Origin of the sequence: Allomuricauda sp. ANG21, assembly GCF_040705235.1 — a bacterium.
GTDB lineage: Bacteria > Bacteroidota > Bacteroidia > Flavobacteriales > Flavobacteriaceae > Flagellimonas > Flagellimonas marina.
In genome coordinates this window covers 115343-172054 of record NZ_JBFCVT010000013.1, presented here as the reverse complement: position 1 = coordinate 172054, position 56712 = coordinate 115343, and the positions used below count along the sequence as shown (strand labels likewise).

At 42.3% G+C, this 56712-nt stretch carries 64 protein-coding genes (2 of these 64 only partly in view); 50 read left to right on the top strand and 14 right to left on the bottom strand.

What is annotated here, in order from left to right:
- The 4 genes in view from AB1A65_RS15560 to AB1A65_RS15545 are tightly spaced (at most 56 nt apart) and all read left to right on the top strand, a layout consistent with a single transcriptional unit that may run on beyond the window.
- A protein-coding gene (locus tag AB1A65_RS15560; RefSeq protein ID WP_366590850.1) for a YjjG family noncanonical pyrimidine nucleotidase crosses the window boundary here: on the top strand, positions 1 to 385 show its 3' portion. 305 nt of this gene lie to the left of the window's left edge; the window shows 385 of its 690 coding nt (coding positions 306–690); its start codon lies beyond the left edge, outside the window; its stop codon occupies positions 383 to 385.
- Between the two features lie 56 nt (positions 386 to 441).
- Positions 442 to 990 carry a hypothetical protein gene (locus AB1A65_RS15555; protein WP_366590849.1) on the top strand — a complete coding sequence of 183 codons (549 nt, stop codon included), beginning with the start codon at positions 442 to 444 and terminating at the stop codon, positions 988 to 990.
- Entirely contained in the window at positions 987 to 2441 is a 1455-nt protein-coding gene (locus AB1A65_RS15550; RefSeq protein ID WP_366590848.1) for a DUF5723 family protein, read from the top strand. Before AB1A65_RS15555 ends, AB1A65_RS15550 begins: the two co-directional genes overlap by 4 nt.
- Before the next feature lie 13 nt (positions 2442 to 2454).
- Complete coding sequence (locus AB1A65_RS15545; protein WP_366590847.1) at positions 2455 to 3303, top strand: hypothetical protein; 849 nt, start codon at positions 2455 to 2457, stop codon at positions 3301 to 3303.
- Here AB1A65_RS15545 and AB1A65_RS15540 read toward each other — a convergent pair.
- Complete coding sequence (locus AB1A65_RS15540; protein WP_366590846.1) at positions 3300 to 4577, bottom strand: replication-associated recombination protein A; 1278 nt, start codon at positions 4575 to 4577, stop codon at positions 3300 to 3302. The two genes, AB1A65_RS15545 and AB1A65_RS15540, sit on opposite strands and share 4 nt — an antisense overlap.
- Positions 4578 to 4696: 119 nt before the next feature.
- Between AB1A65_RS15540 and AB1A65_RS15535 the strand changes: the two genes are divergently transcribed.
- Positions 4697 to 5428 (top strand): rhomboid family intramembrane serine protease, encoded by a 732-nt coding sequence (locus tag AB1A65_RS15535; RefSeq protein ID WP_366590917.1) that lies wholly within the window; start codon positions 4697 to 4699, stop codon positions 5426 to 5428.
- Here AB1A65_RS15535 and rlmB read toward each other — a convergent pair.
- The 5 genes from rlmB to AB1A65_RS15510 all read right to left on the bottom strand — a co-directional run bounded on the left by rlmB (position 5425) and on the right by AB1A65_RS15510 (position 15691).
- Entirely contained in the window at positions 5425 to 6156 is a 732-nt protein-coding gene (rlmB, locus tag AB1A65_RS15530) for a 23S rRNA (guanosine(2251)-2'-O)-methyltransferase RlmB (protein WP_366590845.1), read from the bottom strand. The two genes, AB1A65_RS15535 and rlmB, sit on opposite strands and share 4 nt — an antisense overlap.
- A gap of 36 nt (positions 6157 to 6192) precedes the next feature.
- Entirely contained in the window at positions 6193 to 9531 is a 3339-nt protein-coding gene (locus AB1A65_RS15525; protein ID WP_366590844.1) for a VCBS repeat-containing protein, read from the bottom strand.
- 202 nt (positions 9532 to 9733) lie between these two features.
- Positions 9734 to 10657: a hypothetical protein gene (locus AB1A65_RS15520; RefSeq protein WP_366590843.1), complete on the bottom strand. Its 924-nt coding sequence runs from the start codon at positions 10655 to 10657 to the stop codon at positions 9734 to 9736.
- A gap of 29 nt (positions 10658 to 10686) precedes the next feature.
- Positions 10687 to 12417: a SusD/RagB family nutrient-binding outer membrane lipoprotein gene (locus tag AB1A65_RS15515; RefSeq protein ID WP_366590842.1), complete on the bottom strand. Its 1731-nt coding sequence runs from the start codon at positions 12415 to 12417 to the stop codon at positions 10687 to 10689.
- A 22-nt stretch (positions 12418 to 12439) separates the two neighbouring features.
- Complete coding sequence (locus AB1A65_RS15510) at positions 12440 to 15691, bottom strand: SusC/RagA family TonB-linked outer membrane protein (RefSeq protein WP_366590841.1); 3252 nt, start codon at positions 15689 to 15691, stop codon at positions 12440 to 12442.
- A 515-nt stretch (positions 15692 to 16206) separates the two neighbouring features.
- Between AB1A65_RS15510 and AB1A65_RS15505 the strand changes: the two genes are divergently transcribed.
- The 40 genes from AB1A65_RS15505 to AB1A65_RS15310 all read left to right on the top strand — a co-directional run bounded on the left by AB1A65_RS15505 (position 16207) and on the right by AB1A65_RS15310 (position 42839).
- Positions 16207 to 17022 carry a hypothetical protein gene (locus AB1A65_RS15505; RefSeq protein WP_366590840.1) on the top strand — a complete coding sequence of 272 codons (816 nt, stop codon included), beginning with the start codon at positions 16207 to 16209 and terminating at the stop codon, positions 17020 to 17022.
- Positions 17023 to 17054: 32 nt separating this feature from the next.
- Positions 17055 to 17858: a hypothetical protein gene (locus tag AB1A65_RS15500; RefSeq protein WP_366590839.1), complete on the top strand. Its 804-nt coding sequence runs from the start codon at positions 17055 to 17057 to the stop codon at positions 17856 to 17858.
- A 36-nt stretch (positions 17859 to 17894) separates the two neighbouring features.
- Entirely contained in the window at positions 17895 to 18665 is a 771-nt protein-coding gene (locus tag AB1A65_RS15495) for a hypothetical protein (protein WP_366590838.1), read from the top strand.
- A 150-nt stretch (positions 18666 to 18815) separates the two neighbouring features.
- Positions 18816 to 19637, top strand: coding sequence for a hypothetical protein (locus tag AB1A65_RS15490; RefSeq protein ID WP_366590837.1), 822 nt, complete (start codon positions 18816 to 18818; stop codon positions 19635 to 19637).
- Between the two features lie 232 nt (positions 19638 to 19869).
- Complete coding sequence (gene rpsL / locus AB1A65_RS15485; protein ID WP_013305196.1) at positions 19870 to 20244, top strand: 30S ribosomal protein S12; 375 nt, start codon at positions 19870 to 19872, stop codon at positions 20242 to 20244.
- 19 nt (positions 20245 to 20263) lie between these two features.
- A complete protein-coding gene (gene rpsG, locus AB1A65_RS15480; RefSeq protein ID WP_036379861.1) occupies positions 20264 to 20740 on the top strand; it encodes a 30S ribosomal protein S7 in 477 nt (158 codons plus the stop codon).
- Positions 20741 to 20748: 8 nt separating this feature from the next.
- On the top strand, positions 20749 to 22875 hold the full coding sequence (gene fusA, locus AB1A65_RS15475) for an elongation factor G (RefSeq protein WP_366590836.1): 2127 nt from the start codon (positions 20749 to 20751) through the stop codon (positions 22873 to 22875).
- An 11-nt stretch (positions 22876 to 22886) separates the two neighbouring features.
- Positions 22887 to 23192 carry a 30S ribosomal protein S10 gene (gene rpsJ, locus AB1A65_RS15470; protein ID WP_007094989.1) on the top strand — a complete coding sequence of 102 codons (306 nt, stop codon included), beginning with the start codon at positions 22887 to 22889 and terminating at the stop codon, positions 23190 to 23192.
- Positions 23193 to 23492: 300 nt separating this feature from the next.
- Positions 23493 to 24116: a 50S ribosomal protein L3 gene (gene rplC, locus AB1A65_RS15465; RefSeq protein ID WP_366590835.1), complete on the top strand. Its 624-nt coding sequence runs from the start codon at positions 23493 to 23495 to the stop codon at positions 24114 to 24116.
- Positions 24116 to 24745, top strand: coding sequence for a 50S ribosomal protein L4 (rplD, locus tag AB1A65_RS15460; RefSeq protein WP_366590834.1), 630 nt, complete (start codon positions 24116 to 24118; stop codon positions 24743 to 24745). Before rplC ends, rplD begins: the two co-directional genes overlap by 1 nt.
- Positions 24746 to 24752: 7 nt before the next feature.
- Entirely contained in the window at positions 24753 to 25043 is a 291-nt protein-coding gene (gene rplW, locus AB1A65_RS15455) for a 50S ribosomal protein L23 (RefSeq protein ID WP_366590833.1), read from the top strand.
- Positions 25044 to 25052: 9 nt separating this feature from the next.
- Positions 25053 to 25877, top strand: a complete 825-nt coding sequence (rplB, locus tag AB1A65_RS15450) for a 50S ribosomal protein L2 (RefSeq protein ID WP_366590832.1) — start codon at positions 25053 to 25055, stop codon at positions 25875 to 25877.
- Between the two features lie 12 nt (positions 25878 to 25889).
- Complete coding sequence (rpsS, locus tag AB1A65_RS15445) at positions 25890 to 26168, top strand: 30S ribosomal protein S19 (RefSeq protein WP_036379848.1); 279 nt, start codon at positions 25890 to 25892, stop codon at positions 26166 to 26168.
- A 7-nt stretch (positions 26169 to 26175) separates the two neighbouring features.
- Positions 26176 to 26583, top strand: a complete 408-nt coding sequence (gene rplV, locus AB1A65_RS15440; protein WP_207096766.1) for a 50S ribosomal protein L22 — start codon at positions 26176 to 26178, stop codon at positions 26581 to 26583.
- Between the two features lie 10 nt (positions 26584 to 26593).
- The gene (gene rpsC, locus AB1A65_RS15435) at positions 26594 to 27313 is read left to right on the top strand and encodes a 30S ribosomal protein S3 (RefSeq protein ID WP_366590831.1); all 720 of its coding nucleotides are present in this window, start codon (positions 26594 to 26596) and stop codon (positions 27311 to 27313) included.
- 19 nt (positions 27314 to 27332) lie between these two features.
- Positions 27333 to 27752, top strand: coding sequence for a 50S ribosomal protein L16 (gene rplP / locus AB1A65_RS15430; RefSeq protein ID WP_275650722.1), 420 nt, complete (start codon positions 27333 to 27335; stop codon positions 27750 to 27752).
- A 19-nt stretch (positions 27753 to 27771) separates the two neighbouring features.
- Entirely contained in the window at positions 27772 to 27963 is a 192-nt protein-coding gene (gene rpmC / locus AB1A65_RS15425) for a 50S ribosomal protein L29 (RefSeq protein ID WP_014032004.1), read from the top strand.
- Positions 27964 to 27976: 13 nt separating this feature from the next.
- Positions 27977 to 28234 carry a 30S ribosomal protein S17 gene (gene rpsQ, locus AB1A65_RS15420; protein ID WP_014032003.1) on the top strand — a complete coding sequence of 86 codons (258 nt, stop codon included), beginning with the start codon at positions 27977 to 27979 and terminating at the stop codon, positions 28232 to 28234.
- Positions 28235 to 28236: 2 nt separating this feature from the next.
- Complete coding sequence (gene rplN / locus AB1A65_RS15415; protein WP_036379836.1) at positions 28237 to 28605, top strand: 50S ribosomal protein L14; 369 nt, start codon at positions 28237 to 28239, stop codon at positions 28603 to 28605.
- A gap of 16 nt (positions 28606 to 28621) precedes the next feature.
- Entirely contained in the window at positions 28622 to 28933 is a 312-nt protein-coding gene (rplX, locus tag AB1A65_RS15410; protein ID WP_366590830.1) for a 50S ribosomal protein L24, read from the top strand.
- A gap of 2 nt (positions 28934 to 28935) precedes the next feature.
- Positions 28936 to 29487, top strand: a complete 552-nt coding sequence (gene rplE / locus AB1A65_RS15405) for a 50S ribosomal protein L5 (RefSeq protein WP_366590829.1) — start codon at positions 28936 to 28938, stop codon at positions 29485 to 29487.
- A 1-nt stretch (position 29488) separates the two neighbouring features.
- The gene (gene rpsN, locus AB1A65_RS15400; protein ID WP_036379829.1) at positions 29489 to 29758 is read left to right on the top strand and encodes a 30S ribosomal protein S14; all 270 of its coding nucleotides are present in this window, start codon (positions 29489 to 29491) and stop codon (positions 29756 to 29758) included.
- 18 nt (positions 29759 to 29776) lie between these two features.
- A complete protein-coding gene (rpsH, locus tag AB1A65_RS15395) occupies positions 29777 to 30175 on the top strand; it encodes a 30S ribosomal protein S8 (RefSeq protein ID WP_366590828.1) in 399 nt (132 codons plus the stop codon).
- 19 nt (positions 30176 to 30194) lie between these two features.
- Positions 30195 to 30737, top strand: a complete 543-nt coding sequence (gene rplF, locus AB1A65_RS15390; protein WP_366590827.1) for a 50S ribosomal protein L6 — start codon at positions 30195 to 30197, stop codon at positions 30735 to 30737.
- An 11-nt stretch (positions 30738 to 30748) separates the two neighbouring features.
- On the top strand, positions 30749 to 31102 hold the full coding sequence (gene rplR, locus AB1A65_RS15385; RefSeq protein ID WP_366590826.1) for a 50S ribosomal protein L18: 354 nt from the start codon (positions 30749 to 30751) through the stop codon (positions 31100 to 31102).
- A 7-nt stretch (positions 31103 to 31109) separates the two neighbouring features.
- On the top strand, positions 31110 to 31634 hold the full coding sequence (gene rpsE, locus AB1A65_RS15380; protein WP_036379820.1) for a 30S ribosomal protein S5: 525 nt from the start codon (positions 31110 to 31112) through the stop codon (positions 31632 to 31634).
- A 12-nt stretch (positions 31635 to 31646) separates the two neighbouring features.
- Positions 31647 to 31826, top strand: a complete 180-nt coding sequence (rpmD, locus tag AB1A65_RS15375) for a 50S ribosomal protein L30 (RefSeq protein WP_067029297.1) — start codon at positions 31647 to 31649, stop codon at positions 31824 to 31826.
- A gap of 12 nt (positions 31827 to 31838) precedes the next feature.
- The gene (gene rplO, locus AB1A65_RS15370; protein ID WP_366590825.1) at positions 31839 to 32291 is read left to right on the top strand and encodes a 50S ribosomal protein L15; all 453 of its coding nucleotides are present in this window, start codon (positions 31839 to 31841) and stop codon (positions 32289 to 32291) included.
- Between the two features lie 15 nt (positions 32292 to 32306).
- On the top strand, positions 32307 to 33650 hold the full coding sequence (gene secY, locus AB1A65_RS15365) for a preprotein translocase subunit SecY (RefSeq protein WP_366590824.1): 1344 nt from the start codon (positions 32307 to 32309) through the stop codon (positions 33648 to 33650).
- A 3-nt stretch (positions 33651 to 33653) separates the two neighbouring features.
- Positions 33654 to 33869: a translation initiation factor IF-1 gene (infA, locus tag AB1A65_RS15360; RefSeq protein WP_014031991.1), complete on the top strand. Its 216-nt coding sequence runs from the start codon at positions 33654 to 33656 to the stop codon at positions 33867 to 33869.
- A gap of 4 nt (positions 33870 to 33873) precedes the next feature.
- Complete coding sequence (ykgO, locus tag AB1A65_RS15355) at positions 33874 to 33990, top strand: type B 50S ribosomal protein L36 (protein ID WP_010519235.1); 117 nt, start codon at positions 33874 to 33876, stop codon at positions 33988 to 33990.
- A gap of 2 nt (positions 33991 to 33992) precedes the next feature.
- Positions 33993 to 34367, top strand: coding sequence for a 30S ribosomal protein S13 (rpsM, locus tag AB1A65_RS15350; RefSeq protein WP_366590822.1), 375 nt, complete (start codon positions 33993 to 33995; stop codon positions 34365 to 34367).
- Positions 34368 to 34468: 101 nt separating this feature from the next.
- The gene (rpsK, locus tag AB1A65_RS15345) at positions 34469 to 34861 is read left to right on the top strand and encodes a 30S ribosomal protein S11 (RefSeq protein ID WP_366590821.1); all 393 of its coding nucleotides are present in this window, start codon (positions 34469 to 34471) and stop codon (positions 34859 to 34861) included.
- 106 nt (positions 34862 to 34967) lie between these two features.
- Entirely contained in the window at positions 34968 to 35573 is a 606-nt protein-coding gene (gene rpsD / locus AB1A65_RS15340; protein ID WP_366590819.1) for a 30S ribosomal protein S4, read from the top strand.
- Between the two features lie 20 nt (positions 35574 to 35593).
- Positions 35594 to 36586, top strand: coding sequence for a DNA-directed RNA polymerase subunit alpha (locus AB1A65_RS15335; protein ID WP_366590817.1), 993 nt, complete (start codon positions 35594 to 35596; stop codon positions 36584 to 36586).
- A gap of 60 nt (positions 36587 to 36646) precedes the next feature.
- Positions 36647 to 37147 carry a 50S ribosomal protein L17 gene (gene rplQ, locus AB1A65_RS15330; protein ID WP_366590815.1) on the top strand — a complete coding sequence of 167 codons (501 nt, stop codon included), beginning with the start codon at positions 36647 to 36649 and terminating at the stop codon, positions 37145 to 37147.
- Between the two features lie 97 nt (positions 37148 to 37244).
- Positions 37245 to 38357, top strand: a complete 1113-nt coding sequence (gene carA, locus AB1A65_RS15325; protein ID WP_366590814.1) for a glutamine-hydrolyzing carbamoyl-phosphate synthase small subunit — start codon at positions 37245 to 37247, stop codon at positions 38355 to 38357.
- 119 nt (positions 38358 to 38476) lie between these two features.
- Positions 38477 to 39769, top strand: coding sequence for a phosphopyruvate hydratase (eno, locus tag AB1A65_RS15320; protein ID WP_366590812.1), 1293 nt, complete (start codon positions 38477 to 38479; stop codon positions 39767 to 39769).
- 121 nt (positions 39770 to 39890) lie between these two features.
- Positions 39891 to 41429: a glycogen/starch synthase gene (locus AB1A65_RS15315; RefSeq protein WP_366590811.1), complete on the top strand. Its 1539-nt coding sequence runs from the start codon at positions 39891 to 39893 to the stop codon at positions 41427 to 41429.
- 126 nt (positions 41430 to 41555) lie between these two features.
- Positions 41556 to 42839, top strand: coding sequence for a citrate synthase (locus tag AB1A65_RS15310; RefSeq protein WP_366590810.1), 1284 nt, complete (start codon positions 41556 to 41558; stop codon positions 42837 to 42839).
- A 57-nt stretch (positions 42840 to 42896) separates the two neighbouring features.
- Here the strand turns inward: AB1A65_RS15310 and AB1A65_RS15305 are convergent, their stop codons facing one another.
- On the bottom strand, positions 42897 to 43367 hold the full coding sequence (locus AB1A65_RS15305; protein ID WP_366590809.1) for a hypothetical protein: 471 nt from the start codon (positions 43365 to 43367) through the stop codon (positions 42897 to 42899).
- A gap of 274 nt (positions 43368 to 43641) precedes the next feature.
- Here AB1A65_RS15305 and AB1A65_RS15300 point away from each other — a divergent pair, with 274 nt between their 5' ends.
- A complete protein-coding gene (locus AB1A65_RS15300; RefSeq protein ID WP_366590808.1) occupies positions 43642 to 44556 on the top strand; it encodes an arginine deiminase family protein in 915 nt (304 codons plus the stop codon).
- Positions 44557 to 44621: 65 nt separating this feature from the next.
- On the top strand, positions 44622 to 45527 hold the full coding sequence (gene ctlX, locus AB1A65_RS15295) for a citrulline utilization hydrolase CtlX (protein ID WP_366590807.1): 906 nt from the start codon (positions 44622 to 44624) through the stop codon (positions 45525 to 45527).
- Between the two features lie 683 nt (positions 45528 to 46210).
- On the opposite strand, the gene AB1A65_RS15290 is transcribed toward ctlX, so the two are convergent.
- Together AB1A65_RS15290 and AB1A65_RS15285 are read right to left on the bottom strand one after the other, a co-directional pair.
- Complete coding sequence (locus tag AB1A65_RS15290) at positions 46211 to 46867, bottom strand: DUF2306 domain-containing protein (RefSeq protein ID WP_366590806.1); 657 nt, start codon at positions 46865 to 46867, stop codon at positions 46211 to 46213.
- Between the two features lie 66 nt (positions 46868 to 46933).
- On the bottom strand, positions 46934 to 48544 hold the full coding sequence (locus tag AB1A65_RS15285; RefSeq protein WP_366590805.1) for a BCCT family transporter: 1611 nt from the start codon (positions 48542 to 48544) through the stop codon (positions 46934 to 46936).
- Between AB1A65_RS15285 and AB1A65_RS15280 the strand changes: the two genes are divergently transcribed.
- Both AB1A65_RS15280 and AB1A65_RS15275 read left to right on the top strand, forming a co-directional pair.
- Positions 48522 to 49418, top strand: coding sequence for a hypothetical protein (locus tag AB1A65_RS15280; protein ID WP_366590803.1), 897 nt, complete (start codon positions 48522 to 48524; stop codon positions 49416 to 49418). The genes AB1A65_RS15285 and AB1A65_RS15280 overlap by 23 nt on opposite strands.
- A gap of 702 nt (positions 49419 to 50120) precedes the next feature.
- On the top strand, positions 50121 to 50492 hold the full coding sequence (locus tag AB1A65_RS15275; RefSeq protein ID WP_366590802.1) for a hypothetical protein: 372 nt from the start codon (positions 50121 to 50123) through the stop codon (positions 50490 to 50492).
- An 8-nt stretch (positions 50493 to 50500) separates the two neighbouring features.
- Here AB1A65_RS15275 and AB1A65_RS15270 read toward each other — a convergent pair whose 3' ends face one another.
- From AB1A65_RS15270 to AB1A65_RS15260, 3 genes are all read right to left on the bottom strand, one after another.
- Complete coding sequence (locus AB1A65_RS15270) at positions 50501 to 52000, bottom strand: carboxypeptidase-like regulatory domain-containing protein (RefSeq protein ID WP_366590801.1); 1500 nt, start codon at positions 51998 to 52000, stop codon at positions 50501 to 50503.
- 593 nt (positions 52001 to 52593) lie between these two features.
- Complete coding sequence (locus AB1A65_RS15265; RefSeq protein WP_366590800.1) at positions 52594 to 53112, bottom strand: DUF1648 domain-containing protein; 519 nt, start codon at positions 53110 to 53112, stop codon at positions 52594 to 52596.
- Entirely contained in the window at positions 53109 to 53534 is a 426-nt protein-coding gene (locus tag AB1A65_RS15260) for a hypothetical protein (RefSeq protein WP_366590798.1), read from the bottom strand. Before AB1A65_RS15260 ends, AB1A65_RS15265 begins: the two co-directional genes overlap by 4 nt.
- A gap of 105 nt (positions 53535 to 53639) precedes the next feature.
- Here AB1A65_RS15260 and argS point away from each other — a divergent pair, with 105 nt between their 5' ends.
- Positions 53640 to 55439 (top strand): arginine--tRNA ligase, encoded by a 1800-nt coding sequence (gene argS / locus AB1A65_RS15255; RefSeq protein ID WP_366590797.1) that lies wholly within the window; start codon positions 53640 to 53642, stop codon positions 55437 to 55439.
- Positions 55440 to 55468: 29 nt separating this feature from the next.
- On the opposite strand, the gene AB1A65_RS15250 is transcribed toward argS, so the two are convergent.
- Together AB1A65_RS15250 and AB1A65_RS15245 are read right to left on the bottom strand one after the other, a co-directional pair.
- On the bottom strand, positions 55469 to 55870 hold the full coding sequence (locus tag AB1A65_RS15250) for an endonuclease domain-containing protein (protein WP_366590796.1): 402 nt from the start codon (positions 55868 to 55870) through the stop codon (positions 55469 to 55471).
- Between the two features lie 88 nt (positions 55871 to 55958).
- Positions 55959 to 56712 carry the 3' end of a carboxypeptidase-like regulatory domain-containing protein gene (locus tag AB1A65_RS15245; protein WP_366590795.1) on the bottom strand. It continues 1808 nt past the right edge of the window, so only the last 754 of its 2562 coding nucleotides appear in the window; its start codon lies beyond the right edge, outside the window — the gene reads right to left on this strand; its stop codon occupies positions 55959 to 55961.

Here is a 56712-nt window from a genome sequence, read left to right as displayed (position 1 = left end):
CTCGTTTACATACTTGGTGCCCAATGCTCTCGAAATCTTGGAATACCTATCGCCAAAATATCGCCTACATATCATTACCAATGGTTTCCAAGAAGTGCAAGAGAAAAAACTGATTGGGAGTAATATCCACCATTACTTCGATCAAATTATCAACTCGGAAATGGCAGGCGTAAAGAAACCACACCCTTATATCTTTGAGTTGGCCCTCACCAAGGCTAAGGTCGAGCCCAGGAACACCATTATGGTGGGCGACAGTTTAGAGGCCGATATACTTGGAGCAAAGGGTATGGGCATGCAAGTACTTCACTTCAATAGCAATAGGGAGCCCGATCATGATCATAGTATTATGATTAACAATTTGATTGAAATAAAACGCATTTTATAGAGTTATAGTAGGGTATGGTCCACTTCTACTGTTTGTAAAAGAAATGCTTTTGATATATGAAACGGTTGTTCTTCCACATGCTCGGTGGACTAATTCTTTGTTTTGTGCTACAATCCTGTTCGGAGGAGCAAGATTTTGATCAGTTTGATGATCTATCCATAACCCCCACGGTGGCCTCCAGTATTTTTTATTTGGAGTCTGATGAGGAATCCATCAATGCGGTTAACTCCGGCCCATTTTACTACCAAACCGTAAATTTTGATGCATTTAACGAGCAGTTTGTTTCTGAACGGCTTTTGGAAGGAACCATAACTTATGAGATTGAAAATACCACCAGCAAAAACCTACAGGTTTCCATTGAGTTTTTAGATGATAACGATAACGTCTTGGATACCGAATTTTTCGACATAGACCCTAATCTTCCTGAAACCTCTACGAGAGAAGTGGCCTATGGTCCAACAGGGAAAAACTTGGCTATTTTGTCAGCCACAAGTGGTCTAAGGGTCACTGGAAGCAACCTCAGTGATGATACTACTGTTTCCAACAATCCCGATCCCAAAGTAATCTTGCGCTCGGCTGCTGAATTCATATTTCGCCTAAAATGAGAAGAATTCAGACGTTCTTTTATCTCGCATTTCTTGTAAGCGCATCCGTTTGCGCCCAAAACAAGCAATTGCTATACGATTTCTATGAGATTCCTCAATCTTTAATGGTAAACCCAGGGGTTAAGACCTCGGAAAAATGGCACACCGGCATCCCGCTTATTTCTGGATTGGCATTTCAAGCGGGGACCAGTGGCGTAACCGTCAATGATCTCTTTGCCAATGACGGTATAGATTTTGCCACAAAGGTGCGGGAACGCGTCTTGGATGCCATGACCCGTAAGGACGATTTTAGCACTACAAGTCAAATAGAAGGATTTAATATAGGATTTAGAGGTCGAAATCGACCAGATGACTATTATACGTTTGGCATGTACGGTGAAACGGATATTATTGTGTACTGGCCCAGAGACTTAGCCATTTTAGCGTTTGAAGGCAATGGAGGAGCCAACATAGGTAGGAGTTTTGATTTAGGAGATCTTAGTCTAAGAGGTGAAATGGTAAACGTATTCCATTTTGGAATCAACCGTAAAATAAGCAATACTCTTACCGTTGGAGGAAGGGCAAAATTATACTCGAGCATCTTTCAGTTTCAATCCACAGGCAATGTAGGGTCGTTTAGAACAACGCAAGGACAGAACAACATCCATGTAACCACATTGTCGGCAGATATGCAATTGCGTACAGCGGGGATAAAGGAATTTTTCGACATTTTGGATGATGATTCTGTTAGTGCACGAGACGAATTTCCTTCACTTTTTACCAAGCGTGTGCTTCTTGGAGGCAACCTTGGCCTAGGTTTCGATGGTGGTTTCAGTTATAACCTGAATCCACAGACCACAATTACGGCAAGTATTCTGGACTTTGGCTTTATTTATCAGTCCAAAGACATTCAGAATTATACCCTTAAAGGCACTGCAAACACAGAAGGAATTACGGTGTTTATCCCAGAGGACATAGACAATGTTGACAATGACCTATGGCAAGAACTGGTGGATGATATTGAGGAGGCCCTACCCTATGAAGAGAATGCAGAAGGCTATATTTCCTTCAGGCCTGTCAAAGTTTATGGTTCCATACGGTATGATTTTGGCGAAGGCGGAAACCGTTTTGAAAATTGTGGTTGTGGCATTAATGCAGGCGGTGGAACCAACAGGGATTATTATAGAAACAGTGTCGGTGGGCAACTCTTTATGATGAAACGCCCCCGCGGTATTCAAGCTGCTTTGACTGGATTTTATCAACGGAGATTTGGAAGGGTACTTTCTTTAAAAACTACCTATACGGTTGACAAATATTCTTTGGCAAATGTTGGGTTGGGACTTAATTTGCAAGCAGGACCCATCAATTTTTATGTGATGGGGGATAACCTTTTAAGTTATCGTAATGTGGCCGATAGCCATTACGCCTCTTTATTGTTCGGATTTAATATCATATCTTGGAACAGTAATTGAGGAATCACATTGTATGAAGAAAAGAGTATTGATTGTAGTATTGTTTGCTTTTATGGCAAGCATTACCATGCGAGGGCAGTTGAACGATTATAAATATATCATCGTTCCCAAAAAGTTTGAAACGTTTAAAAAGGAAAACCAATATATGACCAGCACCATGGTCAAATATTTGTTCACCCAAAAGGGTTTTACCCCTGTTTATGATGATGAATTGCCCGAAGATTTGGCCAATAACAGATGTTTGGGCCTTTTGGCAAGTTTATCGGATGATTCATCCATGTTTTCAACAAAAGTTACCGTTATTCTAAAAAACTGTCAGTCTGTTGAAGTTTACAGGACTCAGGAAGGAAAAAGTAAGATTAAAGAGTTCACGGCTGCGTACAAGGATGCTTTGGAGAAGGCCTTTGTTTCTTTTGATGGGATAAACTATGCGTACTCCCCAAAAAAAGGGGAGGAAAAACAGACCGAGCCACAAACTGTCATCGTCAGTTATAGAAATGATGTGAAGAAACTGGAAGAAAAAACGGAAACCGAAGTCGTAAAACAGGAAGCCACATTGGAAAATCAAAGTTATGAAACCATTGAACCAGAAACTTCCAATTTTACAAAAGCAGTAGAAAAAACTGAGCAGCCAATGATTACTTCCAGTATGCTCTATGCCCAGCCCATAGAAAATGGATATCAATTGGTGGACAGCACCCCAAAGGTGGTGATGAAGCTTGTGTCAACTTCCATTGAGAATGTATTTTTGACCGATTACCAAGGAAACAGTGGTGTGGTATTGCAAAAAGATGGAAAGTGGTTTTTGGAATATAGTGAAGATGGAGAAAAGAAATTGAAGGAACTCAACATTAAGTTCTAAAACCCATATTTGTCCTTCCAGCGTTTTTTTAGAAATTCCCGCATGGCGTTTTCCCTGGGATTATTCCCTGGACGGTAAAAAGCTGTTCCCGAAATCTCCTCGGGCAGAAACTCAAAATCAGCAAAGTTATTTTCGTGGTCATGGGCATATTGATAGCCTTGACCATACCCAATGTCTTTCATCAATTTGGTTGGAGCATTCCTAATGGCCAATGGCACCGATAAATCCCCGGTCAATCGCACTTTTTGTTGCGCTTCGTTAATGGCGGCATAACTCGCATTGCTCTTAGGTGAACTGGCCAAATAGGTGGCACATTGACTTAAAATGATTCGTGCCTCAGGATATCCAACCGCCGTTACCGCCTGAAATGTGGTGTTGGCCAACACGAGTGCTGTTGGGTTTGCATTGCCAATGTCTTCAGAGGCTAAAATGACCATTCTTCGGGCTATGAATTTTACATCCTCACCGCCTTCAATCATTCGTGCCAACCAATAGACAGCGGCATTTGGGTCACTTCCTCGAACCGATTTTATAAACGCCGAGATAATGTCATAATGCTGCTCCCCCGTTTTGTCGTAAAGCACTGTGTTTTTCTGCACCTTGCTGAGCACCAAATCGTTGGTAATGGCAACTTCTTGAGTACTTTCTGAATTTACAATAAGCTCAAAAATGTTCAATAATTTTCTGCCATCCCCACCAGAAAGCCTGAGCAGTGCTTCGGTTTCCTTCAGATTGATTTTTTTGTCTTTCAACAAAGCATCTGTTTGCATGGCACGGTGCAATAGGGCTTCCAAGTCTTCCTTGTCAAACGGATTAAGAATATAGACCTGACATCTTGATAAAAGTGCTGGAATCACCTCAAAACTTGGGTTTTCTGTAGTGGCACCTATCAAAGTTACCCAGCCCTTTTCCACAGCGCCCAATAACGAATCTTGCTGAGATTTACTGAAGCGATGGATTTCATCAATGAACAAAATGGGATTTTTGGCGGTAAACAGTCCACCGCTCTGTTTGGCCTTTTCAATGACCTCGCGAACATCTTTTACGCCGCTACTAATGGCACTTAGGGTATAAAAAGGGCGTTGGCTTTCACTAGCAATAATATTGGCCAAGGTAGTTTTTCCCGTACCGGGTGGCCCCCAGAAAATCAAGGACGGAATAACACCATTTTTTATTTGGTTGGTCAACGCACCACTAGATCCCACCAAATGCTGCTGACTGATGTAATCCTCTAATGTTTTGGGGCGTATACGTTCTGCCAAGGGTTCATTCATACGGATAAAAATAAGACAATTTTAGAGGTATGAAGACCTTCTGTTCGCAGTCGTTTTCAACAAACCTGACAATTTGTGTAAATTCATGTCTGTGGTCAGATAATTGCTATATGAAGCACATGCAAGCCAATGAGCATTTTAAATTTTCCAATGGGGTTGTTTTAGCACCATTATTTGCCATGCTGGCCATTTGGACGGTATTTTGGGTTGAGGTAAAGTTGGGAATCAACTTTAATGACTATGGAATTTACCCAAGAAGGCTGTCTGGATTGAGAGGAGTGGCATTTAGCCCATTCATTCATGGTTCTGTTGAGCATTTATACAACAATACCATTCCTTTGGCCATATTGACGGCATTTCTTGTCTATTTTTATCAAGCAGCTGCCTTTAGGGTGTATGTTTTTGGTATTCTGATTTCTGGTCTGTTGACCTGGTTGATTGCTCGTCCGTCCTACCATATTGGGGCTAGTGGGGTTATTTACGTTTTAGCAAGCTTTATTTTTTTTAAAGGGGTTTTTGCCAAACATTTTAGGTTGGTAGCGCTGTCCTTGGTGGTTGTGTTTATTTACGGAAGCATGTTGTGGTATATCTTTCCTGTAAAAGAAAATATTTCGTGGGAAGGGCATCTGGCAGGTTTTATCACGGGGTTTTTGTTGGCTTTGGCGATAAAAGTGAAGGTCCCCGTTGAAAAAAAGTACGATTGGGAACAAGAGGATTACAATGAGGAGAACGACCCTTTCCTAAAACATTTTGATGAGGATGGCAATTTTATTGAATCCACTGAAGAGGAGCCTGAAAATCACATCCAAATAAAATATCATTTTAAAAAAGACAGCGAAACAGACACTTAGGCTTTTCGTTGCCGAACCACTTCATAAAGGAACACTCCACAAGCCACGGAAACATTAAGAGAACCAATACTTCCCAAAAGAGGGAGCTTGGCAGTGTGGTCCAAAATGGAAAGAATGGAAGGGGATATGCCCCGGTCTTCGGAACCCATTACTAAGGCGCAGGGCTGATTAAAATTCACTGTGTAGATTTCATCATCCGTCTTTTCGGTGGCACCTACTACTGTAATTCCCGAGGATTGTAAATAAAATATGGCATCCTTAAGGTGATCTACCTTTGCAATGGGCACATTGAATGCTGCTCCTGCCGATGTTTTTACCGTATCATCCGTAATGGGAGCTGCCCCACTTTTGGGAACAATGATGGCGTGGACCCCACAACATTCCGCAGTACGGATGATTGCGCCAAAATTACGGACATCCGAAACCTGGTCCAGTAACAGGAAAAAAGGTTTTTTTTGTTGCTCCATGATTTTTTCGACTAAAGGTTCAAAATCTTGGAACTGTACTGGTGAAATTTGTGCCACCACCCCTTGGTGGTTATTCCGGGTAAGACGGTTTAACTTTTCAATAGGTACGTAGGAAGCACTCACACCATTTTTACGGATGGTCGATTCCAACTCCTTAAAAAGCTCTCCCTTAAGTCCTCTTTGTAGAAAAATCTTGTTTATCGGCTGGTCGGCCTCTATGGCCTCCAATACCGCCCTAATTCCATAAATCTGGTCACTCATCTCCTTAAATTCAATTGCTTGGGTGCCGCAAAGATATTACGAAGTAACCTTGTGAACACCAACAGGGCCATTATTTGTGGAATTTAAGATGAGGGTTCCGTTATTAGAAGTGGATATCAGCTCCACACTTTTCACATTTCCGTTCATATAAAGTCCAGAATCTGGATGGGAAACGCTAATGTAACCGTCTTTCCTGTTAGAAAGCAAAATTACGCCAGATAGAGCATCCAGCCTTGGGGTTTCTACTTCGGTTTCATAGATGTTGCCTACGGCGATGATGTCTTCATATCCATCATTGTTGATGTCCATAACAGCGCAATCCAGTAGGGGAATGGCCTGTGCTGCAACAGGAAGGATGTGCCTTTCAAAAACAAGATTGCCCTTGTTGATCAATACGATGGACCTTAGTTCGGTAACCGTGCTTTCATACGAAGTTTTCAGTTTTTCGCCATAGATGTCTACCAAACTGGCATTGGCAAATTCGGAGTAGGTTTGAAATTTCTCCTTGATAAAAGGCATTTGTTGTGATGAACATTCACGCCCACGAACGGGAACATAGGTTCCTTGGTACTTTTTGCTCAAAACAATGTCATTTGTGCCATTTTCATCAAAATCGGTGGCATAAACCTTGAATGGTTTTTCTTCCGAAGCCTTGAACTTAATGTTGAGACCCACATTTCCAACAACATAATCTTTAAGGCCATCTTTGTTGATATCGGTCTCGGTCACGGAGAACCACCATCCATTTTCATTGAGCATAGAGTCTTCATTGCCAATATTTTTGAAGCTACCCTGCTCATTTACAAAAACACCAATTCCGGTCCATTCGCCCACAGCAATGAAATCGGGCCAACCATCATTGTTCACATCTGTGGTCTGAATGTCATTGACAATACCAAAATCTTTGAATTCTGGGGCAACCTGCTCGGTAACATCTACCAATTCACCGTCCCTGTTTTCCAATAAGGTTGATGTCTGAGGTTTGGGATATTGTTTGGGAACCACACGGTTGCCTACCAAAATATCGTTGTCGCCATCTTTATCAAAATCTATGATGGCTACCGATTTCCCATTTTTGGGAAGTTTGGACAGTGCATCACTATTCAACCGTTCAAATTGCCCTTTGCCATTATTAATATAGATTCGGTCTGCATGGTAAGAAGAGTTTTCAGCAAACTCGTTTCCTCCACTGACAACGTAAAGGTCCATATCAGCATCCCCGTCAAAATCGAAAAATACGGACTCCATATCCTCATATTGGGCATCATTGGATAGGGCAGTGGAACTTAACTTGGAAAATCCTCTGCTGGATTGTACATAGAGCTGTCCTGGTTGTCCAGAAGCACCACCTATGTGGATATCTTCCAATCCATCACCATTGATGTCACCTTTGGTGATAAACGGCCCTAGATTGGATTGTTTATAGGGGAGAAGTATCTCGGTTTCAAAATCGTCATACACATTTTCTGTATGAACAAAGTCCAACCCCACGGTGTTGACATCAACATTGACAAAATATTTTCCTTTTTCCGAGGTGGAAGGAATGGGTAGGGTAGCCTCGTTTTCGTTGAAAGTAAGTGTGGAGTTGGCCGGAACATTGAATTTTTGTTCCATTTTGCCCGATTTCCAATATACTGACACCGTATCTACGGTTTCTTGATGGGCCAACCCAAAAAAGGCTTTGGCCTCTTGAGCAGAACGGTAACCGCGCACTCGTTTTACCTCAATCATTTGGGAGTTACCACCAGAAGTGATTTTTACCTTGGCAAACTCTTCGGAAGAATCACCCTTGGTGACAACCTTCAGGTAGTTACCTCTTTCTTCCTCTACCGAAAGGTTTTTGTACACAAATGCGGCTTCATCCATATTGTTGATGATGATGTCCAAATCCCCATCATTATCCAAGTCTCCGGAGGCGGCACCGTTGCTAAATGAAAAATCCGCCAAGCCCCAGTCTTTGGAAACATCATCGTAAATGAGCTCGGAGCTCCTTTTATACATAATATTGGGGAGTTTTTCTGAGGGCATGGATTCATAGAGTTGTTGTTTTACCTCTAAAGGAACATTCTGGCCGTATTTTTGTCGAGCTTCAAACACCTTCATTTGTAAATCGTTATCCAGTGCATAACGTCGATACCCATTTGTAACATGGATTTCCTTATGCCCATCGAGGTCAAAGTCGTTCATAAGCACGGACCAGCTCCAATCGGTATTGGCCACACCGGATAGCTGTGAAATATTACTGAACGTATTCCGACCCATATTCTTTTGGAGGGAATTGTACATGTATTGATAATGGTACCCTGCCTTGTTCACCAAATAATCGAACCGTTTGGTGTTCATGGAAGCCATTAGCGTCTTTGAACGAACATGGTCGTTGGCGGCCATATCAAGCACAAAGATGTCCTGGAGATTATCGTTGTCCAAGTCGGCAATATCTATACCCATCCCATAAAATGAAATTTGGTCTGTGGCCTCCTTAATTTTGTCGGAAAATGTTCCATCTTGATTATTGATGTACAGAGCATCTGGCAGATAATAATCACTGGCCATGTAGATGTCCATCCATCCGTCTTCGTTGATGTCCGAAACGGCAAGACCCAATCCAAAAATGGGTTTATGAAGTCCTGCTGCTTTAGTAATGTCTGTAAAAACCCCACCGTCGTTTCTGTACAGGTGTGATGAGTTGAAATAAGCGGTCTCTTCATCAGAATTGACGTAATGGTTGAAAGTTATGGGGTCCATGCCATATAGCTCATTTTCATTCATGACGAGACAGTCAAGGTCTCCGTCTCTGTCCAAATCAAAAAACACAGACTGTGTGCTGATTCCCATGTCGGCTAAACCATATTGCTCTGCTTTTTCATCAAAAGTTCCATCTTGCTTATTGATAAACAAAAGATTTTTACGTTTATCCCGGGGATTGGGTCCACCTTGGGAAACATAAATGTCCATCCATCCGTCAGCATTTACATCTGCAAAAGTCACCCCGTTGGACCAGACCTTACCTTTATTAATATTTGCTGTTTGGGAGACATCTTTGAAGTGAAGGTCACCTTGGTTAAAGTACAAGGTATTGTTGACCTGGTTTCCTGAGAAAAAAACATCCAAAAGTCCATCATTGTTCAGGTCTTCCACGCCCACTCCTGCACCATTATAGAAATAATCATAGTCAAAGAGGTTGTTAAGAGTGGCTACATCATGGGTAATGGTATTGGAAAAGTTGATGCCGCTTTGTTGTGTGCTTATTTTTTGGAATATGGGTTCCTTACTTACCTGACCTGTATTTGGTGGGGTACTTTCTTTGTTCTGTTCTAACCTCCCACAACCCATTATAAACATGGTTATTAGAAATACGCGAATAAAATTGGTCATAAGAATTAAAATGTTTGGGAAAATGGTAACTGTGTAATTTTTTTTTGTGAATTATGACCCTACAAAGGTAAGATAATCAATTATTAAACAAGTATTAAGACGCATGTGAAAGTTGGAAAGGAAGAGGTGCTTGGCCCAACTTTAAGAAAAAAGCCACCTCAATTGAGGTGGCTTTTAATTTATGATCTATTAGCCTATGTAATTAAGGCTTACAGAAATCTATTGTAATTGGACCAGCAGCTGTACCAGCAGTTACACTGCCAACCAAGTTTCCATTGGGTGTGTAAATTTGCATAGAAATTTCACCATAAAAGTCTCCGGGGAAATACCAGTCAGCTGTAGTGGTGCCCACGGGGATTTCAATGGTTGTTGATGCTGAATCGGTACCTGGAGTACAGGTAAAAGCTGAAGCCTCATAAGGTGAGCACATTCCGAACTCGATAACGGTGCCGTCATCCAAGGTTACGGTAACCGGATCTCCAGCATTACCATCTGTGGTCTGCCATCCATCACCAAAGGAATCCTGCATATTGATGGTCCAAGTTCCCGCTGTTGGGGGGACTGGAGGACAAACTATGGCTGAGGTGTAGGCGAAGGGGGATCTAAAAAAGGTTCCACCCGTTACCGTACCATTGGCGTCGTTGGTAAAAGTCCTACCGTCAGTAAGAACAGCTTCCAAGCGAATGAGAAATATATCCCCTCCTTCAATATCTGCATCAGCAATACCCGTAGCGGCAATGGCCTCCGCATAAGTCAATGAGATATTTCCCCTGGGCAGACCAAAGTCCCCGCCAGGCGTAAAATTAGAAGCAGGAACGGTCATGGCTAATGCTTCTGGAGTTGTTACATCTGTTCCCCCATCAGGAACATCCGTATCTTGATAGGTGACATATACATTCACTTCGGAAAGTAGTGCCCCGTTTTCTTCATCCTGAACTTCGAGGGTAACTCCCCAGACAGAGTCGGGGTTGTTGATATCATATTCCACACCGAGAGAACCAACTGTCCTAAGGACGAGCCCTCTGGTAGTGCCCTCGTATACTTCATCAATAAGCTTCTCTTCGCTACAGGAAAAAGCAATGCAAACGAAAAAAAGCAGTGTTATATGTTTTTTCAAATTTTTCATGTTTTTAATTTTAACGTTCATCGCTTTCATTAATTGGAAAATGGAAACCCAGTAGCTGGGTTAGTATCCCAAAATACCTGAACAGACTGATCTGATTTTTGTGTAATGTTAGGATTACTGTTCACAGCCTGGTTAGGATAGTACATGGAGCGCATAAATGCCCCTGGATCCGGCTCCCTATTGGGTTGCAGTGTGCTTGGATATCCTGTTCTCCTATAAAAATTATAGGTCTCGATACCGTTACCATAATGACTGACCAAAAACTGCTCAGCCAATATATCCCATTGGTCATCACCAGTAGCACCATTGAAGGCTGCCACTGTGGCATTGATGAAGTCTGTGACATCTGTGGACGTAGGCTCAAATGAAAGATCAGCACCTGTATCGTTGGAAACAAAAGATTGTGCTTTGGCAATTTGCTTGGTCAAAGCATTTTCTAGATGAGTGGCTGCATCACCAGGTTGACCAGCGGCCAAGGCCATTTCAGCTCTCCAGAAATCAACCATGAAGGCATCCAAAATTGGTGTGATACCTGTTCCGCCGGCACCAAAGGACAACGGATCATTACCTTGGGCGATAGCATCAAAAGTGTCATCGTCAAAACGACCTCCAGCTGGGTACACTCCAAAAGTAGTCCTCAAGAGACCATCTGGTGGAATACCTTCGTCATCTCCGTGATCCCTGCCCCAATATCCATTGGGCAATGCGCAGAAGGTAAACCCTCCGGTTACATAATGGGTAGGAGGCGTCTGCAAGGAGCATGTAAGCAACTCTTCATTTGGAGCGACACCATCTTGACCGGGGACATCTAAAGTCTGACGATAGAAATAATATCTCAATCTGGGATCATCAGAATTATCCATAAGGTTTATCAGCCAGTTAGATGCATAATGTGATGCACCCGCGGAAGCATAGTTGATGCCATAGTTTGGATGTCTGGTATCTGGTAGAGAAGCACTAGTGCCTGGCCAGAACCAGTCGAAATCATCGGCAGTATCCGTGATGTAATTCCCAGAGTTAATAATGGCATTGAAGCTGGCGGCTGCAGATGGATCCACCAAACGGGTCTGAACATAGATTTTCAACTTCAAGGTATTTGCAGCGTTTACCCATTTTGAATAGTCATTATTATAAAAATAATCCAATGGCGGAACGGCTGCGGTAGTATTTGTGAAATTTACAATAGCTTGATCCAAAAGGGACAGTGCTGCTGCGTAAACCGATTCTCCACTATCCAAAGTAGGATTTAAAATTTCTGGAGCCTGCACAGCCTCTGAATAAGGAACGTCGCCAAAGAAATCCACCAAGGTAACAAGGGTGTAGGCCTCTATGAACTGGCCAATTCCAATGTGTCTTGTGAGGCCAGCCTCTTCCGCTGATGCATTCATTAAACGGATGTCAAAGAGGATGCCCCTATAGGCGTTGTCCCATTCGTCATCGGTGTCAATATCCTGATATCCACTTCGATAATCACGGGAGTTGTAAGGCATTAATCGTGTTAATTCACTTCCCAAGATGGAAAACCCATCTCCGGTGACATTACCACCTGTAGTAAAGTTATCGTTGGGATCCCCGGTAGCCTCCCCATCTATCTGTCTTGCAAAATCTTCCTGAATGGAATTCAGAAAGAAATCCGGGCTTGCCTGTTCGGGCGTCAAAAAGTTAGGGTCCTGTGTAAGATCCAGTTCAGTGGACTCACAAGATACCATCAATGACCCTACGAGCAAGGCTGATGCTATATATGTGCTTATGTTTTTCATTTTTATAACTATTTTTTTCATCTTAGAATGTTACTTTAACACTGAATCCATATCTTCTAGAGCTAGGTCCGTTCAAGAAATCAAACCCAAAACCGTTACCTACACCTGTACCGGAAGTGTTAACATCCATATTGGCACCATCTGGTGTGTTAATGGCGTCATACCATAGGTTGAACCCAGAAACCGTGAAGGACAATGATCCAAATGGTGTTCTGTCCAAGAACTTTTTGGGAACTGAATAGCCTAAGGAAACTTCCTGCAACCTCAACATGGTCGCATCGTAAACCTGAAGCTCGCTGGGACCAAAAAGAACATTGTTAAAGAAATAATCCGAGTTGTTTATCTGAATATCATTCACTGATCCATCGCTCTGTTTTACACCGGGTAGAATGTACGTGTTCTCCCTATCAATGGTCTCAACAATCAAACCTCTACCCAATAACGTAGCAATGGTACTGGAGTAGATATCCCCTCCTTGGGTCCAGTTGAACTGGAAACCAAAATTGAAGTTCTTGAAAGAGAATTGGTTGATGAAGTTTGCCATGAAATCTGGGTTAGGGTCTCCGATGATTCCATCCTGTGAATCCTGAACATAGTCACCAGCAGAGTTGACCACTAAGTTGCCGGCATCGTCCCTAAGCACTCGGCTACCATAGAAAACTCCTAAAGGTTCTCCCTCAATGGCCGCGTTACCAAGGTTGCCAAAACCAGAGTAAACGATAAGGTCCGTATCCTGACCCAAATCTTCCACGGTGGTCTCAGTGGCACTGAAGTTAACGTTGGATCTCCAGTTGAAACCATCGCTATCGCTTCTGATCAAATTCAATCCAAGATCGATCTCTACCCCTTCACCTTTGATTTCACCGACATTTGTGGAAGTCCTAAAATATCCAGAAGCAGGATCTAAGGGTTGGCTCACGATCAAATCTGTAGTTGTTCTTTGGTAAACGGAAGCGTCCAAAGTGATGCGGCCGTCCCACCATCTCGATTCAATCCCGAGCTCAATCTCTGAAACTTGCTCAGGTTTAAGATCAGGATTACCCAATGTCAACGGCGTTGTATTGGTCACAATGTTCCTTCCAGTATTGTCCTGAAAATCCTGTGTGTTCAAAGCAAGTCTTGAAGCAACTGGGTAGGAATCTGAGTTCTGGTCTGGGAAACCAGCTGAGGTTCCGTAACCAGCTCTTACCTTAAGGTAGTTCAACACGTCGCTCTTCAATCCGTCAAACGCAGTTGTTGGAACAAAGGACAAACTCGCACTGGGGTAGAATAAAGATCTATTGGCTTTGTCCAAGTTGGATACCCAGTCATTTCTTGCGGCTAGGGTAACAAACACAAAGTTGTCGTAATCAAATTCTGCCTGACCATAAAGCCCAATCACGTTACGCTCTGAAGTAAGCTGAATATCGTTTTGGTTCAAGAAGTTGAAGTGGCGAAGCACTCCGAACACCTGTTGGCCATCGCTGGAAACACCAGATTGATTGAAGATTTCCCTTCTGCCATTGAAACCAATGTTGAACGTACTTCCCACGGTCTCGGTCAGATCAAAGTCACCGTTAATGGCAAAGTTGTGGTCCCATATGGTGTTAGTGTTGTTCCAAGTTTCGTAGATACCGCTCTGTAACCTGATATCGTTACTGTTACTATTGACACCACCTTTGTTCTGGTAATTGAGGTTGTTCTCACTATAATTATCAATACCTAACCTATATACAATGTTCAGGTTTTCATTAATGTCGTATTGTAATCCCATATTACCGAACACCCTGTTTGTCTCTTGCTGTGTACCGGAGTTGTTCACGGTCCACAATGGGTGCTGGATGGAGTTGTTCTGGCGGTAGTACACGCTACCTCCAGTAATTGGGTCTTGGAACGGTAGGCCAAGGACATCCACGGAACGTGGTGTAAAGTACAGATCCCCGAACACGGAAGAACCGCTACCGGTAGCACCGTTACCCTGACTCAAAGCCACAGGAGGGGAGATGAACTTGGTACGCGCATAGTTAAGGGTACCGGAAACGGTGAACTTGTTGCTCAATACCGCTCTACCTCCAATGCCAAAGTTGTTCCTGTTCAAACTGTTCCCAGGAGTAAATCCTTGATCTTTCAAATAACCATAGTTGGCGTTGTAGGAAACCTTTCCATCTGAGGAAGCCCCTGCAATATTGATGGAGGTATTGGTGACCGTACCTGTCTTGAAGAAGTTATCGAAACTATCATAAGGTCTCCACTCATATCGGGCACCTTGAAATTCAGGAAAGGCTGCTTGAATAGCTGATGTTGAAGTGGAATATGGGTGGGGCAGTGTTCCGTTTGAATCGAATGAAGGGCTATTTCCCCAACCGGCAAGACCCTCTCTTCTAAAGCTTGGCCCCCAGTTGCTGAAGAACCATCCGAAGGCTTGGTCAAATCCGTTACCATACTCATCTTGATATTCTGGTTTTGAAGCAATTTCATTGAAGAACATGGAAGAAGTGACCGTGATTTCGGTCTTCTTGGCTCCTTCTCCCCCTGCTCCTGCTTTGGTGGTGATCAAAATCACACCGTTTCTACCCAAAGATCCATATAATGTAGAGGCTGCAAGACCTTTCAGTACGTTTACGCTCTCTATACTGTTCGGGTCCAAATCCAAGAACCTACTGGAACCGTTGTTACCGTTGATGAAATCCTGACGGCTACCTTGTCTACCAGAAGAGTTTGTGTCTCCGTTGAACGGAACACCATCCACAATGAACAAGGGTTGGTTACTTTGGCTAAAGGAGTTGAAACCACGAATGATGATGTTGGTACCCGAACCGGATAGACCACTCTGCTGGGTGATGTTCACCCCTGAGGCCTTACCCATTAGGACACGTCCCAAATCACCTTCGGCTCTTTCTTCCAATTGTTCAGAGCTTACCTCGGCCACCGCATACCCCAAGGCTTGTTTCTCCCTTTTGATACCAAGGGCAGTTACAACAACCTCTTCAAGGGCTTGGGTGTCCTCTTCCATCTGAACATTGATCACACTTCCTGCACCAACAGGTCTACTGGTAGGTCTTTGCCCTATATACGTAAAAAGTAGTGTTTGACCTTGACTTGCACTGATCGAATAGTTACCATCAAAATCCGTTTGGGTACCGTTGGTGGTCCCTTCGACGACAATGTTGACCCCAGGCAACGGAAGGCCATCGGCATCCGTAACAGTACCTGTAATCGTCTTGTCTTGTGCAAAGGATACATGCACAACAAACGCCAATAACAGCGTTAACAATCCATTAAGTTTTGTTCTCATTTTTAAATTATTTGAATTAGCTAGCCGCTAAAATCATAATTTCATGTTAATAATCCAAACTAATTTTACTAAATTTTTAAGATGATGTTAGCAAATGCAAGAACCATAAAATCAGCCTGACTATTTAAAGGACTTGTTAATTTTACCCTATAAAAATTAAGTGTTGTTAAAAAAAAGCTGTATTCCGCGGCGGAACGGGCGTTTTGTAACACGGTCTTTGTGCTTGAAAGAAATTAATTGTGTCGCTGCATAGATATACCTTAATATATGATGCTTTTCTAAATTTATTTTTTTTCGGTGTTTGGTATATTTTTTGATTTTAACAATATGTTGGGGATTATTTTCATTGAAAGTCAAATTTGAAAACAATCATTTTATTTTGATTAATTATTAGGGGCTTGGCGGACTTTGAAAATGAAAGGGGTCGTTAGTGATCTGGATTTTGCGTTTAACACCTTTATTTTTATATATTTAGGATAATTTCTTGATTTAGTGGAACAAAAGCATACTGCGTTATGAAAAGTTTTATAAAAAAACACCTTCCAATTGTACTGGTATCAGTTATGACGCTGATAATATCTCGAATCAATGCTCAGGGAAATATTCATGTTCAAGGAGAAGGAGGGGTGTTTACTCCTGAAAGATTGGCACTGCTGAAAAGTGACCGAGGAGAATTGGGAGGTATTGGCAACAATCCTGCTATGATGGATCTTTATAACGATATGCGGATGAAGTTTGGTCGTATGGGTGAAGAAGTGAATCTTACATTGGAGGATATTGATGGTACCATATATCTCAACGAGGACTTTATGCTTGGTGCCCTGTTTGAGGATGGCAAGATATTTAAGCGTTTGTATCTCAGGTATGATGCATATAATGATGAAGTGGAGTTGAAAGAATCCATAGAGGATGATGTGGTGCATGCCATGGTAAAACATCCAAAGTATTCATGTTCCATTGATGATGATAAGTACGTCTACATCAATTATGTGGGAGAAGATGGTGCAATGCAAAGCGGATATTTGCAACCATTGAGCTATGGGGGTGATTACATTCTGTATGAAAAGCAAATCAAAGTGTTCAAAGAAGGTAAGCCCGCAAAAACTTCGCTGGACAACTCTTTTCCACACCGATTTTTGGACAAGACCGAGTATTATGTATCCACAAATGGGGGAGCTCCTAAATATTTGAAAACCAAAAAATCGGATGTACTTTCTTTGTTTTCGAATGACGAATACAGTGAAATGAAGAAATACGTGAAGAGCAAGCGCCTTGACTTTGGTGATAGTAGGGATTTAATGAACCTTTTTGCCTACGCCAATACCTTATAAAATGTAATTTTAATTCAAATAAAAGCTAACAGATGATAACGAAAAAGAAAAAGGTCTTAGGAGTGCTTATCGCTCTAGGGGCCATTGTGTCAGTGAGTGCCCAAGGGAACATCCATGTTCAGGGAGAGGGGGGTGTTTTTACGGCTGATAGACTTGCTCTTTTGAAAAACGGTGAAGGTGGGGGTTTGGGGAATAACCCGGCGATGATGGATCTTTATAACGATATGCGAACCAAGTTTGGTCGTTTGGGAGAAGAAGTCAACCTTACCTTGAACGATATTGACGGAAGCATCTACCCAAATGAAAGCTTTACTCTTGGTACCTTGTATGAAGATGGTGAAGCATTTAAAAAATTATATATGCGGTATGATGCATATAATGATGAAGTGGAACTTAAGGAGGCAAAAGATGATGATGTTGTTCGTGCCATGGTCCAACATCCAAAGTACTCTTGCTCAATGAATGGGGAAGTCTACCAGTTCATAGGGTATAAAAATGAAGATGGCGAATCAAAAAGAGGATATTTAATGCCGCTTACGGCGGGTGAGAATTATGCCCTTTTCATGAAGCAAATCAAAGTGTTTAAAGAAGGGAAACCCGCGAAGACTTCGTTGGACAATTCCTTCCCGCACCGTTTTTTGGATAAGACCGAATTTTACGTTTCCAAATCAGGTGGTGTGCCTGTTTTTGTAAAGACCCGAAAGTCAAGCATACTTTCTATGTTTCCTGAGGAAGATCAAAAGATTATAAAAAACTATATGAAGGATAAGCGCCCCAATCTAAATGATAAGGATGACCTTCAGAATCTTTTTGCTTATGCCAACACAGTATTATAGATGTCTTTTAGAAAGAGAAATTTAAAACAGTTGAAAATGAAGAATTTGTTTTCTACCAGCACCTTTTTGTTTTTGATTGTCCTGAGCTGTTTTGGACAGACAAAGACAGTTCAGCCGTGGGGCGTTGTTGCTGGGAATTATAACATAGAGCAAGCTTGGGGCAACAATCCCTCGATGGAAAACCTATATAACGACATGCGGATTAAGTTCGGCCGAATGGGAGAAGAAGTCAATCTTACCTTGGATGATATTGATGGGACCATATATCTCAATGAAAATTTCACTTTAGGAACACTTTACGATGAAGGTGAAGCCTTCAAAAAACTGTATATGCGCTACGATGCCTATAATGATGAAGTGGAACTCAAAGAAAGCTTGGACTCCGATGTGGTGCGGGCCATGGTGAAACATCCCATATATTCCTGCTCTATAAACGGAAATGAGTATTACTACGCTACGTTTATCGATGAGGATGGGAATTCCCAAACAGGATATCTGACGCCGGTGGTGACCGGGGAGGACTATACTCTTCTTGTAAAACACATAAAAGTGTTCAAAGAAGGAAAACCCGCTAAGACCTCGTTGGACAACTCTTTTCCGCACCGCTTCTTGGATAAAACAGAATATTATGTTTCTCGAAATAACGAGACACCTGTTTTTATGAAGACGCGCAAATCTGATGTGCTTTCTGTGTTTTCTGAGGATGACCAAAAACCGATAAAAAACTATATGAAGCATAAGCGCTCCAATGTGGGTGACCACCAAGATTTATTGAACCTATTCGCATATGGCAATTCGTTGCAATAAGATTGAGTTCATGTCAAATTTTGAACGTACTTAGGATTTTTATTGTAATTTATAGGAGGGAGCTTCAATTGCACCGTAGGATGGTGACAAAGGAGTAAACGTTTCGCGCTGGGCGGACGTAGTTCTGTTAATACACTTAAAACTAAACAAATGAAAAAGCAACTGATTTCTTGTTTTTTGCTCCTGCTGGGGGTGTCGGTTTTTGGTCAATACCAATTGATGAATCCTGCATTTGCCATAGGCGGCGATAAGGCAGGAAGGGATGCACTGGGTCTCTGTTGTACCACTCAGGCCTCTTTGGGCAACAACCCTTCCGTCATGAACTTTTTCTCTGACTTGAGGAATAAGTTTGGGGATGTCACCTTCACCAAAACAGACGGGTATGCCAAAGTGCAGGGAAGTGCCTATTATGTAAAAGAATTTAAAAAGGCCGCCATCTATGACAAAGGGGAGGAAGTGGCTGAGTTTTATGTACGCTACGATGCGTTCAATGATGACTTGGAGGTGAAGCGCAACAAGCATAGTCTCACAAAAGAGTCACTTATAAGGGACAAAGATGTTTCATGTGTGGTGGATGGCCGAGAATATAAATATATGTCGTTCATGGATGATAATGGTAAGATGGTAGATGGTTACGTGGTTTCCATTTATGCGGGGGATACCTATACCGTTTACGAAAGGTTGCGTAAAACCTATCGCGAGGGAAGATACGCAAAGACCTCCCATGGCACCGATTTTCCACCCCGATTTTCAGACAAAACGGAGTACTACGTGGCAGTAGCCAATGATGCACCGGTTTATGCTAAATTGAACAAGAAAAAAGTATTGGACTTTTTCGAGGGCTCTTCAAAGAAAGAACTGGCAAAGTACATTAAGGAAAAAGGCATTGGTTTTAAGGATGCGCAAGATTTAGTATCCGTATTTAGAAAAGCAGATGTTATGGGCAATACAATAGAAGTGGCCAGTAACTGAAAAAAGAAGAAACTATAGTTATGTACAAAGCGCCCAATGGGTGCTTTTTTGTTGTTGTGTGAATGTATTTATGCTATTTTTTAAGCCTTGATTAATTCATGAAAGGATATAAAATTAACTGAACAATGAAAATTCTTTAAAATTAATCATATCGGGATTTGATTACTAACGAAATATCACTACATTTGCAGCCCTCAAAATGAGGGTTATTTAGTTTTTAATAGAAATTTTAATGCCAACAATTTCACAATTAGTACGAAAAGGAAGGGCCACAATTACCAAGAAGAGTAAATCGGCTGCTTTGGATTCGTGTCCTCAAAGAAGAGGGGTTTGTACGCGGGTTTACACCACTACGCCTAAAAAACCAAACTCTGCAATGCGTAAAGTTGCAAGGGTAAGGTTGACCAACGGTAAAGAGGTGAACGCCTACATCCCTGGTGAAGGACACAACCTCCAAGAGCACTCGATAGTATTGGTTAGAGGTGGAAGAGTAAAGGATTTGCCTGGTGTGCGATATCATATCGTTCGTGGGGCGTTGGATACTGCCGGTGTGGCAGGAAGAACGCAGCGTCGATCTAAATATGGTGCAAAGCGTCCTAAAAAGTAATCAACTTTAAGAAGAAGCGATGAGAAAAAAGCAGGCAAAGAAAAGACCGCTATTGCCAGACCCAAGATTTAACGATCAGCTTGTTACACGTTTTGTGAACATGATGATGTGGGATGGTAAAAAATCAGTTGCATTCAAGATTTTCTACGATGCAATTGATATTGTTGACGAAAAAAATACCGACGAAGAGAAAACAGGATTGGAACTGTGGAAAGATGCTCTTTCCAATGTAATGCCACACGTTGAGGTAAGAAGTAGAAGAGTGGGTGGTGCAACATTTCAGATTCCAATGCAGATTCGTCCAGATAGAAAGATATCTACTGCCATGAAATGGTTGATTCTTTACGCAAGAAAGCGTAATGAAAAATCCATGGCGCAAAAATTGGCTTCTGAGATTTTGGCCGCTGCCAAAGAAGAAGGTGCCGCAGTGAAAAAAAGAGTAGATACACACAAAATGGCTGAGGCCAATAAAGCATTCTCACACTTTAGATTCTAATCATTACAATGGGAAGAGATTTAAAATATACAAGGAATATAGGTATTGCAGCTCACATTGATGCTGGTAAAACAACTACTACAGAGCGTATTCTTTTTTATACCGGTGTGAGTCACAAAATTGGTGAGGTGCACGATGGTGCCGCTACCATGGACTGGATGGAGCAAGAGCAGGAGCGTGGTATTACCATTACCTCTGCAGCTACCACCTGTACATGGAAATTCCCTATGGAGAATGCACAGCCTTTGCCTGATACAAAAGATTACCACTTTAATATTATCGACACTCCCGGACACGTGGACTTTACCGTTGAGGTAAACCGTTCCCTGCGTGTGTTGGATGGATTGGTATTCTTGTTCAGTGCCGTTGATGGTGTTGAGCCACAATCCGAAACCAACTGGAGATTGGCCGATAATTACAAAGTGCCACGTATCGGATTCGTGAACAAAATGGACCGTCAAGGTTCCAACTTCTTGAATGTGTGCAAGCAGGTTCGTGAAATGTTGGGTTCCAATGCTGTGCCAATTGTATTGCCGATCGGTGACGAAGCTGATTTTAAAGGAATTGTTGACTTGGCCAAGAACAGGGCCGTTGTATGGCATGAGGATAACTTCGGTTCTACCTTTGATGTTGTGGACATTCCTGCAGAAATGCAAGACGAGGTAAAAGAATACAGAGCAGCCTTGATTGAAGCTGTTGCTGAATATGATGAAAACTTGATGGAAAAATTCTTCGAAGATGAAGATTCCATCACCGAGGATGAAGTACACGCTGCTTTGCGTGCCGCAGTTATGGATAGGGCAATCATTCCTATGATCTGTGGTTCATCCTTCAAAAACAAAGGGGTTCAATTCCTTTTGGATGCGGTTTGTCGTTACTTGCCTTCTCCTTTGGATAAGGATGATATTATTGGTATCAATCCAGATACTGAAAAAGAAGAAAGAAGGAAGCCGGATCCAAAACAACCGTTTTCTGCGCTTGCCTTTAAGATTGCCACCGATCCTTTCGTAGGTCGTTTGGCTTTCTTTAGAGCTTATTCCGGTCGTTTGGACGCAGGGTCTTATATCCTGAACAACCGATCTGGAAACAAAGAGCGTATTTCCCGTATTTACCAAATGCACTCCAATAAACAAAATGCCATCGATTTTATCGAGGCTGGTGATATTGGTGCAGCGGTTGGGTTTAAGGATATCAAGACGGGTGACACGCTTTCTGATGAAAAGCATCCAATTGTTTTGGAAAGTATGCAATTCCCTGATCCCGTTATCGGTATCGCAGTTGAGCCTAAAACTAAGGCCGATGTCGATAAATTGGGTATGGCTTTGGCCAAATTGGCTGAAGAAGATCCAACTTTCCAGGTAAAAACCGATGAAGCTTCAGGTCAAACCATTATCTCTGGTATGGGTGAGCTTCACTTGGATATCATTGTTGACCGTTTGAGACGTGAATTCAAGGTGGAAGTAAACCAAGGTCAACCTCAGGTTGAGTACAAAGAGGCGCTTACTGCAACTGCAAACCACAGAGAAACGTACAAGAAACAAACCGGTGGTCGAGGTAAATTTGCCGATATTGTATTTACTATGGAGCCTTCGGAAGAAGGTAAAGAAGGTCTTGAGTTTGTAAATGAGATCAAAGGAGGTAACATTCCTAAAGAATATATTCCATCTGTTGAAAAAGGATTCAAAGAGGCTATGAAAAATGGTCCTTTGGCAGGATTTGAGATGGATAGTATGAAAGTAACCCTTAAGGATGGATCTTTCCACCCTGTGGATTCTGATTCACTTTCTTTCGAATTGGCCGCCAAGCTTGGTTACAAGTCAGCAGCCAAAGCAGCAAGAGCAGTGTTGATGGAGCCTATCATGAAATTAGAGGTTCTTACACCAGAAGAAAACATGGGTGATATTGTTGGTGACTTGAACCGAAGAAGAGGTCAAGTAAACAGCATGGATGATAGAGCAGGGGCAAAAGTGGTAAAAGCTATTGTTCCCCTATCCGAAATGTTTGGGTATGTAACCGCATTGAGGACTTTGTCTTCTGGTCGAGCTACATCTACAATGGAATTTTCACACTATGCCGAAACTCCTTCCAATATTGCGGAAGAGGTGATTAAAGCAGCTAAAGGAGTAACCGCTTAATTTTCAGCAAGATGAGTCAAAAAATTAGAATAAAATTGAAATCTTACGATCACAATTTGGTGGACAAATCTGCTGAAAAGATCGTGAAAACAGTAAAAACAACCGGTGCTGTGGTAACTGGACCCATTCCGTTGCCAACGCACAAAAAGATATTTACGGTTTTGCGTTCACCTCACGTGAACAAGAAATCTAGAGAGCAGTTCCAATTGAGTTCTTACAAGAGATTGTTGGATATTTACAGCTCTTCATCAAAAACCATCGATGCCCTTATGAAGCTTGAGCTTCCCAGTGGTGTTGAGGTGGAGATTAAGGTTTGATGAGGCCTTGACTTTCTGATTACAGAAAGTCTTAGCCGAACAAACACTGAGCGAAGTCGAAGTGTCTTAAAAAAAAGATACTCAAACAAGTTCAACATAAACATGTCCTGAACGATGGTTCAGGAAAAACGGTGAAAGAAAAAAATCTGGGTCAGAGCAGAGTCTTTTCTTGACCCAATTTTTTTGCCAAGAAATTGGCTGGAATATTGAAAGTTTAGATTGTCCCCTTGAGGGGACTTTAGGGGTGTCCAAAAGGATTTCCTTAAGTAAAATGGAATTTAATTTTAATTGTAAATAAATATGTCTGGGTTAATAGGAAAAAAAATCGGCATGACCAGCATCTTTGACGAGAATGGAAAAAATGTTCCATGTACCGTTCTTGAAGCTGGACCATGTGTGGTTACCCAAGTCAGAACCGAAGAGGTTGACGGGTACAAAGGCCTTCAACTTGGTTTCGATGACAAGGCAGAAAAACGTGCAAACAAGGCCGAAACGGGTCACTTTAAAAAAGCAGGTGCTTCTCCAAAGAAAAAAGTCGTTGAGTTCCAAGGATTTGAGGGTGAATACAAGTTGGGAGACACCGTAGGTGTTGACATTTTCATGGAAGGTGAGTTTGTTGACGTTGTTGGAACATCCAAAGGAAAAGGTTTCCAGGGGGTTGTAAAACGTCATGGTTTTGGTGGAGTTGGTCAAGCAACCCACGGTCAGCATAACCGATTGAGAGCCCCCGGTTCCATTGGTGCTGCTTCATACCCTGCCCGAGTTTTCAAAGGAATGAAAATGGCCGGTAGAATGGGTGGTGAAAGAGTGACCGTGCAAAACTTAAGAGTATTGAAAGTGGTTCCAGAGAAAAACCTTTTGGTTGTAAAAGGTTGTGTGCCTGGTCACAAAAATTCATATGTAACTATTCAAAGGTGGCAATAATGAAGGTAGCAGTTTTAGATATCAAAGGAAAAGAAACCGGAAGAAAGGTAGACCTTTCTGACGATGTTTTTGCCATAGAGCCCAATGAGCATGCCATCTATTTGGATGTTAAGCAATATTTGGCCCATCAAAGACAAGGTACGCACAAGGCAAAGGAAAGAGCTGAGATTGCAGGAAGTACCCGAAAAATTAAAAAACAGAAGGGAACTGGTACCGCAAGAGCGGGAAGCATCAAGTCCCCTGTGTTTAGAGGTGGTGGTAGAATCTTCGGTCCAAGGCCAAAGGATTATACCCAAAAATTAAACAAGAACGTAAAGCGATTGGCCCGTAAATCGGCCTTGAGCCTTAAATCCAAAGATAAGGCATTGGTGGTTGTGGAGGACTTCAATTTTGAAGCGCCAAAGACCAAAGATTTTGTTGCTTTCTTGACCTCTTTGGGCCTTGAAAACAAAAAGTCCCTTATTGTGTTGGGTGATACAAATAATAACGTATATTTGTCGTCGCGTAATTTGGAACGCTCCGAAGTCGTAACTGGCTCACAATTAAATACTTACAAAATAGTTAACGCTAACAGTTTAGTATTGACCGAAAGCGCTTTGGAAGGAATTGAATCGAATCTAAAGAAATAAGAATATCATGAGTGTGTTGATAAGACCGATAATTACGGAAAAGATGACCGCTGATAGCGAGCTTTTCAATCGTTATGGTTTCTATGTTGACCCAAAGGCCAACAAATTAGAGATCAAAGACGCTGTTGAAGCCACTTATGGTGTTTCTGTTGAGAAGGTAAGAACCATGAATTATGGTCCATCCCGTAAGAGTCGTTATACAAAAACCGGAATCCAGCACGGTAAGACAAATGCCATGAAGAAAGCAATTGTTGATGTGGCTGAAGGTGATATTATTGATTTTTACAGTAATCTATAAAGACGAGAAATGTCAGTTAGAAAATTAAAACCGATAACCCCTGGGCAGCGTTTTAGAGTAGTAAACGGATTTGACGCGATTACTACTGATAAGCCGGAGAAAAGCTTGCTTGCTCCGTTAAAAAAGTCAGGAGGTAGGAACAGTCAAGGAAAAATGACCATGCGCCATAGAGGTGGGGGTCATAAAAGAAGATATCGAATCATCGATTTCAAGAGGGACAAACAAGGTGTGGAAGCCACTGTGCAATCCATTCAGTATGATCCCAATAGAACTGCATTTATCGCTTTGGTGGAATACACCGACGGAGAAAAAAGATATGTAGTTGCCCAAAATGGGATGCAAGTAGGTCAGGCTATCCAATCAGGAACAGGTTCTGCTCCTGAGATTGGAAATGCACTTCCATTGAGTGAAATTCCATTGGGTACCATTATCTCTTGTATAGAATTGAGACCTGGTCAGGGAGCAATTATGGCACGTAGTGCCGGTACTTTCGCCCAATTAATGGCCAAGGACGGTAAGTTCGTTACCATTAAGCTTCCTTCTGGAGAAACCCGTATGATTTTGGCCACATGTTTGGCTACGATTGGAGCGGTTTCCAACTCAGATCACCAATTGTTGGTATCTGGTAAAGCAGGTAGAAGCAGATGGTTGGGTAGAAGACCAAGAACAAGACCAGTAGCCATGAACCCTGTAGATCACCCAATGGGTGGTGGTGAAGGAAGGGCTTCCGGAGGTCATCCAAGATCTAGAAACGGTATTCCTGCCAAAGGATTCAGAACCCGCTCCAAGACCAAGGACACCAATAGATATATCATAGAACGTAGAAAGAAATAAAAGAAAAAGTAAATGGCACGTTCGTTAAAAAAAGGACCATACGTTCATTTTAGTTTGGAGAAAAAAGTCCAAGCCAATATAGAATCAGGAAAGAAAACGGTTATCAAAACTTGGTCTAGGGCCTCTATGATAACCCCGGATTTTGTGGGACAGACCATCGCAGTGCACAACGGGAGACAATTTGTTCCTGTGTATGTAACTGAGAACATGGTAGGTCACAAACTTGGAGAATTTTCACCTACACGATCTTTTAGAGGTCATGCAGGGGCTAAAAACAAAGGTAAAAAGTAAGTAAGCTATGGGAGTTCGTAAAAGACAAATGGCCGAAAGGTTAAAGGAAGAGAAAAAGCAACTTGCTATTGCAAAGCTTAACAATTGCCCAACGTCTCCAAGAAAGATGCGTTTGGTAGCTGATTTGGTTCGAGGAAAACAAGTAGAAATGGCTTTGGCTATTTTGAAGTTCAACCAAAAAGAAGCCTCAAGAAAGTTGGAAAAGCTTTTGCTATCCGCTATCGCCAATTGGGAAGCCAAGAATGAGGAGGCCAATATTGAAGAAGCTGATCTTTACATCAAGGAAATCCGTGTAGACGGAGGAACCATGTTGAAGCGTTTGAGACCAGCTCCCCAAGGAAGGGCTCACAGAATCAGAAAGCGTTCCAATCATGTTACCATGATCTTGGAAGCCAATAACAACGTTCAAAGCTAGAAAATAGAATATGGGACAAAAGACCAATCCAATAGGAAATCGCTTGGGAATTATCAGAGGATGGGAATCCAACTGGTACGGAGGAAACGATTACGGCGATAAGCTGGCTGAGGATGATAAAATAAGAAAGTACGTGCATGCACGTTTGGCCAAGGCCAGTGTATCGCGAGTGATTATAGAACGCACCTTGAAATTGATCACCATTACCATTACCACGGCTCGTCCAGGTATCATTATTGGTAAAGGAGGTCAAGAGGTTGATAAACTTAAGGAAGAGCTTAAGAAAATTACCAACAAGGAAGTTCAGATCAATATTCATGAGATCAAGAGACCTGAATTTGATGCCAATTTGGTAGCTGCGAGTGTTGCAAGACAGATTGAGAGCAGGATTTCATACCGTAGAGCCATAAAAATGGCCATTGCAGCTGCAATGCGTATGAATGCCGAAGGTATCAAGATTCAGATTTCCGGACGTTTGAACGGCGCTGAAATGGCACGTTCCGAGTCCTACAAAGAAGGAAGAATTCCATTGTCCACTTTCCGTGCCGATGTGGATTATGCCTTGCACGAAGCTCACACTACCTACGGTAGATTGGGCATTAAGGTGTGGATCATGAAGGGTGAGGTTTATGGAAAAAGAGAACTTTCCCCATTGGTAGGATTGAGTAAGAGTCAAGGAGGAAAAGGCGGTAAACAAGATGGTGGTAAAAAACCACGCCGTAGAAAGTAATAAGATAAAGTAAGGTAAGATGTTACAGCCAAAAAGAACGAAATTTCGTAAAGCCCAGAAGGGGCGTATGAAAGGAATCTCACAAAGAGGACACCAGCTTTCCAATGGAATGTTTGGTATAAAGTCCATGGATTCACACTTCATTACTTCCCGTCAAATAGAGGCTGCGCGTATCGCTGCGACAAGATACATGAAGAGACAGGGTCAATTGTGGATCAAGATTTTTCCGGACAAGCCCATCACTAAAAAACCTCTTGAGGTTCGTATGGGTAAGGGTAAGGGTGCTCCAGAATACTGGGTGGCCGTTGTAAAACCAGGAAGAATCATGTTCGAGATTGCCGGGGTTCCCATGGATGTTGCCAAGGAAGCTTTGAGACTAGCGGCTCAAAAATTACCGGTAAAGACCAAGTTTGTCGTAGCAAGGGATTATTCCGCTTAATTTTTAATTGAGAAGAAAGATGAGACAATCAGAAATAAAAGAACTTTCAATTGAAGAGCTAAAGGAGCGTTTGGCTGAGTTCAAAAAACAACATGCAGACCTTAAAATGGCACATGCTGTTACTCCTTTGGAAAATCCTTTACAGATTAGAAAGACGAGAAGGACGGTGGCAAGACTTGCAACAGAATTAACTAAAAGGGAATTACAATAATTGGTTCTGCCTTATGGAAAACAGAAATTTAAGAAAAGAAAGAATAGGCGTTGTTACCAGCAACAAAATGGAGAAATCAATTGTGGTTTCTGAGGTAAAACGAGTAAAGCACCCCATGTACGGGAAATTCGTTTTGAAGACCAAGAAATATGTTGCCCATGACGAAAAGAACGATTGCAACGAAGGTGATACCGTCAAAATAATGGAAACCCGTCCCTTGAGCAAAACAAAATGCTGGAGGTTGGTTGAAATCCTTGAAAGAGCTAAATAATTATGGTACAGCAAGAATCAAGATTAAAGGTTGCGGACAATACTGGTGCAAAAGAGGTTTTGACCATCCGCGTTTTGGGAGGAACAAAAAGAAGATACGCTTCATTGGGTGACAAAATTGTGGTTACCGTTAAAGAAGCTACTCCAAACGGTACTGTAAAAAAGGGTTCTGTGTCAACAGCAGTTGTTGTTCGTACCAAGAAGGAAGTAAGAAGACCAGATGGTTCTTACATCCGTTTTGACGATAATGCCTGTGTATTGTTGAACCCAACCGGCGAAATGAGGGGAACCCGTGTCTTTGGACCGGTTGCAAGAGAGCTTAGGGACAGACAGTTCATGAAGATTGTTTCATTGGCACCTGAAGTGCTGTAATAGAAATATCAGAGAGATGAAGTTGAAAATAAAAACAGGGGATACGGTAAGAGTCATTGCGGGAGACCACAAAGGCAGCGAAGGAAAAGTACTTCGTGTAGACTGTGAAAAGAACAAGGCTATTGTGGAAGGCATCAATGAGGTGTCCAAACACGAAAAGCCAAGTGCTCAGAACCCTCAAGGAGGCATAACAAAGAAGGAAGCTCCTATCCATATTTCTAACCTATCGTTGATCGATCCAAAATCTGGAGACGCAACACGTGTTGGTTACGAAGTTCGCGATGGAAAGAAAGTCAGGGTTTCCAAAAAATCCAATGAAGTAATTTAGTCATGAGCTACATTCCAAGATTAAAGCAAGAATATAAAGAGCGCGTGATCAAGGCGCTTACCGATGAGTTCGGTTATAAAAACGTAATGCAGGTTCCAAAGTTGCAGAAGATTGTTGTGAGCCGTGGAGTTGGAGCTGCAGTATCTGATAAGAAACTTATTGATCATGCCGTGGACGAGTTGACCAATATTACAGGTCAAAAAGCAGTGGCCACTCTTTCCAAGAAGGACGTTGCAACCTTCAAATTGAGAAAAGGAATGCCTATTGGGGCCAAAGTGACCTTGAGAGGTGAGCGCATGTACGAATTTTTGGATCGTTTGATCACAACTGCCCTTCCAAGGGTACGTGATTTCCAAGGGGTAAGAGCTACCGGATTTGACGGTAGAGGAAACTACAACTTAGGAGTTCAAGAGCAGATCATCTTTCCAGAAATCAATATAGATAGAATCAACAGGATCAACGGAATGGATATCACATTTGTGACTTCCGCTGAAACTGATAAAGAAGCAAAATCATTGTTAACCGAATTGGGAGTACCCTTTAAAAAGAACTAGTATGGCCAAGGAATCAATGAAAGCCCGTGAAAGAAAAAGGGCAAAAATGGTTGAGAAATACGCCGAAAAGAGAAAAGCTTTAAAAGAGGCCGGAGATTATGAGGCCTTACAAAAGCTGCCTAAGAATGCATCTCCCGTGCGTATGCGCAACCGTTGCAAATTGACCGGAAGACCAAGAGGGTATATGAGAACCTTCGGTATCTCTAGGGTGATGTTTAGGGAAATGGCTAACAAAGGCTTGATTCCAGGAGTTAAAAAGGCAAGTTGGTAATTTAGATATAGAAAAAAAATGCTTACAGATCCAATTTCAGATTATTTGACCAGAATCAGGAATGCCAGCAAGGCAGGCCATAGGGTAGTGGATATCCCTGGTTCAAACCTTAAGAGACAGATTACCAAAATATTGTTCGATCAAGGCTATATTTTGAGTTATAAGTTCGAGGACGATAAAGTTCAAGGGAACATTAAAATAGCCCTTAAGTACGATAAAGCTACCAAGGAGCCCATTATTAAAAGGCTAGAGCGGGTAAGTAAGCCTGGTCTTCGTAAGTATTCCGGTTCAGGTGACTTACCAAGAGTCTTGAACGGTTTGGGTATTGCCATTGTGTCCACTTCGCACGGAGTGATGACCAGCAAGCAAGCCCAGCAAGAGAATGTAGGTGGTGAAGTATTGTGCTACGTATATTAATTGAGAAAAGAGAAGAAAAATGTCAAGAATAGGTAACAGTCCAGTCGCAATTCCAGAGGGGGTAACCGTAGAGGTCAAAGATGCCTTGGTTACCGTAAAAGGTAAATTGGGAGAACTTACCCAAGATTTCTCAGGAGTTGATGTAAAGGTTGAAGAAGGTAAGGTTTTGGTAGAAAGAGCCTCAGACTCCAAAGAACATAAATCAAAACACGGTTTGTACCGTGCGCTTTTTGCCAATATGGTAAAAGGTGTATCACAAGGTTGGACCAAGGAATTGGAGTTGGTTGGAGTTGGATACAGAGCCAGCAACCAAGGACAGAAGTTGGATTTGGCCCTAGGATTTTCTCATAATATCATTATGGATATTGCACCGGAGGTGAAAATTGAGACCATCTCAGAGAAAGGGAAAAACCCTATTGTAAAATTAACATCTCACGACAAACAATTGGTAGGTCAAGTAGCTGCCAAGATCAGAGGTTTCCGTAAGCCAGAGCCTTACAAAGGAAAAGGTATCAAGTTTGTTGGTGAGCAATTAAGAAGAAAAGCAGGTAAATCAGCTTAATAATTAAGACTATGGGATTATCTAAGACTGAACGAAAATTACGCATCCGAAGAAGAATACGCAAAGTAGCCTCCGGAACTGAAGCAAGACCAAGATTGGCTGTGTTCAGAAGCAATAAAGAAATTTATGCCCAGTTGATTGACGACGTTAAGGGTGTTACCTTGGCCGCTGCCTCATCCCGCGATAAGGGTGTGGATGCCAAGGGAACCAAATCCGAAGTTGCAACTGCAGTGGGCAAGGCCATAGCAGAAAAGGCCCTTAAGCTTGGTGTGGAAGCCGTGGCTTTTGACAGAGGTGGAAACCTTTATCACGGAAGAGTAAAATCATTGGCTGAAGGAGCTAGGGAAGCAGGACTAAAATTCTAATAAGACTATGTACCAGAAATACAAAAACGTAGAGATAGTTAAGCCAGGGGGACTGGAGTTGAAAGACCGTTTGGTTGGAGTGCAAAGGGTTACCAAGGTAACAAAAGGTGGTAGAGCCTTTGGTTTTTCAGCAATAGTTGTTGTTGGTGATGAGAACGGAGTTGTTGGACATGGTTTGGGAAAATCCAAAGAAGTAGCCACTGCAATCGCAAAAGCTATTGAGGATGCCAAAAAGAACTTGGTCCGCATTCCATTGACCAAAGCAACACTTCCCCATGAGCAAAAGGGAAAGTATGGAGGTGCCAGGGTTTACATTAAGCCAGCATCTCACGGTACCGGGGTAATTGCCGGTGGTGCTGTTAGAGCGGTATTGGAAGCTGTGGGTGTACAGGATGTATTGTCCAAGTCCCAAGGTTCTTCCAATCCCCACAACGTAGTAAAAGCAACTTTTGATGCTCTTTTGCAATTGAGAAGTGCGGAAACTGTAGCTCAGCAGAGAGGTATTTCTTTGGAAAAAGTCTTTAAAGGATAAAAAGAGGATAATATGTCAAAGATAAAAGTTACACAGGTAAAGAGCGCCATCAAAAAGCCGCAGAACCAAAAAAGAACTTTGGAAGCTTTAGGATTGCGTAAGATCGGGCAGGTTGTTGAGCACGATGCAACTCCCAATATCCTTGGAATGGTAAATAAGGTAAAACACTTGGTTTCCACAGAGGAAGCTTAAAATATAAGGCACATGGATTTACATAATCTTAAACCAGCGAAAGGCGCTGTGCACAAAGAAGGAAAACGTGTAGGTAGAGGAGAAGGCTCTGGAAAAGGAGGCACTGCCACCCGTGGACATAAAGGAGCCAAGTCTAGATCTGGATATTCCAAAAAGATTGGTTTTGAAGGAGGTCAAATGCCTTTGCAAAGACGTGTTCCCAAGTTTGGTTTCACTAACATCAACAGAAAGGAATACAAAGGTATCAACTTGGGTAAATTACAAGAGTTGGTAGACAACGGTGTTATCAAGAAAGAAGTTACTTTTGACATCCTTGTTGAAAACGGTTTGGCCAATAAAAACGATTTGGTAAAGATTTTAGGCGATGGCGAGTTAAAAGCCGGTCTAAAGGTATCTGTGCATAAATTTAGTGCTTCCGCAAAAGCTGCTATCGAGAAAGCTGGAGGTGAAGCAATAAGTTTATAAGGAATATTTTATAGCATGAAGAAATTTATAGAGACCATATCAAATATCTGGAAAATCGATGAGCTGAGACAGCGTATCATCCTAACCCTTGGGTTGTTGTTGGTATATCGTTTTGGTACCCGTATTGTACTTCCAGGTATAGATACTACCCAATTGTCCCAGTTGGCTTCAAGTACTGATTCGGGTATTTTGGGAATTCTTAATGCTTTCACAGGAGGCGCTTTTGCCAATGCATCTGTATTTGCATTGGGAATTATGCCCTATATCTCCGCCTCCATTGTGGTTCAGTTGATGGGAATAGCCATTCCGTATCTTCAGAAACTACAAAAAGAAGGAGAAAGTGGCAGAAAGACCATTAACCAAATTACGCGATGGTTGACTATTGGAATCTGTATCGTTCAAGCTCCTGCATATTTGTACGGTTTAGGTGCACTTGGTGTTCCAGATAGTGCATTTGTTTTGGGTAAGGGATTGGATTTCATCGTACCGTCAGTTATCATTTTGGTAACAGGATGTGTGTTTGCCATGTGGTTGGGTGAAAAAATAACAGACAAAGGTATCGGAAACGGTATTTCCCTTTTGATTATGATTGGGATTATTGCCACTATGCCGCAATCCTTTGTTCAGGAATTTGTTTCAAGGACCACTAACAATACCGGAGGTATTATGTTCATGTTGATTGAGGTTATCATTTGGTTCTTGGTGATTTTGGCCAGTGTACTTTTGGTGATGGCAGTACGTCAGATTCCAGTACAGTATGCAAGAAGAACCGCCTCTGGTGGATATGAAAAGAACATTATGGGTGCACGCCAGTACATTCCATTAAAATTGAATGCTTCTGGAGTTATGCCTATCATCTTTGCGCAGGCGATTATGTTTGCCCCAAGTTTGTTGGGAAGAACTTTTAACGATACAGCGGTAGGACAATGGATGGAAGTGCAGTTTGCTGATATTTTTGGACTGGCCTACAACATTTTGTTTGCCATTCTGATTATCATTTTCACTTATTTCTATACAGCGATTACTGTGCCTACAAATAAAATGGCCGATGACTTGAAAAGAAGTGGAGGTTTTATTCCCGGTATTCGTCCTGGAAAGGAGACTGGGGATTATTTAGATAAAATAATGTCGCTTATAACATTACCTGGATCGGTATTCTTAGCGTTGTTGGCCGTTTTGCCAGCAGTTGTGGTAAAGTTGATGGATGTACAGGCAGGTTGGGCCTTGTTTTATGGAGGAACCTCTCTGTTGATTATGGTAGGTGTGGCAATAGATACGGTACAACAGGTAAACTCCTATTTGTTGAACAGGCATTATGATGGCCTAATGAAGACCGGAAAAAACAGAAAAGTAGCATAATACATGGCAAAGCAACCAGCAATAGAACAAGACGGGACTATTATTGAAGCATTGTCCAATGCAATGTTTAGAGTAGAATTGGAAAATGGACACGTTGTTACGGCGCATATATCTGGGAAAATGAGAATGCACTACATTAAGTTGCTTCCCGGAGATAAAGTAAAGTTGGAGATGAGTCCATACGATTTAACAAAAGCAAGAATTACGTATAGATACTAGTTAGATGAAAGTAAGAGCATCAATAAAGAAGAGAAGTGCCGACTGCAAGATTGTTCGCAGAAAGGGCAGATTGTACGTTATCAACAAAAAGAATCCTAGATTTAAACAAAGACAAGGGTAATTATGGCAAGAATTGCAGGGGTAGACATACCTAAACAAAAGCGTGGTGTTATTTCGCTTACCTATATCTTCGGAATAGGTAAAAGTAGAGCGCAAGAAATTTTGGCCAAGGCCGATGTAAGTGAGGATACCAAGGTTTCTGATTGGAACGATGATGAAATCGGACGTATCAGGGAAGCCGTTTCCGAATATACCATAGAAGGAGAGCTTCGCTCGGAGACCCAATTGAACATCAAACGTTTGATGGATATTGGTTGCTACCGTGGAATTCGCCACAGAGCCGGATTGCCATTGAGAGGTCAACGTACCAAGAACAACTCTAGGACCAGAAAAGGAAAAAGAAAAACAGTTGCCAACAAGAAAAAAGCAACGAAATAATAAAAACATAGTCATTAGTCTTTAGACGTTAGAAGAATCTGTTTGAAATGTAAAAGTCTAGGATTCCAATAACTAAGAGCTAACACTAGAAACTAAGAAATATGGCAAAGGCAAGTACCAAAACAACAAAAAAACGCAAGGTAATCGTTGAGTCTACCGGCGAGGCGCACGTTGTTGCATCTTTCAACAACATCATTATATCCCTTACCAACAAAAAAGGCGATGTAATCTCTTGGTCCTCCGCAGGAAAAATGGGATTCCGTGGTTCTAAAAAGAACACTCCTTACGCTGCCCAAATAGCCGCTGAGGATTGCGCAAAAGTTGCCCACGAAGCAGGATTGAGAAAAGTAAAGGTTTACGTGAAAGGACCTGGTAACGGTAGAGAATCAGCCATCCGTTCCATTCACAATGCTGGTATTGAGGTTACAGAGATTATCGATGTTACCCCACTTCCACATAACGGTTGTAGACCACCCAAAAGAAGAAGAGTTTAATCAAGTATAGTTTTAATGGCCCCAAAAGGGTCTTCACCCGAAGGTGCAGTTTAGATTATCGAAGGATAAGCCTTAATTCATAATCGCACTTTCAAATTAATAGAAGATGGCAAGATACACAGGACCAAAAACAAAGATCGCTAGAAAATTTGGAGAAGCGATTTTCGGAGACGACAAGTCTTTTGAAAAGAAAAATTACCCTCCAGGACAGCACGGTAACAACAGACGCCGTGGCAAAAAATCAGAATACGCTATCCAGTTGATGGAAAAGCAAAAGGCCAAATATACCTACGGTATTTTGGAGCGTCAGTTTAGAAACTTGTTCGCCGAGGCCAAAAGAAAAGAAGGAGTAACCGGTGAGATTCTTCTTCAATTGTGTGAATCCCGTTTAGACAATGTGGTCTACAGAATGGGCATCTCCCCTTCACGTAGAGGAGCACGTCAATTGGTATCGCACCGTCACATTACCGTAAACGGCAATGTGGTGAACATTCCATCGTACAGCCTTAAGGCCGGTGATGTTGTAGGTGTGCGCGAAAAATCAAAATCTGTACAATCCATTGAGGATTCTTTGTCTGCCAACAGCAGCGTATACGAATGGATCACTTGGAATTCCGAAAAGAAAGAAGGTACCTATGTATCTGTTCCAGAAAGAATTCAAATCCCTGAAAACATCAAGGAACAGTTGATCGTCGAATTGTACTCTAAATAAAATTCAACATTAATCCAATTATGGCATTACTTAATTTTCAGAAGCCCGATAAAGTTATAATGATAGATTCAACAGATTTCGAAGGGAAATTTGAATTTCGTCCTTTGGAACCTGGCTATGGATTAACAGTTGGGAATGCGCTGAGAAGGGTTCTACTTTCCTCTTTGGAAGGTTTTGCCATCACTTCTGTGCGCATAGATGGAGTTGAACATGAGTTTTCTGTTATCCCAGGCGTTGTTGAAGACGTAACTGAAATCATTTTGAACCTAAAACAGGTTCGTTTTAAAAGACAGATTGATGATGTTGAGAGCGAGACCGTTTCCATTTCCGTTAGTGGAAAGGAACAGTTGACCGCTGGAGATTTCCAAAAATTCATTTCAGGGTACCAAGTGCTCAATCCAGATTTGGTCATCTGCAACATGGATCCCAAAGTGAGCATTAACCTTGAGATTATCATAGAGAAAGGACGTGGTTATGTTCCTGCCGAGGAAAACAAAAAATCCAATGCACCATTGGGAAGCATTGCGGTTGACTCTGTTTACACTCCGGTAAAGAACGTAAAATATAGCATTGAAAACTTCAGGGTAGAGCAAAAGACCGATTATGAAAAATTGGTTTTTGAAATCCAAACGGATGGTTCCATCCACCCTAAGGATGCTTTGACCGAAGCAGCCAAAGTGTTGATTCACCACTTTATGTTGTTCTCTGATGAGCGCATCACCCTTGAGGCCGATGAAATTGCCCAAACAGAGACCTATGATGAGGAATCATTGCACATGCGTCAGTTGTTGAAGACCAAATTGGTGGATATGGACTTGTCCGTTAGGGCATTGAACTGCCTTAAAGCCGCCGAAGTAGATACTTTGGGTGATTTGGTTTCCTTCAACAAAAATGATTTGATGAAGTTTAGAAACTTTGGTAAAAAATCATTGACCGAGTTGGAAGAATTGGTCATCAACAAAGGCCTACAATTTGGTATGGACCTTTCCAAATACAAATTAGATAAAGATTAATAATCATATTTTGCTCCCCAATTTCAGTTGGGTCTGGTAGCAAGATGATAAACTAGAAAGATGAGACACGGAAAGAAATTCAATCATTTAGGCAGAACAGCCGCCCATAGAAAGGCGATGTTGGCCAACATGGCTTGCTCCCTTATTGAGCACAAGCGAATCAACACTACTGTGGCCAAAGCAAAAGCTTTGAAGCAGTTTGTTGAACCCTTGATCACCAAAGCTAAGATAGAGAACAACCAAACTACCGAAAAAGGTACGCACAACAGAAGGGTTGTTTTCAGTAACTTGAGAAGCAAGGAAGCCATTACCGAACTTTTTAGCACAGTAGCTGAGAAAGTAGCGGACAGACCAGGAGGATATACCCGAATCATTAAGTTGGGTAACCGATTGGGTGACAACGCTGATATGGCCATGATAGAACTAGTGGATTTCAACGAGGTATACAACGCTGGTAAACCCAAAAAGAAATCAACCAGAAGAAGTAGAAGAGGAGGAAGCAAGAAAGCGGAGCCTGTGGCACCGGCGGCTGAAACTAAAACTGACGATTCTGAAGAATAAGAAAGATGTTATTAACTATTGTATTAGTGGAAAAAGGATAAGTGAGAACTTATCCTTTTTTTATGTTTTTTTGTAAACTGAAAAATTGGAACACCTCATGAAGTATCACGAAAAGAAAAAAGCACTGTTGTTATTGGCGGATGGGACCATTTTCTACGGAAAAGCTGTAGGAGGCAAAGAAGGTACAGCCGTTGGAGAAGTATGTTTTAATACCGGTATGACCGGGTATCAGGAAATCTTTACCGACCCCTCCTATTTTGGTCAGTTGATGGTCACCACCAATGCCCATATTGGGAACTATGGAGCCCATTTGGACGAAGTGGAATCAGACTCCGTAAAAATAGCGGGACTTATTTGTAAAAACTTCAGCTACGAATACTCCAGACCCGACGCCAGCATGAGTTTGTTGGAATTTTTGAACAACAACAACCTTTTTGCCATCTCAGATGTGGATACCCGTGCCTTGGTAAGTTACATTCGCGATAACGGTGCCATGAACGCCTTGATTTCAACAAGGGTAGATGAGATTGATGCGCTAAAAGAGGAATTAAAGCAAGTCCCAAGTATGGAAGGTTTGGAACTTTCCTCTAAAGTTTCCACCAAGGAGCCCTATTACTACGGGGATGAAAATTCAGCCTACAGGATTTCCGCTTTGGATATCGGTATTAAAAAGAATATTCTACGAAACTTGGCCAAGAGGGGAGCTTACATAAAGGTATTTCCTTACAATACTTCTTTTGAGGAAATGGAAAAATGGAACCCAGATGGCTATTTCATTTCCAATGGACCTGGAGATCCAGAACCATTGACGGATGCCATCACCGCGGCCAAAAAGATGATTACTTCAGATAAACCCTTATTTGGAATCTGTTTGGGGCACCAAGTATTGGCTCTGGCCAACGGAGTTTCCACATACAAAATGCACAATGGGCACCGGGGAATCAATCACCCTATTCTCAACTTGGTTACGGGCAAAGGCGAAATTACATCTCAAAATCATGGATTTGCCATCAACAGGGAAGAAACCGAGGCCCATCCAGAGTTGGAGATTACCCATACCCACTTGAACGATCAGACGGTGGCTGGAATCAAAATGAAAGGGAAAGATGTGTTTTCGGTGCAATATCACCCTGAAGCAAGTCCGGGGCCACACGATGCCGACTATCTTTTCGACCAATTTTTTGATGCAATCAAAACAGGAAAGAACTAAAACGTTATAGTTTTATTTTTAGGTTATTAAGACCGTTTTATAGCTACTGACATACTGTTAAAAGGCTCGCCTTTTCGTATCTTAGTCGAATTAAATTACAATCATAAACTTTGAATAAAATGAGCATTATTATCAATATTCATGCAAGACAGATATTGGATTCAAGAGGTAATCCTACCGTAGAAGTAGATGTAGTTACCGAAAATGGAATTTTGGGAAGGGCAGCTGTTCCTTCCGGAGCCTCAACTGGAGAGCACGAGGCGGTTGAATTACGGGACGGAGGAGATTCCTTTATGGGGAAAGGCGTTGGAAAGGCCGTGAACAACGTCAACACTGTTATTGCTGAAGAGTTGGTAGGTACTTCGGTTTTTGATCAAAATGCCATTGACCAGACCATGATTGAACTGGACGGCACACCGAACAAATCCAAACTGGGTGCCAATGCCATCTTGGGTGTTTCCTTGGCAGTGGCCAAAGCGGCTGCCAATGAATTGGGTATGCCATTGTATCGCTATGTGGGCGGTGTTAGTGCCAACACGCTTCCTGTGCCCATGATGAACATTATCAACGGTGGATCTCACTCCGATGCTCCCATTGCATTCCAAGAGTTTATGGTCATGCCTGTTAAAGCCAAGGATTTTAGTCACTCCATGCAAATGGGTACTGAAATCTTCCACAACCTTAAAAAAGTATTGCACGATCGTGGTTTGAGCACTGCTGTAGGTGACGAAGGTGGTTTTGCCCCAACTTTGGAAGGTGGTACCGAAGATGCTTTGGATACCATTGCCAAAGCGGTTGCCAAGGCAGGGTACAAATTAGGCGACGATGTAATGATCGCTTTGGACTGTGCTTCTGCGGAGTTTTATGTAGATGGTGCTTACGACTATACAAAGTTCGAAGGAAGCAAGGGAGTCGTTAGGACTTCTGAAGAACAAGCACAATATTTGGCTGACCTTTGTGAAAAATACCCTATCATCTCCATTGAGGATGGAATGGATGAAAACGATTGGGAAGGTTGGAAACTGTTAACTGAAAAAATCGGGGATAAAGTACAGTTGGTGGGTGACGATTTGTTCGTGACGAATGTAGAGCGTTTGTCAAGAGGAATTGAAAACGGTATCGCCAACTCAATTTTAATCAAGGTGAACCAAATTGGGACATTGACTGAAACCATCGCAGCGGTAAACATGGCCAAAAATGCTGGGTATACCTCTGTAATGTCACACCGTTCCGGAGAGACTGAAGATAATACCATCGCTGATTTGGCTGTGGCGTTGAACACAGGTCAAATTAAGACGGGTTCCGCTTCACGAAGTGACCGTATGGCAAAATATAACCAGTTGTTGCGCATTGAGGAAGAATTGGGAAGTGTTGCCTATTATCCTCAGGAAAAAGCCTTTAAGGTAAAATAAGCATAATGATTATTTAGCATAGCAAAAGCCTTTCTCAAATGGGAAAGGCTTTTTTTTGTTTCAATAACAAAGATTAGCTAAATTATAGCATCGAACCAACAGTGCTAACTATCTTACCTATATGAATAATTTTCTTTTTGTTGCAGCGGAAAACGATGCTCTGGCCAACTGCAAAGCTGGCGGAATGGGCGATGTGGTGCGGGATGTGCCACGTCAAATTTCTGAAAGAGGGGATAAAGTGCATGTTATTGTACCGTCCTACTCACGGCTTCACAAAGATGGATTGTTCAAGACCAACCTCAATTTTTATTTGCGGGGACTGCGATATACGGCAGAGTTGTATGAAGTAAAGCCTAAAAAGGATTTTCCAAACATTGTGCACTATGTGCTACATCACCCGGAGATTGAAGCTGGGGATATTGCCCATATCTATCACAATGACCCAGAGGAACCATTTTATACAGATGCCATTAAGTATTTTATATTCTGTACCGCCGTGGCAGAAGCTGTGAAGCAGGGTGCGTTTGGAGATTTGGATGTGGTGCATTTGCACGATTGGCATTCCAGCTTATTGTTGTTTCTGAGGGAATATCATCCAGACTATGTCAACCTTCAGGATATACGGTTTGTGTACAGTATTCATAATTTAGCCATTCAGGGAATACGGCCTTTTGATGGAAACTATTCTTCGGTTAAAAATTGGTTTCCAACCGTACCTCTGGATTATCAAAAGTTGATGGATTATCGGTATAAGGATTGCATCAATCTAATGGCTGTTGGAATTCGTTTTGCTGATGCCGTACACACGGTTTCCCCTTCCTATAAAGATGATGTGTTATTGCCGAGTTCTCCCCCAGAGTTCATTGGCGGGGAAGGTTTGGAAAAAGACCTTCAAAAAGCTGATGATGAAGGAAGACTTTTTGGTATTTTGAACGGATGCAATTACAAGAACATCAACTCCGAAGCAAAAGGTCAGATTTATCGCAATACCGTAAAAGCACTTTTTGGTTGGCTACAGCAGGAAGATAAGAAATACAAGGCCGATTTTTTGGCCCATACCGGTGAGAAAATAATGGAATATGTCGGTAACCGACCCAAGTTTATCGCATCCAGCGTGGCCCGATTGACCGAGCAAAAATTCTACTTCTTTATGCGTTCCCCGGAGGCTTTCGTGGAGATTTTAAAAAAATTAGAGAAGGTGGATGGCATTTTTATGCTTTTAGGTACGGGTGCACCAGAGTATGAGGAGCTTTTCAGAAAGCTCAGTTATGAGTACAAAAACTTTATTTTCACTAACGGACAGTCCGAAAAACTCATAGACTCCATGTATTTGGAATCTGACCTTTATTTCATGCCCAGTCTTTTTGAACCCTGTGGTATTAGCCAAATGTTGGCCATGCGGAACGGACATCCCTGTTTAGTGCATCATACGGGAGGATTAAAAGATACTGTTGAACACCTGAAAACGGGCTTCAGTTTTGATGGGGAAAGCTACGATGAAAAAATCAAGAATATGCTCGAAGTCTTGGATGTGGCCTTGGATATTTTTCAAAACGATAAGACAACTTGGAAGAAAATACAAGCAGCCGCCAAAAGAAAGCGTTTTACCTGGAAAAAGTCGGTTGATGCGTACTACACCCTACTGTATAATATGGCTTGAGTGCTTTTTTTCGTGGCATTGATATTTTATTGTTAATAACTGCACAAATAAGAGTTGGAAATTGTTAATGGTTGCGCTTTTTCGTAATTTCCGCATTCTATTTTTACTAATCTATTAAAACATAAAATGTCGGATAAAGCGATACTCGAATATGGTGGAAAGCAGTATGAATTCCCCGTAATCAAAGGTACTGAAGATGAATTGGCAATTGATATTAAAACACTAAGGGCAGACACCGGAATGGTGACTATAGATCCTGGATATAAAAACACGGGTTCTTGTGAAAGCTCTATTACGTTTTTGGATGGTGAAAAAGGAATTCTAAGGTATAGAGGGTACTCTATAGAGGATTTAGCAGAAAAAGCTGATTTTTTGGAGGTGGCTTATTTGCTCATATTTGGAGAGTTACCGAATAAGGAACAACTTGAGAAGTTTCATAACGACATTAAAGAAGAGTCTCATGTTGATGAGGAAATGAAGAAGATTTTGGACGCCTTTCCAAAAGCAGCGCATCCTATGGGCGTACTTTCTTCGTTGACCAGTGCTTTGGTAGCTTTCAACCCTATTTCTGTGGATGTTTCCTCAGAAAAAGCAATGTACGCCTCCATCGTACGCATTTTGGCCAAATTTCCGGTATTGGTGGCTTGGACCCAACGTAAGAAAAAAGGACTTCCTTTGGACTACGGAGACGATAGTCTGGGCTATGTGGAGAACATACACAAGATGATGTTCAAAAAACCTAACCAAGAGTATAAAAAAGACCCCATTGCCATTGAAGCTCTAGACAAGTTATTAATCCTTCACGCTGACCACGAACAGAACTGTTCAACGTCCACGGTACGTATAGTGGGCTCTTCACATGCAGGTCTGTTTGCATCGCTTTCTGCTGGTATTTCGGCACTTTGGGGACCTTTGCATGGTGGTGCCAACCAAGCCGTTTTGGAAATGTTGGAAGCCATTGAAGCCGATGGTGGCGACACAAAAAAGTACATGGCCAAGGCCAAGGACAAGAACGACCCATTCAGGTTGATGGGCTTTGGACACCGTGTCTATAAAAACTTTGACCCAAGGGCCAAAATCATAAAAAAATCTGCGGATGATGTCTTGGGTAACCTTGGAATTGAAGATCCTATCTTGGATATCGCCAAAGGTTTGGAAAAAGAAGCATTGGAAGACAAGTACTTTGTGGATAGAAAGTTATATCCCAATGTGGACTTCTATTCGGGAATAATTTATAGAGCGTTGGGCATTCCAACAGATATGTTCACCGTAATGTTTGCTTTGGGAAGACTACCCGGTTGGATAGCCCAATGGAGAGAGATGCGACTACGAAAAGAGCCCATAGGAAGACCCCGACAAGTTTATATCGGGGAAAACCTAAGGTCCTTTGTTCCATTGGAAAAAAGATAAGACTTGGGGAGACAGTCAAAAAAACTAGGGCGATTTAAACAAATCGCCCTTTTTCTATTAAAGGCTACTGGGATTGATCCCAGAATCAAGGTTCAATGACCTATCGGTGTCATAGCATATACGCATAATCTCTCTGTGGTAGTGGGCTCGTATCCACGAAAGATCATTGTTGTTTATTAAGGTGTTTTTTGATCGTTCAAATTCATGATGCAAAAAATCATGGGCGTCAATGGTGCTCAAGTTTTTAATAGTGGAGTCCAAAGACTGTGCATATCTGTTAATAGAGCTATTTACCTTTATTAGGTCCCATTCATTCTCAACAGTCAGCTTATCATGCGTAGACCAACCCTCGGGAAAATCACTTCGCATAATACAATCTTGATATTTTGCAGAATATAGAGAATCCGCATGTTGATCAAAAGAGGAATACTTGTGGTGGGTTACCTTTCTCTTTTGAAATGCATTGATTGGCCCCCAAAGCGCAAGGGCAATCAAAACCAATGAGGCTGTTATTAACAGTTTTTTCATTTGTAGGAAAAATCTTAACACAAATGTAATAATAAAAAATGTATGCACAACATTTATGATATAAAAATTTACATGAAGTGGTTAATTTTAATGTATTAAAATACAAGGAGTTAAAATTTAAATGTTTCCCATTTTTTTATTGTGAAAACCATGTAAATAAAAAAGAGTATTTTATCATTTTGTAAGAGGAAAATATGGGGCAAAACACTAGATTTGCCTTAAATTTTTTAGGGGAAATCCCTAATTTGAATTCAAAAGTTTCAATGATTACCGTATGATGCAGCTGAACATTGTAGACGAGACAAGCCCTTTAAAAGCGGTGATTTTGGGAACCGCAGAAAGTTGTGGACCAGTGCCAAGTCCAGAGGAGGCCTATGACCCAAAATCCTTGGAACACATATTGGCGGGGACTTATCCCAAGGAAGTGGATATGGTGGAAGAAATGGAAGCTTTTGCCCAAGTGTTCCATAAATATGGGGTGAAGGTCTATCGCCCCACGGTTCTTAAAGACTGCAACCAGATTTTTTCTAGAGACATTGCCTTTGTGATTGAAGACAAATTATTCCATGCCAACATTCTACCCGATCGGGAGAGGGAGTTTGTGGCAATCCAAAAAGTATTGGATGAAATTGACCCGAATAAAATCATTCGACCACCCGCGGAGGTACATATTGAAGGTGGGGACATAATGCCTTGGAACGATTATATTTTTATGGGCACCTATACGGGACCAGACTATGCTGATTTTATCACCGCACGAACCAATAAAGAAGCGGTGGAGTACATTAGAGAAATGTTTCCCCATAAAACGGTAAAATCGTTTGAGCTTCGAAAATCAAATACCAACCCTAAAGAAAATGCCCTGCATTTAGATTGTTGTTTTCAACCTGTGGGAAAAGACAAGGCCATTCTACATAAAAATGGTTTTTTGGAGGAAGAAGAATATCAATGGTTGGTAGATTATTTCGGAAAGGAAAATGTTTTTGAGATCACCAAAGATGAGATGTACCAAATGTTCAGTAATGTATTTTCCATTTCACCGGAAGTAGTGGTTTCAGAAAAGAACTTCATCCGGTTAAACAACTGGCTTCGTGATGAAGGTTTTACGGTAGAAGAGATTCCGTATGCTGAGATTGCCAAGCAAGAGGGGCTGCTTCGCTGTAGTACCATGCCCCTAATCCGAGCATAACGATTACGCACGCAAAACAACTAAACACAAACAGCTTGAGAGCACAAATTTCAAATACCATACTAATGATTCGTCCGGTGAATTTTCGGATGAATGAGCAGACTGCCGTTAACAATTATTTTCAGGAAGACCTACACCTTAAAAATGTAGAAATCAATCGTAAAGCGCAAGAGGAGTTCGATGCTTTTGTAAACGTCCTTCGAGAAAGTGGAGTCAATGTTATTGTGGTGGATGATACCAAGGAACGCGATACCCCGGATTCCATTTTTCCAAACAATTGGGTCTCTTTTCATGAAAATGGAACCATATGCGTCTATCCCATGTTTGCCAAAAACCGAAGAAAGGAACGACGAGAGGATATTTTTGAGGTACTGGAAAAAGAAGGCTTTTCAATCAATAATATCATGGATTATACCTCTGCGGAAGAAGAAGGGGTGTTCTTGGAAGGTACAGGAAGTATTCTCATAGATCGTGCCAATCAAAAGGCATATTGTGCCTTGTCCGAACGTGCCCATGAAGAACTTTTTATTGAATTCTGTGAAGATTTTGATTGTTTCCCCGTCATTTTTACAGCGTATCAGTCCGTGGAAGGGGAACGTTTACCCATTTATCATACCAATGTGATGATGGCCATGGCAGAGACCTTTGTGGTCATATGTTTAAAATCCATCGATGATAAAAAGGAACGAAAGAGTGTTGTAGAGCACATTAAAATGGATGGTAGGGAAATTATCGAGATTACTGAGGAACAATTGTATCATTTTGCAGGGAACATGCTCCAAGTGATCGGTGCCAATAACCAACGTTTTATGGTGATGAGTACCCAAGCCTATAAAAGCCTTCGGGAAGATCAAATCAAGGCCATTGAAAAGCATTGCGGTATTATACACAGTACCTTGGATACGATTGAGTCTTGCGGAGGGGGTAGTGCCCGCTGCATGATGGCAGAAGTCTTTTTGCCAAAAAAGTAATGTCCCCTTGAGAGCTTGCACTGAACGCCCGCCTGCCGGACAGGCAGGAAGTCGAAGAGGGAGCTTAGGGGTGTTTTTTCATGTGGACACGAATGCCACAAATTATCTCGAAAGATTTATGTCATTTCGAACGAATGTGAGAAATCTTTGGGTTGGTTGAGATTTCTCAATCAATGCGTTGCATCTCATTTCGAAATGACAGCATGTACATTGAGATGACACCGTCACCCTGAATATATTTCGGGGTCCTTTGCTGTGGGATGGGATGCCGAAACAGATTCGGCATGACACAGGATGGGGAATATATTGTCCCCTTGAGGCCTACCTGCCGCAGGCAGGGGACTTTAGGGGTGTTTATGGTTTGACACCTATTCCACGAATTATCTCGAATGTACGAACTATTGTCAGGTCGAGTGTTTCAAACGGAGTTTGAAATGTATCGAGACCTGATTGTTGATGCAAAAAAACCGATTAGCTACGCTGAATCTTAGATTTCTCGATACAACATGCTGCCGCATGCCACTCGAATTGACGATTTTTTGATTTTGAACCGAATTATCTCGAATGCCTTATGTCATTTCGAACTGTCAGATTGAGCGCAGTCGAAATCAAAGTGAGAAATCTATGGGTTGGTCGAGATTTCTCAATCGATGCTTTGCATCTCATTTCAAAATAACTATGGTTTATTTTCTTGACGTTTTCAGCAGCTTTTTCAATTGGGGACGCCAACTCAAAAAGAACTCAGTAATCATTAAAGGGTATACCCAACAAATCCATTCATAAACGGTGTAGCGCATCGTATCGTCCTCAATAAAACTAAAGATTCCTGTAAAGTAGTCCACTTCGGGAAGTAAACGGATAAATACAAATGCCAACCCGCATACATAACTACGGATCATAAACTCTTTGTGCGCTTTTACATTACTTTTTCGAATGCTGACATAGGCCATAATAGTGGTAAAAATCCAGATGGTGGCCAATAAGGCCAAAGACGGAATGGCACCCGGAAGTGAATAGGTGGTCACTAAAAGCACGTACACCGTTACAGCAGAAATCAACGACCCAATAATATAGATTTTACCAGAAATCCGGTGAAATTTTAAAAAACGGTTTCTGATATAGGGAATAAATTGGAGTGGGCCCAAAAACAACGTGGTCGCCGCCGGAACAAAATGTGCAACCAGCCACCATTTGTACTTAAGTTTTACTTCACTTACTTTGGATGGGTTATAGAAAATATAACTTTCAACGTTGATGAGGTAATAATAGGTCGATACAAGGAGCACAATGCCCCAGAAAAATAAGTTCCCCAATAGTATTTTACGCTTTCTTGTCAACATATTTAAAAGATTAGGTTAACCAAGCGGGAAACTTCTTTAAATATAAACAATAATTACCGTCTCAGCTTATCCTTTCTTTCCAAATGAAATCAAAAAAAATACAGCCATAAACACTATAAAAAAAGCAAAGGGCAAGGAGGTGATGATGAGCAGTTTTTGAACAGTGGTGAGCACATCAATATCTGGTTTGGCATTACCTAGGAGAATAAGCGCCAAGGTGGCCAATAGAATAAAAACGGACCAAATGAGTCGATGTTTTTTCTGCGGATTGGGATTGCCTTTGTCCGTGAACATACTCAATACAAATACAGCAGAGTCCACCGAAGTGACCAAAAAACTCACCAAAAGCAAAATAGTGATGCCATTGAGCAAGCCGGAAAGCGGGTATTCCCCAAAAAAGAGAAATATGGAAGAAAACACACTACCAAACTCATTGTTGTAGTTGCCCCAACTAGCAATGATCTCAAAAGCTGAAACTCCAAAGACCGAAAACCAAAAGAGAGTCCCCAGCGAAGGGATAATCAATACCCCCAATAGCATTTGCCGCAATGTGCGACCTCGGGAAATCCGGGCGATGAAAATACCCGTAAAGGGTGCCCAGGCCAACCAGAAGGCCCAATAGTAAAACGTCCAATCCGTGAGGAACTCAATGCCGGGATTGAAGCGTCCCACGGCGATGCTCATAGGGACAAAATCCATGAGGTACTGCATAGAAGCCTTTCCAAAGGAAAGCAGGATATCTCCCATATTGCTATTGATAAACACAAAGGCCAATAGCAGCAGTGTCACCAGAATATTGAACTTGGAAATCCGCTTGATACCCTTGTCCACCCCCAGCCATACGGAAGCAAATGCAATAGTGGAAATCAAAATGGCCAACAGCAGGGTGACCGTTGCCCCAAACTCGGACTGAAACACATGGTTGAGTCCTCCCGTAATTTGGGCGGTGCCCAATCCCACGGCGGCAATCAATCCAAAAACAGTGGTGATAATGGCCAAAATATCCACCGCATTGGCCCGTTTGGTCCCTTTAAACTTTTGTGGAATGGAACTGCTCACCAACACTTTTCGATTTTTGGTAAAAAGTGCATGGCCTATAATCAAGGCAAACAGTCCGTAAAAGGCCCAAGCGGTAAAGCCCCATTGGTAAAAGGTGAACTCCAGCGCCAAGATTTCTGGAGTGGAATTGGTGGCAATGGGCGGGTTTTGCTGCATAAAAACGGGTTCTTGCACGGCCCGGAGAAGAATGCCGGCCCCCATGCCTGTGCTGTAGAGCATACTGGCCCACGCCCAAGTGGAATGTTCCGGTTTTTCGTTGGACTTGCCCAATTTAAGCTTGCCCCAAGGCGATACCGCAATGCCCAAGAGGAGCAGGACACAACCAAGGCCCAGATACAGATAAAAATAGCCAAAGTGGCCCCGCACCCAGAGCGAGAGCACCTCAATGGATTGGTAGCTCCACTCCGTAAACAGGAACACTATTGCGGAGAACAGGAACAACAGCCCCGTGGAGACCGCTAATAGTGGATGTTCTTTAAGAAAATTATAGATGGCTTTGGTTTTATCGTATCCCGAAAATAGGCAGAAATCTTTAACTAACTTTAAGCTCGTCGTGAGGATGGTACCCAAACGGATAATCGCTATTTTTATAGGAATGGGAACAATAAGATGGTTCAAGGGAATTTTGGTGCTTATGACCTTCATTTGGATAGGGTGCCGCGAGCAGAACACGATTGCCCAATTTCAACCGGGCCTCATTTCAACTGAGGTGGTGGAATATGCCTGTACCTTTTCTACTTCTGGGGACGAACTTTACTTTGCCCGAAGCGAGCAAGAATGGGGCAGTAGAACCATGAAAAGTGCCATTTACCATGCGGTGAAAACCAGTGGGCAATGGTCCATACCCCAATTGGCTCCATTTTCAGGTGAATTTGATGATAGCGACCCGCACCTTTCCAAAGATGGGAACACACTATACTTTGTTTCTGACCGACCAGGTGGCAACAGACCCGCTTCAGCAGATATTTGGAAGGTGAAAAAAGACCAAAACGGAGCTTGGGGTACTCCCATTGCCTTACCATATCCTATAAATTCGGAACAACGGGAGTATAGCCCGCGTACCGATGATGAGGGCAATCTGTACTTTGCTTCGGATAGGAGTGGCGGATATGGACAGGGCGATTTGTATGTAGCGCAATGGAGTGATGGGGCTTTTAGTGAACCAGAGAACTTGGGGAATATTCTTAATTCAGAAATGGGAGAGTGGAACTTGGAGATCAACGGGTCGGGTGACCTTATTATTTTTGAGGCTTCCGGACGAGAGGAAAACGTGTCTTCGTATGGTGACCTCTACATCAGTTTTAAGGAAGGAGGCCAATGGACGGTAACGCAGAACTTGGTGGAGTTGAATACCTCGGGGAGTGATTTGTACCCCTACCTTACCCCAGATGAAAAACAGTTGTTTTATGCCAGTAGTGATAGCTTGCAAGGTAAGCACACGCATATTTACGTGACTGATTTTGAGAAATTGTATCGTAGGTACAAACGCTAATCCAAGATGCAATAACCTGTAGTTGTTTTTTGTCATTTCGAGCCTGCCTTTGTCGGCAGACAGGCGCAGTCGAGAAATTTCTTTATGGTTTGACACCAATTCCACAAATTATCTCGAATGTATTAACTATTGTCAGGTCGAGTGTTTCAAACGGAGTTTGAAATGTATCGAGACTTGGTCATTGCCACCAAAAATCGATTAGCTACGCTGAATCTTCGATTTCTCGATACGCCACGCTGCCGCGTGCCACTCGAATTGATGATTTTTTTGGGTTCGTGGATTCCCGCCTGCGCGGGAATGACAGGGCAGGTTTGTTTCAGGATCTTATGTTTTGGGATGGGATGCCGAAACCAGATCAGTATGACGCAGGATGGGCATTGTTCATTGTGTATTGTCCATAGCAATAAGCATTATCGCGCAAAAAGAGATGAAGGGTTAAAGGTGAATAACTAATCCCAGCATACATGCCCTTAACCGAATCAGCTAAACCTTGGATGTTCCTTTATCTTTAAATCCGTAACATTTTTATTCCATTCGATAAAGAAATTCTTCACAAGTAGAAGATCCATAAGGAATTATGTTTTACATTGTAGGTTGTAATTCACAAATCGCCCTCCCCCAGTAAATAGTATATCATATTCAAAAAATTGCCCTGAAGTGATGCATATTTAAGTTATTTTATCGTAAAACCGGATTAAAAAGATGACAAAAAAAGAAAAAAAGCTTTTGGATTATTTCTGGAACAGCAAAAGGGGAAGTTTGGACGATGCTCTTCCGGCCTATATTTTGGCATACCTGGAATATGGAACGTTGGGGAGTCAAACTGAAATCACCTTAATTCATAATTATTTTTTAAAACTTGAAAGGGATGGGTTTGTGACATTATATTCACATGGTGGCCAATATGCCTATGAACTTACAGATGTGGGAAAGAAATATCTAAATAATAAGCATAATTCTTTCAGGAATAAATTAGAAAAGTTTAATGCTGCATTTCCCCCTTTATTGATTTCAATTTCCAGTGTTGTGGGTATTATTGCAGTGGTTGTTGAGGTGATACAACTTTTCAAATAACCAAAGCCTTATTTGTTTGGAACAGTAAACTCCCGTATCGCTTGGTTGGGCTCCATAATGGTATGGCCTTGCCAAAACTCGGGGTCATAGGTGGGCATATAGGTGGCGCGTGCGGTCTTGTCCTCGGTAAAGTTGGTAAACTGGTCTTCTGGCACTACCTCTTGGTCAAACACCACCAGTTCCCATTTTTGGGTGGGGCTCATCCTAAAATCTATGTTCAGTGAGAGCTCGTTCTGCTTGCGTCGGCCCTTTACATGCTTGTTCTTTTCAATCACTTTTAGTGGGCGGTCCACGGCAAAGTAGCGACCAAAGGTAAAGTCCATAAAGCGGAGGTCGTACTTGCCATTGGGCAGTTGGGCAAAGCGCATGGTGCCCTTATAGAGCACTTCGCGGTAGGTAATGCCCAGCAGTCTAAAATTGCGCAGGCGCTCTGTGTTCTGCACATCCAGCCGCATAACGGCAAAGTCCTCGATATTTATATAAAGACGACCCTTGAACTCGGCACTGCTGCGTTTGGGTTCAAAGTCGATGGCGTACACCCCGGCATCGGCAATCTCCGCATAACCGACGAGAGTAAACTCGTACTTTCGGGTCTTGGAGATAAGGTCCAGTTTGCTGTCCTCTTGGTAGTAGAGTTCGTTAAGGAGTTCCTTGAATGCTTGTCTTTGGGCATCCACCAAACCGGAAATAGTGTCTTTTTCCACTTCATCCTTAATTTTTTGGGCCTCTTCCTCCTCCATATCACTAAGAATGGAATCCACCTGTACCTTTTGGCTAAAGATGCCGGATTTAATCTTCAGGTAGGAATCTGGCTTAATGTTTTCGGTGAAAATGGTCTGCATACGCTCGCCAAGTTCCTCAAAAGAACCCACTTGGTTCTTGTCATACAGGTCGGCGGCCTTAATGATATCCAGTTTGTATTGACCGTTGTTTTTATAGAGGTCGCCCAGACTTTCGGTATAGTGGTGGCCATTTTTTGGGATGGAAAGGGCAAGGCTGTCGATAAGCTCTTTGTTGAGTTCGGCGATAGTGGATTTCTCAAAACCGAAGTCTACCTTGTTGATGGTGGCAAATTCGGACTGCCGTAAAAAGAAACGTTGCTTTACAGGTGCTTTGTTAACGTTCTGCGGAACACGTTCCACCATTTTCTCGATGATATCGTCCACGGAAAGCTCCTTGTCGAAGACATACACCCCACTAAGTTCAATGGCCTTGGGTTGAAGGAGCACAACACTGTCCTGTAATTGGGCAAGAGTGAACCCCTTTTTGGAGTACCCCATGGAAGAAATGTAGATGGAGTCAGGGGGACTGGTTTCGTCCAACGAAAAGCTGAAACGGCCTTCATCGTTGGTAATCACGCCTTGGTACTCTCCATACTGCACTGTTGCATACGGAATGCCTTTTTGGGTCTTGGCATCCACCAGTTTGGAGCTGATGGTCTGGGCGGTCATGGGCAATGCCACAAGCAAATATAATACTAGGGAGATCTTGGTGTTGGTCAAGGTCATCTGTTCGTTTTTTTGATGTGTTTTCTATAAAGACAATGCAAACCTAAAAAGGTTGCACATGGATTAGACGAAATGGTTTGGATTTTGTAACAGGTGATAAGGTTTTGACACTAATGGCACAAATCCTCTCGAATGCAAATGTACGTCACCCTGAATTTATTTCAGGGTCTCATGTGTAGGGATGGGATGCCGAAACTAGTTCGGCATGACGTTAAACATTGAACTGTCCCCTTGAGGCCTTGCACTGAGCGCCCACCTGCCGGACGGGCAGGAAGTTGAAGTAGGACTTTAGGGGTTAGGGGTTTGACACTAATGTCACGAATGATCTCGAATGCCTTATGTCATTCCTGCGAAAGCAGGAATCTTTTTCTTTTGGGCTGGTGGATTCCCGCGTGCACGGGAATGACAGGGCAGGTTCGGCATGACGTTAAACATTGAACTGTCTCCTTGAGAGCTTGTGCTGAATCCGTCGAGAGGTTTTGACTACCTTTCAACTGTGCTCAAGATGACAAAACATTTGTGGATGTAGATACACCTGCCTACCGTAGGTCGGAATTGCCCCCTTTCACCATTTATCTTCAAACCTTTTTTCCTTATTCCCGCACCACCACAACCATCTTGTAGACATAGTACAATGGAACCATGCCATTGAGAATCCACAGCCCTACAAGAAGCTGGATGTCGCCAGCATCTATCCATCCCTTTATTTTTAAGAGGATGATGCCCGTGGTGATCAAAAAGGCCATCACAAAACAGAAATTCATCACGGCCAACATGCGCAAGGCCAGCGAATAGAGTTTGGGGGCATTTTCTTCGGTCACTTTTACCGGGTAGTTCATGAGCCACGGTTTTAGTTTGGTGGCGATGAGTCCCATGGCTAGATATAGCCCTGCACTGAGCATGGGAATGGCCCAAAGCGCTGATTTGTGCCCATAGCCATCTACCCTTCCTTGAAAGTTGAAATGGGTAGGAATCGTTTCAGGAAGATCGGCATAGACCCCAAGAACCAGAAACATATTCACCGCTACCACCATCCATCCAGCACGGTAGAGCAGTAAATCGGTTTGTGAAGGTTTTACTTCTACTCTTGGATGTTTTTTGAACCAACTCATAGATCTTCAATGGATGTTGGCGTATTGTCCGCCTTATGGTCCAACAATTTTTTAAAGAACTTTTGTATGGCTTTAGTATCCGATTTCACTTTTATGAAATAATGGTCCATATAAACAGAATGGATGGCGCTCTCGCCCTTATACAGTTTTAGTTTGTAATAGGGGATGATGAGACCATAGGTTTCCAGTAACGAGCGGAACCGTACAATGATGCCCTTGGGGCGGATTTCGATATTACAGGTGTTAAGGTTATTGTCCAAGATGAGGAGGTTTTGAATCTCCAAACTGGTTTCCGTAATGTGCAATTTTGGTGAACCTATTCCACCCATAACAAAACGTTCCTTCAACGGAAAGGGCTTACCTACCGCCTGGTCGATTTTTCGGGTGATGTTCTTGTCGGAATAGGATACATTTAGAAGCATGTCTAAAAATACTCAAAATACTAACTATCTATAGGTCAATGCTTCGGGAAATATGTTACAAAAGGGCAAAAAATATGTAGTTTTGCGGCCTGAAACGCTTTTTAGATGAGTTTGCAAAACGATTTGGGCCAAAAGGTCAAGGATGCTGTAAAGGAATTGTACCAAGTTGAACTTCCCACAGTTGAGTTTCAACCCACCCGCAAGGATTTTGAGGGAGATGTCACTGTGGTGGTTTTTCCCATGCTTCGTTTTGTAAAGGGCAACCCGGTGCAGATTGGGACCCAAATTGGGGAATTTTTGCGGGAACATGTAGCCGAAGTTGCCAAGTGCAACGTGGTTCAGGGTTTTTTGAACATTGTAATCGAGGACAGCTACTATCTCAACTTTTTTAACAGTATCAAAGATGAAACCGATTACGGTTATGTGAAGACTTCCTCCCAAGGTGCCATAATGGTGGAATATTCATCTCCCAATACCAACAAACCCTTGCATTTGGGGCATATTCGAAACAACCTTTTGGGCTATTCCGTGGGGGAAATACTGAAGGCTTCGGGAAAAAAAGTGTATAAAACCCAAATCATCAACGATCGGGGCATTCATATTTGCAAAAGTATGTTGGCTTGGCAAAAGTTTGGCGATGGAGAGACTCCAGAATCATCGGGTTTAAAGGGCGACCATTTGGTGGGGAAATATTATGTAGCTTTTGATAAAGCCTATAAAGAACAGATAGCCAAGTTGGTTGATGATGGAATGGCTAAGGAGAAGGCGGAAAAGGAAGCACCCATTCTTTTGGAGGCCCAAGACATGCTCCGTAAATGGGAAGCGGGTGATACCGAGGTCGTATCCCTTTGGAAAAAAATGAACAGCTGGGTCTATGCCGGTTTTGATACCACCTATAAAAATATGGGGGTTGATTTTGATAAACTCTATTACGAAAGCGACACCTATCTTTTAGGGCGGGATGTGGTAAAGGACGGCCTTGAAAAAGGGGTCTTCTTTAAAAAAGAAGATGGCAGTGTATGGATAGACCTTACCGATGAGGGGTTAGATGAGAAAATCGTACTTCGTTCCGATGGTACTGCTGTTTATATGACTCAAGATATTGGTACCGCCATTCAACGGGTAACGGATTTCCCGGATATCAATGGGATGGTGTACACGGTGGGTAACGAGCAGGATTACCATTTTAAGGTGCTGTTCCTTATCCTGAAAAAATTGGGCTATTCGTGGGCGGAACAATTGTATCATTTGAGCTATGGGATGGTGGATTTGCCCAGTGGAAAAATGAAAAGTAGGGAAGGTACCGTGGTGGATGCGGATGACCTTATCCAAAATATGGAGGAGACCGCAGAGACCATTTCTGCCGAACTGGGCAAGTTGGAAGGCTATTCCGAAGAAGAAAAGAAAGACTTGTACCGTACCATTGGTCTTGGCGCTTTAAAATACTACATCCTAAAAGTGGATCCCAAAAAACGGATTTTGTTCAACCCAGAGGAGTCTGTGGATTTTCAAGGGAATACTGGCCCTTTTATTCAGTATACGTATGCACGGATTCAGTCCATTCTTCGTAAGGCTGAGGATGGGAGGTCGAGCGCCCGCCTGACGGACGGGCAGGTAGTCGAGACCTCATTAGAACTCCATGAAAAAGAGAAGGAACTGTTGAAAGGCATTCAACTTTTTCCGGAAACCGTACAATTGGCGGCTGAAAACTTTAGTCCCGCTTTGATTGCCAACTACACCTACGATTTGGTGAAGGAGTTCAATTCGTTCTACCAGCAGGTATCTATTTTAGGGGAATTGGATGAGCAGAAGAAGCAGTTCAGGGTACAGCTGTCCCAAAAAGTGGGCGAGGTGATTCAGTCTGCTTTTCGATTATTGGGTATTGAGGTTCCGGAGCGGATGTAGAAATTCTAAACCCTCCGAGCTTTGATTTATCAAAGCTCACCTCCCTTATTGAGGGAGGAGCTTTTTGAATTTTGTTGAAAGTGCTCAGAAATTTCGAGTAGCACTGAGTCTAGGTTTTCAAAAACCATTTTGTTCTCAAACCGGATAACGGTGAAACCAAGTTCATTCAATACTTCTGTTCTTTTACGGTCATATTCTTGTGCTTGTGGGGTAAAATGAACCGCTCCGTCCAATTCTATGACCAATTTTTCTGCGGCACAATAGAAATCAACAATGTAGTTTTTGATACTGTGCTGTCTGTTGAAACGTCTTCCGCATAATTTTTTGGCTTTCAAGTGCCGCCATAAAAATGCTTCGGCAGGGGTTAAATTTTTTCTGAGTTGTTTGCGGTAGGCTTGTAATTCCTTTCGGCTGTGAATTCTTTTTTTCATCAATCCCATTTAAAAGCTCCCCTCTTTGCCCAAGAGGGGTGATTCGGTCTAACCGAATCGGGGAGATTGAGAATTACAATATAACCATTTAAAAACTCACCCTAAAACTTACATTAGGGGTAATGCCCAGCGAAACACTTTCCACCGTTTCAATCTGGTTCTCATCATTGACCCGATAGTAGCGGTTAAGGCTGTTCTTCCGGTTGGTCATGTTTAGAAGGGAGACTCCCGCATTGGCTTTGATTCCCCGAGATAGGTTAAAACTATAAATGGCCGAGGCATCGGCTCTGAAGTATTCTGGTAGTCGGCTGCTGTTGGGGGATTTATAATTGATTCGGGCTGGGAAAAAGGTGGTATCCAAGGAATCATCTCCCTCTTGAGGTTCCGTGTAGGGCCTTCCGGTACGGTAATTTACCCCAACACTTAGTTTTAGGTTGTTATAGGTGTACGTTCCAGCAAAGGTAATGGTATGTCTTATATCCAGATTATTGGGAAAGTTACGAGGAACAATCGAATCAAAAGTATACTCATTTTTGTTGTAGGCGTAGCTTAACCAAGTGCTGTAACGGTCCCCTCTTTTATTGATGAGAAATTCAATGCCTTTTACATCATAACTGCCAATTTCGCCATTGAACTGATCTTGATTTTGGAAGCCTTGGGTACTGGTACTGATACCGTCCACATTTTTATAAAATCCTTCCAAACCCACATAGAAATTGTTCCGTTCATAGTTGATACCCACCGAGCCTTGTTTACTTTGGGTCACGGGCAGGGTGTCATCATCCGATAAAATCCATCTTCGCTTTTCAATACCCAAAAAATTTTGCTCCAAATCTATTACC

Bases quoted from the DNA above. Each gene is read 5' to 3' on its own strand.
- AB1A65_RS15555 (WP_366590849.1), top strand. From the start codon at position 442: ATGAAACGGTTGTTCTTCCACATGCTCGGTGGACTAATTCTTTGTTTT.
- AB1A65_RS15550 (WP_366590848.1), top strand. From the start codon at position 987: ATGAGAAGAATTCAGACGTTCTTTTATCTCGCATTTCTTGTAAGCGCA.
- AB1A65_RS15545 (WP_366590847.1), top strand. From the start codon at position 2,455: ATGAAGAAAAGAGTATTGATTGTAGTATTGTTTGCTTTTATGGCAAGC.
- AB1A65_RS15540 (WP_366590846.1), bottom strand. From the start codon at position 4,577: ATGAATGAACCCTTGGCAGAACGTATACGCCCCAAAACATTAGAGGAT.
- AB1A65_RS15535 (WP_366590917.1), top strand. From the start codon at position 4,697: ATGCAAGCCAATGAGCATTTTAAATTTTCCAATGGGGTTGTTTTAGCA.
- rlmB (WP_366590845.1), bottom strand. From the start codon at position 6,156: ATGAGTGACCAGATTTATGGAATTAGGGCGGTATTGGAGGCCATAGAG.
- AB1A65_RS15525 (WP_366590844.1), bottom strand. From the start codon at position 9,531: ATGACCAATTTTATTCGCGTATTTCTAATAACCATGTTTATAATGGGT.
- AB1A65_RS15520 (WP_366590843.1), bottom strand. From the start codon at position 10,657: ATGAAAAATTTGAAAAAACATATAACACTGCTTTTTTTCGTTTGCATT.
- AB1A65_RS15515 (WP_366590842.1), bottom strand. From the start codon at position 12,417: ATGAAAAACATAAGCACATATATAGCATCAGCCTTGCTCGTAGGGTCA.
- AB1A65_RS15510 (WP_366590841.1), bottom strand. From the start codon at position 15,691: ATGAGAACAAAACTTAATGGATTGTTAACGCTGTTATTGGCGTTTGTT.
- AB1A65_RS15505 (WP_366590840.1), top strand. From the start codon at position 16,207: ATGAAAAGTTTTATAAAAAAACACCTTCCAATTGTACTGGTATCAGTT.
- AB1A65_RS15500 (WP_366590839.1), top strand. From the start codon at position 17,055: ATGATAACGAAAAAGAAAAAGGTCTTAGGAGTGCTTATCGCTCTAGGG.
- AB1A65_RS15495 (WP_366590838.1), top strand. From the start codon at position 17,895: ATGAAGAATTTGTTTTCTACCAGCACCTTTTTGTTTTTGATTGTCCTG.
- AB1A65_RS15490 (WP_366590837.1), top strand. From the start codon at position 18,816: ATGAAAAAGCAACTGATTTCTTGTTTTTTGCTCCTGCTGGGGGTGTCG.
- rpsL (WP_013305196.1), top strand. From the start codon at position 19,870: ATGCCAACAATTTCACAATTAGTACGAAAAGGAAGGGCCACAATTACC.
- rpsG (WP_036379861.1), top strand. From the start codon at position 20,264: ATGAGAAAAAAGCAGGCAAAGAAAAGACCGCTATTGCCAGACCCAAGA.
- fusA (WP_366590836.1), top strand. From the start codon at position 20,749: ATGGGAAGAGATTTAAAATATACAAGGAATATAGGTATTGCAGCTCAC.
- rpsJ (WP_007094989.1), top strand. From the start codon at position 22,887: ATGAGTCAAAAAATTAGAATAAAATTGAAATCTTACGATCACAATTTG.
- rplC (WP_366590835.1), top strand. From the start codon at position 23,493: ATGTCTGGGTTAATAGGAAAAAAAATCGGCATGACCAGCATCTTTGAC.
- rplD (WP_366590834.1), top strand. From the start codon at position 24,116: ATGAAGGTAGCAGTTTTAGATATCAAAGGAAAAGAAACCGGAAGAAAG.
- rplW (WP_366590833.1), top strand. From the start codon at position 24,753: ATGAGTGTGTTGATAAGACCGATAATTACGGAAAAGATGACCGCTGAT.
- rplB (WP_366590832.1), top strand. From the start codon at position 25,053: ATGTCAGTTAGAAAATTAAAACCGATAACCCCTGGGCAGCGTTTTAGA.
- rpsS (WP_036379848.1), top strand. From the start codon at position 25,890: ATGGCACGTTCGTTAAAAAAAGGACCATACGTTCATTTTAGTTTGGAG.
- rplV (WP_207096766.1), top strand. From the start codon at position 26,176: ATGGGAGTTCGTAAAAGACAAATGGCCGAAAGGTTAAAGGAAGAGAAA.
- rpsC (WP_366590831.1), top strand. From the start codon at position 26,594: ATGGGACAAAAGACCAATCCAATAGGAAATCGCTTGGGAATTATCAGA.
- rplP (WP_275650722.1), top strand. From the start codon at position 27,333: ATGTTACAGCCAAAAAGAACGAAATTTCGTAAAGCCCAGAAGGGGCGT.
- rpmC (WP_014032004.1), top strand. From the start codon at position 27,772: ATGAGACAATCAGAAATAAAAGAACTTTCAATTGAAGAGCTAAAGGAG.
- rpsQ (WP_014032003.1), top strand. From the start codon at position 27,977: ATGGAAAACAGAAATTTAAGAAAAGAAAGAATAGGCGTTGTTACCAGC.
- rplN (WP_036379836.1), top strand. From the start codon at position 28,237: ATGGTACAGCAAGAATCAAGATTAAAGGTTGCGGACAATACTGGTGCA.
- rplX (WP_366590830.1), top strand. From the start codon at position 28,622: ATGAAGTTGAAAATAAAAACAGGGGATACGGTAAGAGTCATTGCGGGA.
- rplE (WP_366590829.1), top strand. From the start codon at position 28,936: ATGAGCTACATTCCAAGATTAAAGCAAGAATATAAAGAGCGCGTGATC.
- rpsN (WP_036379829.1), top strand. From the start codon at position 29,489: ATGGCCAAGGAATCAATGAAAGCCCGTGAAAGAAAAAGGGCAAAAATG.
- rpsH (WP_366590828.1), top strand. From the start codon at position 29,777: ATGCTTACAGATCCAATTTCAGATTATTTGACCAGAATCAGGAATGCC.
- rplF (WP_366590827.1), top strand. From the start codon at position 30,195: ATGTCAAGAATAGGTAACAGTCCAGTCGCAATTCCAGAGGGGGTAACC.
- rplR (WP_366590826.1), top strand. From the start codon at position 30,749: ATGGGATTATCTAAGACTGAACGAAAATTACGCATCCGAAGAAGAATA.
- rpsE (WP_036379820.1), top strand. From the start codon at position 31,110: ATGTACCAGAAATACAAAAACGTAGAGATAGTTAAGCCAGGGGGACTG.
- rpmD (WP_067029297.1), top strand. From the start codon at position 31,647: ATGTCAAAGATAAAAGTTACACAGGTAAAGAGCGCCATCAAAAAGCCG.
- rplO (WP_366590825.1), top strand. From the start codon at position 31,839: ATGGATTTACATAATCTTAAACCAGCGAAAGGCGCTGTGCACAAAGAA.
- secY (WP_366590824.1), top strand. From the start codon at position 32,307: ATGAAGAAATTTATAGAGACCATATCAAATATCTGGAAAATCGATGAG.
- infA (WP_014031991.1), top strand. From the start codon at position 33,654: ATGGCAAAGCAACCAGCAATAGAACAAGACGGGACTATTATTGAAGCA.
- ykgO (WP_010519235.1), top strand. From the start codon at position 33,874: ATGAAAGTAAGAGCATCAATAAAGAAGAGAAGTGCCGACTGCAAGATT.
- rpsM (WP_366590822.1), top strand. From the start codon at position 33,993: ATGGCAAGAATTGCAGGGGTAGACATACCTAAACAAAAGCGTGGTGTT.
- rpsK (WP_366590821.1), top strand. From the start codon at position 34,469: ATGGCAAAGGCAAGTACCAAAACAACAAAAAAACGCAAGGTAATCGTT.
- rpsD (WP_366590819.1), top strand. From the start codon at position 34,968: ATGGCAAGATACACAGGACCAAAAACAAAGATCGCTAGAAAATTTGGA.
- AB1A65_RS15335 (WP_366590817.1), top strand. From the start codon at position 35,594: ATGGCATTACTTAATTTTCAGAAGCCCGATAAAGTTATAATGATAGAT.
- rplQ (WP_366590815.1), top strand. From the start codon at position 36,647: ATGAGACACGGAAAGAAATTCAATCATTTAGGCAGAACAGCCGCCCAT.
- carA (WP_366590814.1), top strand. From the start codon at position 37,245: ATGAAGTATCACGAAAAGAAAAAAGCACTGTTGTTATTGGCGGATGGG.
- eno (WP_366590812.1), top strand. From the start codon at position 38,477: ATGAGCATTATTATCAATATTCATGCAAGACAGATATTGGATTCAAGA.
- AB1A65_RS15315 (WP_366590811.1), top strand. From the start codon at position 39,891: ATGAATAATTTTCTTTTTGTTGCAGCGGAAAACGATGCTCTGGCCAAC.
- AB1A65_RS15310 (WP_366590810.1), top strand. From the start codon at position 41,556: ATGTCGGATAAAGCGATACTCGAATATGGTGGAAAGCAGTATGAATTC.
- AB1A65_RS15305 (WP_366590809.1), bottom strand. From the start codon at position 43,367: ATGAAAAAACTGTTAATAACAGCCTCATTGGTTTTGATTGCCCTTGCG.
- AB1A65_RS15300 (WP_366590808.1), top strand. From the start codon at position 43,642: ATGATGCAGCTGAACATTGTAGACGAGACAAGCCCTTTAAAAGCGGTG.
- ctlX (WP_366590807.1), top strand. From the start codon at position 44,622: ATGATTCGTCCGGTGAATTTTCGGATGAATGAGCAGACTGCCGTTAAC.
- AB1A65_RS15290 (WP_366590806.1), bottom strand. From the start codon at position 46,867: ATGTTGACAAGAAAGCGTAAAATACTATTGGGGAACTTATTTTTCTGG.
- AB1A65_RS15280 (WP_366590803.1), top strand. From the start codon at position 48,522: ATGGGAACAATAAGATGGTTCAAGGGAATTTTGGTGCTTATGACCTTC.
- AB1A65_RS15275 (WP_366590802.1), top strand. From the start codon at position 50,121: ATGACAAAAAAAGAAAAAAAGCTTTTGGATTATTTCTGGAACAGCAAA.
- AB1A65_RS15270 (WP_366590801.1), bottom strand. From the start codon at position 52,000: ATGACCTTGACCAACACCAAGATCTCCCTAGTATTATATTTGCTTGTG.
- AB1A65_RS15265 (WP_366590800.1), bottom strand. From the start codon at position 53,112: ATGAGTTGGTTCAAAAAACATCCAAGAGTAGAAGTAAAACCTTCACAA.
- AB1A65_RS15260 (WP_366590798.1), bottom strand. From the start codon at position 53,534: ATGCTTCTAAATGTATCCTATTCCGACAAGAACATCACCCGAAAAATC.
- argS (WP_366590797.1), top strand. From the start codon at position 53,640: ATGAGTTTGCAAAACGATTTGGGCCAAAAGGTCAAGGATGCTGTAAAG.
- AB1A65_RS15250 (WP_366590796.1), bottom strand. From the start codon at position 55,870: ATGAAAAAAAGAATTCACAGCCGAAAGGAATTACAAGCCTACCGCAAA.